Annotated in this window: 51 protein-coding genes and 1 pseudogene (2 of these 52 cut by a window edge); 12 read left to right on the top strand and 40 right to left on the bottom strand. The window is 70.6% G+C overall.

The genetic code is table 11. From position 1 onward, the window contains the following. A protein-coding gene (locus tag LJ657_RS27675) for a helix-turn-helix domain-containing protein (protein WP_232651472.1) crosses the window boundary here: on the bottom strand, positions 1–512 show its beginning. The gene continues 523 nt to the left of window position 1, outside the view; the window shows 512 of its 1,035 coding nt (coding positions 1–512); the start codon lies at positions 510–512; the stop codon falls past the left edge of the window. A gap of 185 nt (positions 513–697) precedes the next feature. Here LJ657_RS27675 and LJ657_RS27680 point away from each other — a divergent pair, with 185 nt between their 5' ends. Together LJ657_RS27680 and LJ657_RS27685 are read left to right on the top strand one after the other, a co-directional pair. After that, a complete protein-coding gene (locus tag LJ657_RS27680; RefSeq protein ID WP_232651473.1) occupies positions 698–4,645 on the top strand; it encodes a type I polyketide synthase in 3,948 nt (1,315 codons plus the stop codon). 85 nt (positions 4,646–4,730) lie between these two features. Next, entirely contained in the window at positions 4,731–5,366 is a 636-nt protein-coding gene (locus tag LJ657_RS27685; RefSeq protein WP_232651474.1) for a TetR/AcrR family transcriptional regulator, read from the top strand. On the opposite strand, the gene LJ657_RS27690 is transcribed toward LJ657_RS27685, so the two are convergent. The 6 genes from LJ657_RS27690 to fmt form a co-directional block, all read right to left on the bottom strand. After that, positions 5,363–5,677, bottom strand: a complete 315-nt coding sequence (locus LJ657_RS27690; protein ID WP_232651475.1) for a barstar family protein — start codon at positions 5,675–5,677, stop codon at positions 5,363–5,365. The genes LJ657_RS27685 and LJ657_RS27690 overlap by 4 nt on opposite strands. Further along, positions 5,674–6,081, bottom strand: a complete 408-nt coding sequence (locus tag LJ657_RS27695) for a guanyl-specific ribonuclease (protein WP_232651621.1) — start codon at positions 6,079–6,081, stop codon at positions 5,674–5,676. Before LJ657_RS27695 ends, LJ657_RS27690 begins: the two co-directional genes overlap by 4 nt. 40 nt (positions 6,082–6,121) lie before the next feature. Then, positions 6,122–7,165, bottom strand: coding sequence for a sugar-binding transcriptional regulator (locus LJ657_RS27700; protein ID WP_232651476.1), 1,044 nt, complete (start codon positions 7,163–7,165; stop codon positions 6,122–6,124). A gap of 78 nt (positions 7,166–7,243) precedes the next feature. After that, positions 7,244–7,930, bottom strand: coding sequence for a ribulose-phosphate 3-epimerase (gene rpe / locus LJ657_RS27705; RefSeq protein WP_232651477.1), 687 nt, complete (start codon positions 7,928–7,930; stop codon positions 7,244–7,246). A gap of 85 nt (positions 7,931–8,015) precedes the next feature. Further along, on the bottom strand, positions 8,016–9,434 hold the full coding sequence (locus LJ657_RS27710) for an RsmB/NOP family class I SAM-dependent RNA methyltransferase (protein ID WP_232651478.1): 1,419 nt from the start codon (positions 9,432–9,434) through the stop codon (positions 8,016–8,018). Positions 9,435–9,498: 64 nt separating this feature from the next. Continuing rightward, a complete protein-coding gene (gene fmt / locus LJ657_RS27715) occupies positions 9,499–10,431 on the bottom strand; it encodes a methionyl-tRNA formyltransferase (RefSeq protein ID WP_232651479.1) in 933 nt (310 codons plus the stop codon). A gap of 290 nt (positions 10,432–10,721) precedes the next feature. Between fmt and LJ657_RS27720 the strand changes: the two genes are divergently transcribed. Next, positions 10,722–11,264 (top strand): hypothetical protein, encoded by a 543-nt coding sequence (locus LJ657_RS27720; RefSeq protein WP_232651480.1) that lies wholly within the window; start codon positions 10,722–10,724, stop codon positions 11,262–11,264. Positions 11,265–11,457: 193 nt separating this feature from the next. Here the strand turns inward: LJ657_RS27720 and LJ657_RS27725 are convergent, their stop codons facing one another. After that, positions 11,458–13,611, bottom strand: coding sequence for a primosomal protein N' (locus LJ657_RS27725; RefSeq protein WP_232651481.1), 2,154 nt, complete (start codon positions 13,609–13,611; stop codon positions 11,458–11,460). Between the two features lie 120 nt (positions 13,612–13,731). Here LJ657_RS27725 and LJ657_RS27730 point away from each other — a divergent pair. Next, positions 13,732–13,869: pseudogene (locus tag LJ657_RS27730) on the top strand (IS30 family transposase); the annotation flags it as partial. A gap of 77 nt (positions 13,870–13,946) precedes the next feature. Here the strand turns inward: LJ657_RS27730 and metK are convergent. The 13 genes from metK to pyrR form a co-directional block, all read right to left on the bottom strand. Beyond that, positions 13,947–15,155, bottom strand: a complete 1,209-nt coding sequence (gene metK, locus LJ657_RS27735; RefSeq protein WP_232651482.1) for a methionine adenosyltransferase — start codon at positions 15,153–15,155, stop codon at positions 13,947–13,949. A gap of 240 nt (positions 15,156–15,395) precedes the next feature. Then, positions 15,396–16,598 (bottom strand): bifunctional phosphopantothenoylcysteine decarboxylase/phosphopantothenate--cysteine ligase CoaBC, encoded by a 1,203-nt coding sequence (gene coaBC / locus LJ657_RS27740; protein WP_232651483.1) that lies wholly within the window; start codon positions 16,596–16,598, stop codon positions 15,396–15,398. Positions 16,599–16,710: 112 nt separating this feature from the next. Then, a complete protein-coding gene (gene rpoZ, locus LJ657_RS27745; RefSeq protein WP_003977348.1) occupies positions 16,711–16,983 on the bottom strand; it encodes a DNA-directed RNA polymerase subunit omega in 273 nt (90 codons plus the stop codon). A 53-nt stretch (positions 16,984–17,036) separates the two neighbouring features. Beyond that, positions 17,037–17,630, bottom strand: coding sequence for a guanylate kinase (gene gmk / locus LJ657_RS27750; RefSeq protein ID WP_115909361.1), 594 nt, complete (start codon positions 17,628–17,630; stop codon positions 17,037–17,039). A 59-nt stretch (positions 17,631–17,689) separates the two neighbouring features. Further along, a complete protein-coding gene (locus tag LJ657_RS27755; RefSeq protein WP_003977346.1) occupies positions 17,690–18,013 on the bottom strand; it encodes an integration host factor in 324 nt (107 codons plus the stop codon). Positions 18,014–18,323: 310 nt separating this feature from the next. Then, entirely contained in the window at positions 18,324–19,169 is an 846-nt protein-coding gene (gene pyrF, locus LJ657_RS27760) for an orotidine-5'-phosphate decarboxylase (RefSeq protein WP_232651484.1), read from the bottom strand. Continuing rightward, entirely contained in the window at positions 19,166–20,272 is a 1,107-nt protein-coding gene (locus LJ657_RS27765) for a quinone-dependent dihydroorotate dehydrogenase (protein WP_232651485.1), read from the bottom strand. Before LJ657_RS27765 ends, pyrF begins: the two co-directional genes overlap by 4 nt. Before the next feature lie 82 nt (positions 20,273–20,354). Further along, entirely contained in the window at positions 20,355–23,663 is a 3,309-nt protein-coding gene (carB, locus tag LJ657_RS27770) for a carbamoyl-phosphate synthase large subunit (RefSeq protein WP_232651486.1), read from the bottom strand. Beyond that, positions 23,656–24,813 (bottom strand): glutamine-hydrolyzing carbamoyl-phosphate synthase small subunit, encoded by a 1,158-nt coding sequence (carA, locus tag LJ657_RS27775; RefSeq protein ID WP_232651487.1) that lies wholly within the window; start codon positions 24,811–24,813, stop codon positions 23,656–23,658. The genes carB and carA overlap by 8 nt, the downstream gene beginning before the upstream one ends. Continuing rightward, positions 24,810–25,370, bottom strand: a complete 561-nt coding sequence (locus LJ657_RS27780; protein ID WP_232651488.1) for a PH-like domain-containing protein — start codon at positions 25,368–25,370, stop codon at positions 24,810–24,812. The genes carA and LJ657_RS27780 overlap by 4 nt, the downstream gene beginning before the upstream one ends. Further along, a complete protein-coding gene (locus LJ657_RS27785; protein ID WP_232651489.1) occupies positions 25,367–26,653 on the bottom strand; it encodes a dihydroorotase in 1,287 nt (428 codons plus the stop codon). Before LJ657_RS27785 ends, LJ657_RS27780 begins: the two co-directional genes overlap by 4 nt. Before the next feature lie 5 nt (positions 26,654–26,658). Further along, positions 26,659–27,645, bottom strand: coding sequence for an aspartate carbamoyltransferase catalytic subunit (locus LJ657_RS27790; protein ID WP_232651490.1), 987 nt, complete (start codon positions 27,643–27,645; stop codon positions 26,659–26,661). 119 nt (positions 27,646–27,764) lie between these two features. Then, a complete protein-coding gene (pyrR, locus tag LJ657_RS27795) occupies positions 27,765–28,337 on the bottom strand; it encodes a bifunctional pyr operon transcriptional regulator/uracil phosphoribosyltransferase PyrR (RefSeq protein WP_232651491.1) in 573 nt (190 codons plus the stop codon). Between the two features lie 253 nt (positions 28,338–28,590). Here pyrR and bldD point away from each other — a divergent pair, with 253 nt between their 5' ends. Then, entirely contained in the window at positions 28,591–29,091 is a 501-nt protein-coding gene (gene bldD, locus LJ657_RS27800) for a transcriptional regulator BldD (protein WP_030946861.1), read from the top strand. A 165-nt stretch (positions 29,092–29,256) separates the two neighbouring features. Here bldD and nusB read toward each other — a convergent pair whose 3' ends face one another. From nusB to LJ657_RS27865, 13 genes are all read right to left on the bottom strand, one after another. Continuing rightward, positions 29,257–29,691: a transcription antitermination factor NusB gene (gene nusB / locus LJ657_RS27805; protein WP_232651492.1), complete on the bottom strand. Its 435-nt coding sequence runs from the start codon at positions 29,689–29,691 to the stop codon at positions 29,257–29,259. Between the two features lie 2 nt (positions 29,692–29,693). Further along, positions 29,694–30,260, bottom strand: coding sequence for an elongation factor P (efp, locus tag LJ657_RS27810; protein WP_020117452.1), 567 nt, complete (start codon positions 30,258–30,260; stop codon positions 29,694–29,696). An 80-nt stretch (positions 30,261–30,340) separates the two neighbouring features. Next, a complete protein-coding gene (locus LJ657_RS27815; RefSeq protein ID WP_232651493.1) occupies positions 30,341–31,447 on the bottom strand; it encodes an aminopeptidase P family protein in 1,107 nt (368 codons plus the stop codon). Positions 31,448–31,621: 174 nt separating this feature from the next. Beyond that, the gene (locus LJ657_RS27820; RefSeq protein WP_232651494.1) at positions 31,622–32,488 is read right to left on the bottom strand and encodes a Pro-rich N-terminal domain-containing protein; all 867 of its coding nucleotides are present in this window, start codon (positions 32,486–32,488) and stop codon (positions 31,622–31,624) included. 164 nt (positions 32,489–32,652) lie between these two features. Beyond that, positions 32,653–33,744: a 3-dehydroquinate synthase gene (gene aroB, locus LJ657_RS27825; RefSeq protein ID WP_232651495.1), complete on the bottom strand. Its 1,092-nt coding sequence runs from the start codon at positions 33,742–33,744 to the stop codon at positions 32,653–32,655. Next, entirely contained in the window at positions 33,741–34,223 is a 483-nt protein-coding gene (locus LJ657_RS27830; protein WP_232651624.1) for a shikimate kinase, read from the bottom strand. The genes aroB and LJ657_RS27830 overlap by 4 nt, the downstream gene beginning before the upstream one ends. Positions 34,224–34,252: 29 nt before the next feature. Then, on the bottom strand, positions 34,253–35,437 hold the full coding sequence (gene aroC / locus LJ657_RS27835) for a chorismate synthase (protein ID WP_232651496.1): 1,185 nt from the start codon (positions 35,435–35,437) through the stop codon (positions 34,253–34,255). 154 nt (positions 35,438–35,591) lie between these two features. Then, positions 35,592–36,407, bottom strand: a complete 816-nt coding sequence (locus LJ657_RS27840; RefSeq protein WP_232651497.1) for a shikimate dehydrogenase — start codon at positions 36,405–36,407, stop codon at positions 35,592–35,594. A 6-nt stretch (positions 36,408–36,413) separates the two neighbouring features. Continuing rightward, positions 36,414–38,099, bottom strand: a complete 1,686-nt coding sequence (gene mltG, locus LJ657_RS27845; protein ID WP_232651498.1) for an endolytic transglycosylase MltG — start codon at positions 38,097–38,099, stop codon at positions 36,414–36,416. A gap of 121 nt (positions 38,100–38,220) precedes the next feature. Further along, positions 38,221–38,685 (bottom strand): Holliday junction resolvase RuvX, encoded by a 465-nt coding sequence (gene ruvX / locus LJ657_RS27850; RefSeq protein WP_232651625.1) that lies wholly within the window; start codon positions 38,683–38,685, stop codon positions 38,221–38,223. A gap of 2 nt (positions 38,686–38,687) precedes the next feature. Beyond that, positions 38,688–41,360, bottom strand: a complete 2,673-nt coding sequence (gene alaS, locus LJ657_RS27855; protein ID WP_232651499.1) for an alanine--tRNA ligase — start codon at positions 41,358–41,360, stop codon at positions 38,688–38,690. Beyond that, on the bottom strand, positions 41,360–41,722 hold the full coding sequence (locus LJ657_RS27860) for a hypothetical protein (protein ID WP_232651500.1): 363 nt from the start codon (positions 41,720–41,722) through the stop codon (positions 41,360–41,362). The genes alaS and LJ657_RS27860 overlap by 1 nt, the downstream gene beginning before the upstream one ends. Before the next feature lie 8 nt (positions 41,723–41,730). After that, the gene (locus LJ657_RS27865; protein WP_232651501.1) at positions 41,731–42,174 is read right to left on the bottom strand and encodes a DUF948 domain-containing protein; all 444 of its coding nucleotides are present in this window, start codon (positions 42,172–42,174) and stop codon (positions 41,731–41,733) included. 153 nt (positions 42,175–42,327) lie between these two features. On the opposite strand from LJ657_RS27865, the gene LJ657_RS27870 reads away from it, so the two are divergent. Then, complete coding sequence (locus LJ657_RS27870; protein WP_232651502.1) at positions 42,328–44,481, top strand: ATP-binding protein; 2,154 nt, start codon at positions 42,328–42,330, stop codon at positions 44,479–44,481. Between the two features lie 24 nt (positions 44,482–44,505). Here LJ657_RS27870 and rpsD read toward each other — a convergent pair whose 3' ends face one another. The 3 genes from rpsD to LJ657_RS27885 form a co-directional block, all read right to left on the bottom strand. Next, on the bottom strand, positions 44,506–45,120 hold the full coding sequence (rpsD, locus tag LJ657_RS27875; RefSeq protein ID WP_015661793.1) for a 30S ribosomal protein S4: 615 nt from the start codon (positions 45,118–45,120) through the stop codon (positions 44,506–44,508). A 303-nt stretch (positions 45,121–45,423) separates the two neighbouring features. After that, the gene (locus LJ657_RS27880; RefSeq protein ID WP_232651503.1) at positions 45,424–46,779 is read right to left on the bottom strand and encodes a replication-associated recombination protein A; all 1,356 of its coding nucleotides are present in this window, start codon (positions 46,777–46,779) and stop codon (positions 45,424–45,426) included. A gap of 73 nt (positions 46,780–46,852) precedes the next feature. Continuing rightward, on the bottom strand, positions 46,853–47,515 hold the full coding sequence (locus LJ657_RS27885) for a vitamin K epoxide reductase family protein (protein ID WP_232651504.1): 663 nt from the start codon (positions 47,513–47,515) through the stop codon (positions 46,853–46,855). A 146-nt stretch (positions 47,516–47,661) separates the two neighbouring features. On the opposite strand from LJ657_RS27885, the gene LJ657_RS27890 reads away from it, so the two are divergent. From LJ657_RS27890 to LJ657_RS27905, 4 genes are read left to right on the top strand one after another with little or no spacing between them, the layout of a single operon-like run. Further along, the gene (locus tag LJ657_RS27890; protein WP_232651505.1) at positions 47,662–48,528 is read left to right on the top strand and encodes an ABC transporter ATP-binding protein; all 867 of its coding nucleotides are present in this window, start codon (positions 47,662–47,664) and stop codon (positions 48,526–48,528) included. Beyond that, positions 48,525–49,370 carry an ABC transporter permease gene (locus LJ657_RS27895; protein ID WP_232651506.1) on the top strand — a complete coding sequence of 282 codons (846 nt, stop codon included), beginning with the start codon at positions 48,525–48,527 and terminating at the stop codon, positions 49,368–49,370. Before LJ657_RS27890 ends, LJ657_RS27895 begins: the two co-directional genes overlap by 4 nt. Beyond that, a complete protein-coding gene (locus tag LJ657_RS27900) occupies positions 49,367–50,566 on the top strand; it encodes a sensor histidine kinase (protein WP_232651507.1) in 1,200 nt (399 codons plus the stop codon). Before LJ657_RS27895 ends, LJ657_RS27900 begins: the two co-directional genes overlap by 4 nt. Further along, a complete protein-coding gene (locus LJ657_RS27905) occupies positions 50,563–51,186 on the top strand; it encodes a response regulator (protein ID WP_232651508.1) in 624 nt (207 codons plus the stop codon). The genes LJ657_RS27900 and LJ657_RS27905 overlap by 4 nt, the downstream gene beginning before the upstream one ends. A gap of 132 nt (positions 51,187–51,318) precedes the next feature. Here LJ657_RS27905 and hisS read toward each other — a convergent pair whose 3' ends face one another. Then, positions 51,319–52,581 carry a histidine--tRNA ligase gene (hisS, locus tag LJ657_RS27910; RefSeq protein ID WP_232651509.1) on the bottom strand — a complete coding sequence of 421 codons (1,263 nt, stop codon included), beginning with the start codon at positions 52,579–52,581 and terminating at the stop codon, positions 51,319–51,321. Between the two features lie 11 nt (positions 52,582–52,592). Further along, a complete protein-coding gene (locus LJ657_RS27915; RefSeq protein WP_232651510.1) occupies positions 52,593–53,306 on the bottom strand; it encodes an MBL fold metallo-hydrolase in 714 nt (237 codons plus the stop codon). Between the two features lie 167 nt (positions 53,307–53,473). On the opposite strand from LJ657_RS27915, the gene LJ657_RS27920 reads away from it, so the two are divergent. Together LJ657_RS27920 and LJ657_RS27925 are read left to right on the top strand one after the other, a co-directional pair. Beyond that, on the top strand, positions 53,474–54,328 hold the full coding sequence (locus LJ657_RS27920; protein WP_232651511.1) for a peptidylprolyl isomerase: 855 nt from the start codon (positions 53,474–53,476) through the stop codon (positions 54,326–54,328). Positions 54,329–54,463: 135 nt separating this feature from the next. Next, the gene (locus LJ657_RS27925) at positions 54,464–55,693 is read left to right on the top strand and encodes a DUF349 domain-containing protein (protein WP_232651512.1); all 1,230 of its coding nucleotides are present in this window, start codon (positions 54,464–54,466) and stop codon (positions 55,691–55,693) included. 78 nt (positions 55,694–55,771) lie between these two features. Here the strand turns inward: LJ657_RS27925 and relA are convergent, their stop codons facing one another. Then, positions 55,772–57,671 carry the 3' portion of a GTP pyrophosphokinase gene (gene relA / locus LJ657_RS27930; protein ID WP_232651513.1) on the bottom strand. It continues 635 nt past the right edge of the window, so only the last 1,900 of its 2,535 coding nucleotides appear in the window; its start codon lies beyond the right edge, outside the window; it ends in the stop codon at positions 55,772–55,774.

Here is a 57,671-nt window from a genome sequence, read left to right on the forward strand (position 1 = left end):
TCCGGCCTGTCGAGTCCGAAGTCCTCGCAGAGCACGGTGCGCGCGGGAGCCGGGACTCCGCGGCCCAGGGGCTGCACGGCGAAGATCTCTTCGGCGCACTGGGCCGCGCAGCCCCCGATCGCGTCGCGGATGTCGGACTCCCCCTCCATGGTGACCACCGGGCTGACGCCTTCGGCCTCCGTGCCGTCGACGCTCAGCCCGGAGAGGGTGTCGAGGTGTTCGCGTATGCCGTCCAGCTGCGCCTGCCACGCGTCGATGACGCCCGAGAGGGGCTTGGCATACCGCAGCTTGGCCGCCTCGGGGTGCACCGCGGTCCAGTCGCCGCACCCCTCCGTCGCGGACCGCGCCAGCCTCATCCTTCTGAGGCTGGACAGCACTCGCTCCGTCCGGCCCGTACCCCACCCCAGACTGCTCGCGAGCCTTTCGAGCCTGGCACCGCCGGAGGCGACGAGGAACTGATAAGCGGCCAGCTCCTCGTCGCCCATCAGCGGAACGACCTGGGTGATGTCCACAGTCTCTCCCCCTTGCCCACTTCGAGAACTGAGAGCCAAGAATAAACACGAAGCCAGTTATGAACGCAAGTTCAAGTTTTCGGGGCGTGATCGAACCACAGGCGAATTTTGGTCTCCAGTGTATTTTTGTATCCTGGCTGGATCGATCACCTGACCCGCCCACGACTTGAAGCCTGGAGTCGTCCATGCGTACGGAAATGTCGAGCACGTCGCCTGTCGCGGTCATCGGCATGGGATGCCGGTTCCCGGGGGTCGAGAGCGTCGACGACCTGTGGGACGTCCTCGTGACCAACACCGACACCGTGACCCCGGTCCCTCAGGACCGCTTCGACGTCGGCCAATGCCATGACCTGGCACCCATGACCCCCGGCCGGACCGTTTCCCGGGACGGCGGCTTCCTCACCGACCCCTTCGGCTTCGACGCGGCGTTCTTCGGCGCCTCCCCCCTGGAGGCACGCGACATGGATCCGCAGCAGCGGCTCCTGCTGCATGTGGCCTGGGAGGCCCTGGAGTCGGCCGGGACGCCCCCCTCACGGCTCGCAGGCACCAGGGGAGGGGTGTTCGTCGGGCAGGCGACGGCCGAGCACGCGGAGACCCGTCCCCAGACCCACGGCCCCGACGTCCGCAGCATGGTCGGCAGCCGGCTGCGCGCCGTCACCGCCGGCCGCTTGTCCCACGCCCTCGACCTGCGCGGGCCGAGCGTGGTGCTGGACACCGCGTGCTCCTCGTCGCTGGTCGCGGTGCATGCCGCACGGCAGAGCCTGCTCACCGGGGAGAGCGACCTGTGCCTCGCGGCGGGCGTCAACATCATCCTGTCCCCGCACGACGCCATCGCCTATTCCCAGGCAGACATGCTCTCGCCGGACGGCCGCTGCCGGTTCGGTGACGCGCGTGCCGACGGATTCGTCCGCAGCGAGGGCGTGGGCGTGGTGATCCTCAAACGGCTGCAGGACGCGCTGCGGGACGGCGACCAGGTGTGTGCGGTGCTGCTCGGCAGCGCGGTCACCAACGACGGCGCGGCCGGCGGATTCCTGGTCACCCCCTCGGTGGAGGGCCAGGCCGACATGGTGCGCGAAGCGTGTGCCAGTGCGGGCGTAACGCCCTCGGACCTCGACTACGTCGAAGCGCACGGCACCGGCACGCGCGTCGGGGACGGGGTGGAGCTCCGGGCGCTCGCCGAGTCGGCGGGCGCGGGTCGGCCGGCGCGCCGTCCGGTACGCACCGGTTCGGTCAAGACCAACCTCGGTCACACCGAGGCCGCGGCCGGTATCGCCGGGCTGATCAAGGCGGCACTGATCCTGAGGCACGGCGTCGTTCCGGCTTCGCTGCATCTTGACGAGCCGCACGCCCTGCTCGGGCAGGACGACTTCCCGGTCCGCGTGATCACCCGCAACGAGCCCCTGGACCCGGCCGGCCCCCGCGCCCTGCTGGGCGTCAGTTCCTTCGGCCTGTCCGGGACCAACGCCCATGTGGTCGTCGGCGCCCCCGTTCCCGAACCCACGCCCGGCCCCCGCCACGCCACCCCGGACGCCGGGCCCCATCTGCTCGTGCTCAGCGCGCGGACGGCTGATTCCCTGCGTCGTCTGGCCGGGCGTTACGCGGCCTACCTCGGCCCGTCGGGAGCCGGGCGCCGTCACCGGCTGAGCGACATCTGCTCCGCGGCGGCGACAGGCCGGGACACCCACCCCCACCGCCTGTGGATCGTGGGCGACGACCACGACTCGCTGGCGCGGGGCCTACGGGCTCTCGCGGCCGGCGAGCCCGTGTCCGACGGCGGTACGGCCGAGGCAGACCCGTCGGGAGACAGGCGCACGGTGTTCGTCTTCTCGGGTCAGGGGTCGCAGTGGGCCGGCATGAGCCGGGACTTGTACCGCTCCTCGCCCGCCTTCCGGACGGCACTGGACGCGTGCGACCGGGCCGTCCGCAAGGAGCTCGGCTGGTCGGTCCTGGACCGCCTGGTGTCCGACGCGTCCGGTCTGCCGACCGACGTGGGCATCGTCCAACCGGCCCTGTGGGCCGTACAGGTGGCGCTCGCGGCCGCCTGGCGCGCCCGCGGCGTGAACCCGGATGTGTGCGTGGGCCACAGCATGGGGGAGGTCGCGGCCGCTCAGGCCTGCGGCGCCCTGTCGCTCGACGACGCAGCCGCGGTGATCTGCCGACGCAGCCGACTGATGCAGCGCACGGCGGAACGGGGCGCCATGCTCGTCGTCGAACTGCCGGCCGCAGAGGCGCGGAGGCGCACCGAGGGCTACGGGGAGGCGGTGTGCGTGGCGGTCGAGAACGCCCCCACCACCACCGTCCTCGCGGGCGATCCCGCTTCCCTGGACGAACTGCGCCACGGCCTGGAGGAACGCGGTGTCCTGTGCCGGCCGGTACAGGTGAACGTGGCCTCGCACTCCCCGCAGATGGACCCCCTGCGCGACGACCTCTTACGGGAGCTGGCCGGCCTTTCTCCCGTACCCGGCACCGTCGGCATGGTGTCCACCGTCCACGGCTCGGAGATCGAGGGCCCGGAGCTGACGGCTCCCTACTGGATGGACAACCTGCGCCGCCCGGTGCGCTTCGCCGAAACCGTGCGCGACCTGGGCCGGGAGGCGGAAAGCGTCTTCCTCGAAGTCAGCCCTCATCCGGTACTGGTGGGCGCCATGGACGACACGCTCTGCGACGACCCCGCCGGTGCGGCCACGGTGGCCTCGCTGCGCCGCGGATGCGACGAGCCCACCGAACTGGCCCGGGCCGCCGGGCGGCTCTTCGCCCTCGGCGGGCGGGTGGACTGGCAGCGATGGTATGGCGGAGGCCCGCGACAGGTGCCGTCGCTGCCCACCTACGCCTGGGACATCACCCGGTTCCGGCACGAGACGGCGACCTCCGTGGCCGCACACCGGTCCGGCGCCTCGCGGGTCCGGCGGATCGATCTCGGGTCGTGGGGCGCGACCGCCGACTGGGATGACGGCGTGGCGGTCCGCGGGGTCGCGTACGTCCCACCGGTCGTGCTTTTCGAGGCGATGCTGGAAACGGCGGGAGAGACCGGTCCCGGCACCTCCTTCGAACTGCGGGACGTACGGCTGAGCGAGGATCAGGTGCCCCTGGACGCGGCCGAGGGCACGACCTTGCACGTGGCCGTGGACGACCCCCGGGCCGGCGGGCGCACGGTCGCCGTGCGGGCCTCGGTGCGGGGTTCCGCCCCCGTACGCTGCGCTTCGGCCCGTGTGGTCGAGGCCGGAGCGGTCGACACCGCCCCCATGGCCGCGGACGCCCTCGACGAGGCGCTCGCGAGGTGCCGGGAGTACCTGGGGGCGCGGGACTTCCCGCCGTTCGCGAGCCGCCAGGGCTACACCATCGGAGAGCCGTTCAGGGCCGTGGAGCATCTGTGGCGGCGCGACGGCGAGGCGGTCGCCAGGGTGCGGCCGGCCGGGCCGCTGGGCCGGGCCGGCTGGGAGACAGGGCTGCTGCCCCTCCTGGCGGCCCGGCCGGGAGCCACGTCCGGCGACGCCGCCGCCCACGTTCCCGAGTCCTTCGACTCGGTCCGTTTCCACGCGGACCTGGAGCCGGAGTTCTGGAGTCTGAGCACGGTACGACGCGACGGCGGTGACGGCTCACTGCTGGCTGACGTCCTCCTGATGGCGCCGGACCGGCGCGTCCTGGCGCGGTTCTCGGGCATTCGTCTGCGTCGGCTCACCGGCACCGCCCCGGAGAGCACACCGTTCACGCAGGTGTCCGCACTTGTGTCGTCGCTCTCCACGCAGTGCGTGGCACCGTTCGCCGGCCTGCTGGAGAAGGTCACGGGCCCCTCCTTGGGCACCGGCTTCCTCTCCGGCCTGCTACGCCCCGCCGGATCCCCGCCCGCCGACCGGAAGCGGACGGCGCCGACGGCGCGCACCCCCGAGCCGCAGGTTTCCCCGAAGGACCCCGCGGAGTGCCTTGTCGAGCAGTGCGCCACGCTGCTCGGAATGCCCGTGTCGGACATCGACGAGCGGCGGTCGTTGCGCGAACTCGGACTCGACTCGCTCATGGCCACCCAGCTCAGCCGGCGTCTGCTCCGCGGGCACGGCATGGAGATCACCGCCGGACGGCTGCTGGGTGCGGAGAGCATCGCGGACCTGTGCGAGAGCGTCGCAGCCGGCACACGATAGCAAGGTCAGCATCCAAACTTGCACCATGGTATAAAAAACTTCCAACGGAAGACTCGCTGAATTCCGCCGGGACAGGAGGGACGGAATGGACTCGCGCGCGACAACGACGCCGCCGCCGGTCGGCCGCCGAGAACGCAACAAGCAACGGGTCAGGGAGCGCCTCTACCTGGCCGCGGTCGAGCTATTCGTGGAAAAGGGATACGACCAGACCTCCATCGACGAGATCGCGGAGCGGGCCGATGTGGCGCGGGGGACGTTCTTCAACTACTTCCAGCGCAAGGAGGACATCATCAGCGCCTGGGGAGAAAGGAGGCGTGCCGCACTCGTGACGGGCCTGGAGGAGAGCGGCGCGTCCACCGCCGGCGCGATCGCGGGGCTCCGCCAGTGCCTGGCGGTCCTCATCCGCATCAACCAGGAGGAACCCCGGCTGACCGCCGCCATGCTCACCGCCTGGGTGAAGGCGGGCCGGCCGATACTCGAGGAGCCGCACGTCGCGGAGGTGTTCGGCGAGATCGTCGCGAGCGGCGTGGCCGAGGGAGAGCTGAACCCGGGGATGTCCCCCCTCGGCGTCGGCAACGTCCTGCGCGACGTCTACCTCGGAGCCCTCTACCGATGGGCCAACCAGTCGTCGGACACGGACGCGACCGGGTCGCTGGCCGAGGAACTGCAGCAGATTCTCCAGCTCCTGCTGGACGGCATGACCGCTCAGCGCAGTTCCTAGGAAGCCCCTCCCGGCGCGAGCGCCACCGAGAGCGCCGGGGTCCGGTCCGTCGCCTCGGCGAACACCTCCCGCGCGGTCTCCCACTCCTGCGGGCTCGCCTGCGCGTACCCCTGCCAGTTCCGTACGACGACGGTCAGTCCCCGCTCCACGGCGCCTTCGGGCCAGACCGTGTGGTCGGAGAGGCTGTCGACCAGCGCGTCCCAGTTGCGTCCGAACCAGTCGGGCAGCCGCAGGGCACGAGCGCAGCGGTCCATCAGCCCCGCCTTGTCGGTGACCCCGTCGAGGTCCAGGTCGACCACGAGCTCCGTCATCTCAGTACCGCCCTGAACGATTCGTAGTGATCATCGGTGTAGTAGATCTCGCCGCCCTGCCCGGTGACAACGCGCCGGGCCCCGCGGTCGCGCGAGCCCGGCGTCCGGACCGTGTACTCGTGGTAGTAACCGCGCTCGTGCCGGGGCAGCAGCCCCTCGAAGTTCCCGAAGACGACGCCGTCACGGGCGTACGGGAAGGGGCCGCCCTTGTCGATGAGCGCGAGCGTCTGCCGTGCCTCGGACGGGAGTCGGGCCGCCGGGACGGTGGCCATGTGCTCCGCCCAGGCGGGAGCGGAGCCACTGGAGGCAGTCGACTGCGAGCCGGACGAGGAACACCCTGTCAGCAGTACGGCCAGACAGACCAGCAACCCCGCGAGCACCCTGGGGACGAACCGCAGCAGCATGCCGTCCATGCCGCCACGGCCGCCCCCTGCTGACATGCCGTCAGATCCCGTCCGGGTCAGCCCTGTTGAGCGCCGGCTTCGGCGTCGGGCCCGCCGTCATCAGGACGTCCGCGGCCGACGTGTCCGTCACCAGGCTGGTGACGAGCCCGGAGCGCAGCACCGCGTCGATGGCGGACGCCTTGCGCGCCCCGCCCGCGATCGCGACGACCTCGGGGATACGGCGCAGCTGGTCGGCCTTGACCGTGATGCACCGCTCGCCGAGGTCCCGGCCGACCCGGCGGCCCTGGCCGTCGAAGAGGTGCGCGGACATCTCGGCGGCGACACCGAGCGAGGCGTAGTGCGCGCGCTCCTCGTCGCTGAGCATGTCGTGCACCGTCGAGATGCCGGGCTCCCAGGAGCCGATGGAGACACAGGCGACCGTGACCTTGTCGAAGTACTCGAAGGCCCGGGCGATCCCGGTCTGGTTGCGCAGCGCCGCCGCCGTCGCCGCGTCCGGCAGCAGCATCGGCGCGTAGATGGGGTGGGCGTCGCCGCCGGAGACCTGGGCGGCGCGGCGCACGGCCTCGACGGAGCCGCGCTCGGCGGTCCCGGCGTCGTACACGCCCGTCAGCTGCACCACCGTGCACGGCGGCAGCCGGTCCAGGGCCGCGGCCATGTGGATGGTGGAGCGGCCCCAGGCCAGGCCGAGCACATCGCCCTCGTTGACCAGCTCGCCGAGCAGGTCGGCGCCCACTTCTCCGAGGTTCTCGGGGTCCGGCGTCTCCTCGGCCTCGGCCGGCGACTCGACCACGACGGCGTGCCTGAGGCCGTAGCGGGCGCGCAGCGCGTCCGAGCGCTCGGCGTCCAGCTCGGCCGGGACGCGGATCTCGATGCGTACGAGATCCCGTTCGAGAGCCGTCTCCAGGACCCTGGCCACCTTGAAGCGGCTGACGCCGAACTCCTCCGCGATCTGGATCTTGGACTTGCCCTCGAGGTAGAAGCGGCGGGCCATGGCCGCCGCCTGCACCAGCTCAGCGGGTCCCATCCGCACTGCTGACCGGCCCGCCGACATACCCGACACGGCGATCTCCTCACTGCTGTTCACACTCTGGATTCGCCGTTCATCCTTGCAGATTCGGCGCACTTGATCCGCCCTGATGGGCGCCGTTCACGTTGTCTTGGCTCAGTGGTCGCACGCCCAGCTCGCCCTGGCGGTCACCGTCTCCGCCTGGGTGCGCAGTGCACGTACCGCGTGCGCCGGGTCCTCTGCGCCGTACACCGCCGAACCCGCGACGAAGACGTCCGCGCCGGCCTCGGCGCAGCGCTCGATGGTGGAAGCCGAGACTCCGCCGTCGATCTGGAGCCACAGTTCGAGGCCGTGCTTGCTGATCAGCTCGCGGGTGCGGCGGATCTTCGGAAGCATGATGTCGAGGAACGCCTGCCCGCCGAAGCCCGGCTCAACCGTCATGATCAGCAGCATGTCGAGCTCGGGGAGCAGGTCCTCGTACGGCTCGATGGGCGTGGCGGGCTTCAGGGCCATGGAGGCGCGGGCGCCCTTGGCCCGGATCTCCCGGGCGAGCCGCACCGGCGCGGCGGCCGCCTCGACATGGAAGGTGACGGACGAGGCCCCCGCTTCGACGTACTGCGGAGCCCAGCGATCGGGGGCCTCGATCATCAGATGGCAGTCCAGCGGGGTGTCCGTCGCACGGGCCAGGGACTCTACGACCGGCACGCCGAGCGTGAGGTTCGGGACGAAATGGTTGTCCATGACGTCGACGTGGAGCCAGTCGGCTCCTTCGACCGCCTTCGCCTCGTCCGCGAGGCGGGCGAAGTCGGCGGACAGGATGCTGGGGTTGATCTGCACGGCCATGACCCAAGCCTCCCACGTCCGGGCACGTTTGTTCGCGGCGGTCCAGACCCAGGACGTTCATCGGTGCCCGAGGAGGCGGCGAGGATCAGCCGGTCCTGCGGATGAGCGCCAGATACATGGCGTCGGTCCCGTGCAGATGCGGCCACAGTTGTACGTCGGGACCGTCGCCGAGGTCCGGCACTCCGGGCAGCAGGGGGCGCGCGTCGATCAGCTCGGCGTCGGGGTGCTGCTTGAGCAGGTCGTCGACGACGGCCCTGGTCTCGGCGAGGTGCGGCGAGCAGGTGGCGTAGCCGACGACCCCGCCGACCCGCACGGCGTCCAGCGCGGTGCGCAGCAGGGCACGCTGCAGCGGCCCGAACCCGTCCAGGTCCTCGGGACGGCGCCGCCAGCGCGCCTCGGGCCGCCTGCGCAGCGCGCCGAGCCCGGTGCAGGGCACGTCCATCAGGACACGGTCGAAGGAGCCGGGCCGCCACGGCGGGCGGGTGCCGTCCGCGGCGATGACCTGGTACGGCCCGGGGTTGCCGTGCAAGGCCTTCGCCACCAGCCCCGCCCGGTGCGGCTGCTTCTCGGAGGCGAGCAGCGTCGCCCCGCGCCCGGCGGCCAGCGCACCGAGCAGCGCCGCCTTCCCACCGGGCCCGGCACACCCGTCGAGCCACTTCTCGTCCGGCCCGTCCAGGGGAGCGTTGGCGAGCGCCAGGGCCACGAGCTGGCTGCCTTCGTCCTGCACGCCCGCGCGGCCGTCCCGGACCGCCTCGATCGCACCGGGCTCACCGCCTTCGCTGAGCCGCACGGCATACGGCGACCAGCGCCCCGCCACCGCGGCCTCCTCCCGGAGCAGTTCCTCGGTCGTGGCCCGCCCGGGCCGCGCGACCAGGGTCACCTCGGGCCGCTCGTTGTCCGCCTCCAGCAGCCGCTCGATGCCGGCCCGGCCGCCGCCGAGCGAGTCCCACAGCGCGGAGACGACCCAGCGCGGATGCGAGTGCACCACGGCCAGGTGGTCCTCGGGGTCCTCGTCGTAGGGTGGTGCGACGCGCTCGATCCAGGTGTCGAGATCGTCCTGCGCGACCTTGCGCAGTACGGCGTTGACGAACTTGGCCCGCCCGTCACCGAGCACGACCCGGGCCAGTTCGACGGAGGCCGACACGGCGGCATGGGTCGGGATCCGCGTCCCGAGCAGCTGATGCACCCCGAGACTCAGCACATCCAGCACCGGCGGGTCGATCTCGCGCAACGGCCGGTCCACACAGGCGGAGATGACCGCGTCGTACGTCCCCTGCCGCCGCAGCGTCCCGTACACCAGCTCGGTCGCGAGCGCCGCGTCCCGACCGTCGAAGTCGCCCTTCTCCCGCGCCTTGCGCAGCAACGGCGGCAGCACGAGGTTGGCGTACGCGTCCCGCTCGTCCACGGCCCTCAGCGCCTCGAAGGCGAGGATGCGGACGGGGTCCTTCTTGGGCCGACGATAGGGCTTGCCGGGCTTGCCGGGCCCACGGGAGGTGTCGCTCACGAAAAAGGTGCTCCGGAAGTTTGGTCGGGATACGCACCAAGGGTACGTCCCGCTCGTCCCCCCGCTACCCGCCGAGCGTCTCCCCGTCCGCGATCCGCACCCCGCGGGCCCAGTCGGCCGCCCGCATCGGCTTCTTGCCCTGGGCCTGCACCCACAGGAGCTCGACGGCATGCGAACCGGTGCCGACGTGGACGGTGTTCTTGCCGACGGACAGCTGCGCCGGTGCGAGGTCGGCCCGGTCCGGCGCGGGCGTGACCTGGATGAGCTTGAGCCGCTCGCCGCGGAAGGTCGTCCAGGCGCCGGGCGCGGGGGTGCAGCCGCGCACCACCCGGTCGACGCGCAGCGCCGGGGTGGCCCAGTCGACCTGGGCGTCCTCGACGGTGATCTTCGGGGCGAGGGTGATGCCCTCGTTCGGCTGCGGTACGGCCTTCAGCGTGCCGTCCTCGATGCCGTCCATGGTCGCGGCGAGCAGCCCGGCACCGGCGAAGGCGAGCCGGGTCAGCAGGTCGCCACTGGTGTCGGTGTGCCGGATCGCCTCGGTGACGGTGCCGTAGACGGGCCCGGAGTCGAGCCCCTCCTCGATGAGGAAGGTGGAGGCGCCCGTGATCTCGTCGCCCGCCATGATGGAGTGCTGCACCGGCGCCGCCCCCCGCCACGCGGGCAGCAGCGAGAAATGCAGGTTGACCCAGCCGTGGGCGGGGACGTCGAGCGCGACGCGAGGCAGCAGCGCCCCGTAGGCGACGACGGGGCAGCAGTCGGGCCCGATCTCCCGCAGCCGCTCCAGGAACTCCGGGTCCCGCGGCTTGAGGGGCCTCAGCACCTCGATCCCGGCCTCCTCCGCCCGCTGCGCCACGGGCGAGGCGACCAGCCTGCGCCCCCGCCCGGCCGGCGCGTCCGGCCGTGTGACGACGGCGGCCACCTCGTGCCGCCCGGAGGCGATGAGAGCGTCCAGAGCGGGAACGGCGACCTCGGGGGTACCGGCGAAGACGAGCTTCATGGGTGGGCGGGGCCTCTCGGACGGGGCTGTTGTGGCAACGCACAAGTCTATGACCACGCCCGGAAAGCTCGCGGCCCGCGTCCGCAACGCTCCGCCACCGCAGCCGCGGAGCCTTTGAAGGACGCAGCCCGAGGCGCAAAGCCGTCCGACGGGGGGCGTACGCATATGCCCCTACGCCCCCCGACCGTGACCCCCGAAGCAAAAACACGTTGGTCAAGAAAGAGTTGACCACAACGGGCCGCAATCGCGCGGCCCGGATCCTTTTCAACGCCGGTTCGAGAGGCTTGTTCATGGCCGACCACGCAACCCACGACGCCCAGGCTCGGGCCAGCCTGCACTTGCTGGTGCGGGACATCGAGCGGGTCCGCCGGCAGGTGGACGCACTGCGCACGCTCACCGCGCAGTTGGGCAATGTCTACCGCCCGCGCCGCTCCGGCCCCTCCACGGGCTTCGTCGTGTACGGACGCGCTCCCGCCCCGACGGTCCGTCTCGCGCAGGAGCTGCGGGACAGTGTCGAGACCCTGGTGACGGCCGCGGTCGATTTCGACCGCTCCCTCGGCTTCTCGTGGGACGCGGTGGGTTCCGCCCTCGGGGTCACCAAGCAGGCGGTCCACCGCCGTTACGGCGCCCGTCGCGCCGCGGCCCAGGCGGCCGCCGAGACCGAGCGGGCCACCGAACCGGCGGCCTCCCGGACGGTCAGCGTGGGCACCGGCATCCCGACGGTGCCGACGGTCCCTGCCGCGCGCTCCATGCCGACCCAGCCGACGGCCGGCAGCCCTTCCCTCCGCGACGAGGCCAGGCCCACGGCCTTCCCCGGCCCCCGCAACGGCTGAGCCACCTCTCTCCCTGCCCTCCCGGCCGGTCCCGGGAGGGCAGACGCACGTCCGGGAGCGCCTTTTCGGCAAAGCAACCACCCCAACCCGACTCCGGCCGGCCCCCGGAGGACAGACGCACATCCCAAAGCGCCCCCTCGGCAAAGCAACCACCCCAACCCGACTCCGGCAGCCTCGCCGCCCCCCGACCCGCTCACCCGATATCAGGCGGATCGATCCGCACCCGAACCAATGCCTCTGCGGCCCCCCTCGCCATCCGTGCAGCCTGCGCAGCCTTCAGTGCCGAGGCCAGCGCCGCCCCGCGCCCCGGTGGGACCCGAACGAGTGCCCGCTCCCAGTGCTCCCCGGGTGGAGGCGCCCCCGTCCGCCGCGGCCGCCCGGCTGCCGTGACCGGCAGCGGCACGGGGCCCAGCACCTCGGCCTCCCGCGGCAGTTCGGCCGTTCGCAGGAACTCGGCGACCGCTTCCCCGTCCCCGGACAGGGCCGCCATCCGTGACACCGGCGGAAAGCCCAGCTCGGCCCGCTCGGCGAGCTCCCGCACCGCATGGCCGACGGGATCCCAGCGCACCAGCGCCTGCACGGGCCGCAGGGTCGGCTCGGCGACGACGACCACGGTGCCGCCGGCACTCTGCGGCCGGACGAGCGCGGCGGCCGCAATCCACCGTCGCAGCGCGTCCTCACCAGCGCGCAGATCGGGCCGCCCCAGCATGGCCCAGCCGTCCAGCAGCAGCGCCGCCGCGTAACCGCCCTCGGCGACGGGCTCGGCCCCCGGTGTGCTCACGACCAGCGCGGGCGCACCCGGCACGGTGTCCAGCACATGCTCACGCCCGGAGGTCCGCACCGGAACGGCGGGAAACGCCCGCCCCAGTTCCTCGGCGGTCCGCCGCGCCCCCACGACCTGGGCCCGCAGCCGGAACCCGCCGCACTCCGGGCAGTGCCAGCCGCCCTCGTCCCGCCCGCACCACCCGCACCGCAGTGCGGCCCCCGCTTCCTGTCCTTCCAACGGCCCGGAGCAGTGCCGACAACGCGCCGGCGCCCGGCAGTTGGCGCACGCCATGCGGGGGACGTAACCCCGCCGGGGCACCTGCACGAGCACCGGGCCCTGTCGCAGCCCCTCCCGCACGGCCTGCCAGGCGAGGGTCGGCAGCCGCGCGGCCCGCGCCGCCTCGTCCCTCGCGAGGTCCATGTCTCCCACGGTCCGCACCAGTGGCGCAGCCCCCCGCACCTGCTCCCGCCCGGCGACGATCGGCCCGGCCCAACCGCTCTCGACCAGCTGGGCCGCCTCGACGGTGCAGCTCCAACCACCCAGCAGAAACCCGCACTTGTCCAGGGCGGCCCGCAGCAGCAGCACTTCCCTCGCATGCGGCTGGGGCGCGTGCTGCTCGCTGTGGCTGTCGTCCCCGTCGTCCCAGATGGCGACCAGGCCGAGATCCTGGACCGGGGCGAACATGGCGGCCCGGGTCCCTATGACGGCCCGGACGGCTCCTCGCCGCACTGCCAGCCACTCCCGGTACCTCTTCTCGGGACCGGCGTCGGCGGTGAGCACCGCATGCCGCCCCTCCCCCAGCAACGCGGTCAGCGCGGCGTCGAGCCGGGCGACCGCCCGCCCGTCGGGCAGCACCACGAGCGCACCGCGCCCGGAGACCAATGTCGCCGCCACGGCCCGCGCCAGCCCGTCGCTCCACTCGGACCCAGGCAGCGCGTTCCACACCGCACGCGGCGCACTCCCCGACGCGAGCGATTCCAGAAACGCGGCCCCCCGCTCGTACCGCGCCCAGGGCCCCGCCTCCGGCATCGCCGGCGGCGGCAGCGGCTCGGGCGAGGGTCGCTGCTCGGCCCGCGCACTGCGCGGCGGCACGGCGAGCTGGAGCACGTCGGCCAGACTCCCCGCGTAACGGTCGGCGACGGCCCGGGACAGCCCCAGCAACTCCTCGCTCAACACCCGCTCGGGCGACACGACCTGGGCCAGCGCGGCAAGCGGCCCGGAGTAGTCCGACTCGGCGAGCCTCTCGACGAGAAACCCGTCGATCAGACCGCCGCCCTCGCGCCGCCCTTCCCGCACTCGATGCCGCCCGGCCCCGAACCGCACCCGCACCCGCACCCCGGGCTGAGCATCCGCATCGAGCTCCTCCGGCACCGCATAGTCGAAGTAGCGGTCGAGATGCAGCACACCCTTGTCGACCAGCACCCGCGCGACCGGCAGCTCCTTGGCCAGCGCGGCCCCACGCCAGGTCCGCGGCTTGGCCCTGGGCACCTCGGCCTTGCGCACGCTCTCCCTGATGAGCGCAAGCTGCTCGGGCGGCACACCCTCCGCCCCGCCGCCCGTCCGCCCGTTCTCGCTGCTCACGCTTGCATTCTTACCAAACGCCACTGACAACCGACGCGCCCGAGATCGGTCCGGCCGGGGATCGCGGCTGCCGTGCTGAACCCACCGGTCCGGCGGCGGGCCCGTCGCGCCCGGAACGCGCATCCCAAGGGCACCGACCTCGCCGTCCACACCCGCGACCACCTGGACGCCGTCGCCGGCGGACTCAACGGGCGCCCACGCAAAACGCTCGGCTGGGAAACCCCAGCCGAGCGCCTGCACAAACCGCTCGCGGCCTGATCAACACGACCATGTGTTGCGACGACCCCTGGAAAACACCCGCAAAGGAGCCGGGCCTCGGCGAAGAACCGCAGAGCCTACAGCCCCGCCGCCTTCCGCAGCGCGTCCACGCGGTCCGTCTTCTCCCAGGTGAACTCGGGCAGCTCGCGGCCGAAGTGGCCGTAGGCGGCCGTCTGGGCGTAGATCGGGCGCAGCAGGTCGAGGTCGCGGATGATCGCGGCCGGGCGGAGGTCGAAGACCTCGTCGATGGCCTTCTCGATCTTCTCGGTGTCGACCTTGGCGGTGCCGAAGGTCTCGACGAACAGGCCGACGGGCTCGGCCTTGCCGATGGCGTACGCGACCTGGACCTCGCAGCGGGTGGCCAGGCCGGCGGCGACGACGTTCTTCGCCACCCAGCGCATCGCGTAGGCGGCGGAGCGGTCCACCTTGGACGGGTCCTTGCCGGAGAAGGCGCCGCCGCCGTGGCGCGCCATGCCGCCGTACGTGTCGATGATGATCTTGCGGCCGGTCAGCCCGGCGTCGCCCATGGGGCCGCCGATCTCGAAACGACCGGTCGGGTTGACCAGCAGGCGGTAGCTGTCCGTGTCCAGCTTGATGCCGTCGTCCAAAAGCGCCTTCAGCTCCGCCTCGACGACGAACTCACGGATGTCGGGGGCGAGCAGCGACTCCAGGTCGATGTCACTCGCGTGCTGCGAGGAGACGACCACGGTGTCGAGGCGGACGGCCTTGTCGCCGTCGTACTCGATGGTGACCTGCGTCTTGCCGTCCGGGCGCAGGTAGGGGATGGTGCCGTTCTTGCGGACCTCGGACAGCCGCTTCGACAGGCGGTGCGCCAGGAAGATCGGCAGCGGCATGAGGGTGGGCGTCTCGTCGGTCGCGTAACCGAACATCAGGCCCTGGTCGCCGGCGCCCTGCCGGTCCAGCTCGTCCTCGTCGCCCTCGACCCGGGTCTCGTACGCCGTGTCGACACCCTGCGCGATGTCCGGGGACTGCGCGCCGATGGACACCGAGACGCCGCAGGAGGCGCCGTCGAAGCCCTTCTTCGAGGAGTCGTAGCCGATCTCGAGGATCTTGCCGCGGACGAGGGTCGCGATGTCCGCGTAGGTCTTGGTGGTGACTTCACCGGCCACGTGCACCAGGCCGGTGGTGATCAGCGTCTCGACGGCGACCCGGGAGGTCGGGTCCTCGCGCAGAAGCGCGTCGAGAATGGTGTCGCTGATCTGGTCAGCGATCTTGTCGGGGTGACCCTCGGTCACGGACTCCGAGGTGAACAGGCGACGGGACACAACGCTCCCTGGGGTTGCAGCGGCTGCTGGCTGATCATTGGCGGACGGGCCCGGAGGCTGCGCCCGGCACCGTCCGAGAACAGTTTATCGGTCGTGCTCGGCCACCCGCCTCCCTGTCTCGCCTCTCGGGAGTGCTGTGACCTGCGGCACGCGCATTCTGCCCAATACCGAGGGGCGTTGACCAGGGGGCGCCACACCCCTGTGGCAGAGGTGTGAGGGGACCGAGAAGCGAATGAAACATCAGCCGAGGCGCTCCGCCACCAGGTCCCAGACAGTTTCGGCCAGATGTTCCTTCGGACCGTGCGGTACGGGCGTCTCGGTGCCGTCGGCGCCCAGCACCACTGCCTCGTTCTCCTCGGAGCCGAAGGTCTTGCGCTCCCCCACCTCGTTGACCACGAGCAGGTCGCAGCCTTTGCGCTCCAGCTTGGTGCGGCCGTTGGCCAGGACGTCGTCGGTCTCGGCGGCGAAGCCGACGATCACCTGACCCGGGCGGGCGCGCTCCGTCGAGATCTCCGCGAGGATGTCCGGATTCCGCACCAGCACGATGGGGTCCGGGTCCTGGCCGTCCTTCTTCTTGATCTTTCCGGTGGCGTATGTCTCCGGCCGGAAGTCCGCGACCGCCGCGGCCATGACCACGGCGTCCGCGTCCGGGGTCGCCTTCAGCACCGCCTCGCGCAACTGCACCGCCGTCCCCACCTGGACGACGTCGACGCCCGCCGGGTCCGGCAGGCCGGTGTTCGCGGCGATCAGCGTGACGCGGGCGCCGCGCGCGGCGGCGGTACGGGCGAGAGCGTAACCCTGCTTGCCGGAGGAGCGGTTGCCGAGGAAGCGCACCGGGTCGAGGGGTTCGCGGGTGCCGCCGGCGCTGACGACGACGTGCCGGCCCTTGAGGTCGGGCTCAGTGGCGCCCCGGGACAGCACGCGGCGACAGATCGCATGGATCTCCGCCGGATCGGGCAGGCGACCCTTGCCGGTGTCCACGCCGGTCAGACGGCCGACGGCCGGTTCGATGACGACGGCGCCGCGGCGGCGCAGCGTCGCCACGTTCTCCTGGGTGGCCGGGTGCTCCCACATCTCGGTGTGCATGGCGGGTGCGAAGACGACTGGGCAGCGGGCGGTCAGAAGCGTGTTCGTGAGCAGGTCGTCGGCCAGGCCGTGGGCGGCCTTCGCGAGGATGTCCGCGGTCGCCGGGGCGACGACGACCAGGTCGGCGTGCTGCCCGATGCGGACGTGCGGGACCTCGTGGACCTCGTCCCAGACCTCGGTCGAGACGGGGTTGGCGGAGAGGGCGGACCAGGTGGCGGCGCCGACGAAGTGCAGCGCGGAGGCGGTGGGCACCACGCGTACGTCATGGCCGGACTCGCTCAGCCTCCGCAGCAGCTCACAGGCCTTGTAGGCGGCGATGCCACCGCTGACCCCCAGCACGACCTTGGGCTTGTCCACCGTCTCTCCCCGGCTCGGCAACGTACGAGTGCATCAACGACTCCATCACACACCACAGGCCCGACAGTCGCGCTGTCGGGCCTGTGGAAAAGCCAACTGCAATACGAAAGTACTACTGCGCCGGACCCTCGATGGCCTCGGACGTCAGCAGACCGGCGTTGATCTCGCGCAGGGCGATCGAGAGCGGCTTCTCGTGGACGTGGGTGTCGACGAGCGGACCGACGTACTCGAGGAGGCCCTCGCCGAGCTGCGAGTAGTACGCGTTGATCTGGCGGGCACGCTTGGCCGCGTAGATCACGAGGCTGTACTTCGAGTCGGTGGCCTCGAGGAGCTCGTCGATCGGCGGGTTGATGATGCCCTCGGGCGCGGAGATGGAAGAGGACACGCTCTACCTTCCGATGGATGGGAAAAGATCGGTCGTGATCACATCACTCGTGATCACAGAACATCCATCAAGGCTAGCAGCTCGCGAGCCACGTCCTCGACGGAGGTGTTGACCAAGGTCATGTCGAACTCCGGCTCGGCCGCCAGCTCGATCTTGGCTGCGTCGAGACGGCGCTCGATCACCTCGGGCGGCTCGGTCCCCCGGCCGGTGAGCCTGCGCACGAGCTCCTCCCAGGAGGGCGGAGCCAGGAACACCAGCCGACCGTCCGGCATGGTCTCACGGACCTGCCGGGCACCCTGGAGGTCGATCTCCAGGAGGACCGGCACGCCGTCCTCAAGGTGCTCCAGCACGGCCGCACGCGGTGTGCCGTAGCGGTTGCCGGCGAACTCGGCCCACTCCAGCAGCTCGCCGTTGGCGATCAGCTTGTCCATCTCCTCGTCGGTGACGAAGAAGTAGTGGACTCCGTGCTTCTCGCCGGGGCGGGGCTTGCGGGTCGTCGCCGACACCGAGAGCCACACCTCGGGGTGTTCCTTGCGCATATGGGCGACGACCGTGCTCTTGCCGACCCCGGAGGGGCCGGAGAGCACGGTCAGCCGCGGACGTACGTCCGGGGGCTCGGGGGTCGTCCCCCGGAATGTTGCAGCCATGCAGCGATTATTCCAGCAATCCCGGAGTGCCCGGGACTCCCGGTCCGCAGTACCCGGACTCAGGAGCCGGTGCTGCCGAACTCACGCTCCAGGGAGGCAATCTGGTTGGAACCGAGCCCGCGCACACGGCGGCTCTCGGAGATACCCAGACGCTCCATGATCTGCTTGGCGCGGACCTTGCCCACGCCCGGCAGGGACTCGAGCAGGGCGGAGACCTTCATCTTGCCGATGACGTCGTTCTCCTGGCCCTGCTTGATGACCTCGTGCAGGGAGGCGCCGGAGTGCTTGAGTCGATTCTTGACCTCGGCCCGCTCCCGGCGAGCCGCGGCGGCCTTTTCGAGCGCGGCTGCGCGCTGTTCAGGGGTAAGGGGCGGAAGAGCCACGCCTACGTCACCTCGGATGTCGAACTGTCGGATACGGACCGGTGAGGAACCTAGTCGCCCCACACCTGGGGAGCCACGAGCAACACGCTTGCCCGTTGACTCACGTCGGAGACTAGCGGGCAAGTGCGCCGGAGTCAGCGAGAACAGCGGAAAAGTCCTGGTCAGCCTCTGCCAGGCTGGACATTTAGGACATAATGCCCCGGATTTGAGGATGTATTCAGACTCAAGCGCGCCTCGAAGCACCCGACGACGACTCATCGGAGGACTCGAGCGAGCCCCCCGAACACCCGCGAGGACCGTCGCGAAAGCCTCATACGGTTTCCACCGCGGCCCTGATCTCCTCCGCGAAGCGCTCCGCGGCCGCCCGCAGCGCCCCGGCGTCGGGACCGTGCCGCAGCACCCCCCGGCTGACGTTCGGCACGACATTGCGCGCCGCGGCTCCGAAGACACCGGGAAGGTCGGCCGCGGTGGCGCCCTGGGCGCCGATGCCCGGCGCCAGGAGCGGCCCGTTGATGTCCAGGTCGTACGACGACAGATCGCCCAGCGTGGCGCCGACGACGGCCCCGAAGGAACCCAGCGGCTGCTCCCCCTCGTTCTCGGCGGCGAGGTGCGCCAGCATCGTCGCCCCGATGTTCCGCCCGTCCGCGCGCACCGCGTGCTGCACCTCGCCGCCCTCCGGGTTGGAGGTCAGCGCCAGCACGAACAGTCCGGTGCCGCTCTCCCGGGCGAGCACGACGGCCGGGGACAGCGAGCCGTAGCCGAGATAGGGCGAGACGGTGAGCGCGTCCGAGAAGAGCGGGGAGTCCTTGCACAGGAAGGTCTCGGCGTACGCGGCCATGGTCGAGCCGATGTCTCCGCGCTTGGCGTCCATCACGACCAGCGCACCGGCCGCCCGCGCCTCCGCCACCGACCTCTCCAGGACGGCGATGCCGCGCGACCCGAAACGCTCGAAGAAGGCACTCTGCGGCTTCAGGACGGCGACCCGGTCGGCCATCGCCTCGACGACCGTGCGGCTGAACCGCTCCAGACCGGCGACGTCGTCGTTCAGGCCCCACTCGGCCAGCAGGGACGCGTGCGGGTCGATGCCCACGCACAGGGCCCCGCGCTCGTCCATGGCACGGCGAAGACGTGCGCCGAAGGGTTCGAGAGAGCTCATGCCGTCTTCCTCACGTCGGCGCCGACGGCGTCGGCGAGGGTGGCGTACGGGCTGGTGCGCAGGCGGGCGGCGAGGCCCTTGTGGATGGCCCGGCCCCAGAAGGGGCCCTCGTAGATGAAGGCGCTGTAGCCCTGTACCAGCGTGGCGCCGGCCAGGATGCGCTGCCAGGCGTCCTCGGCGTTCTCGATGCCGCCGACGCCCACGAGGGTGATGCGGTCGCCCACGCGCGCGTAGAGGCGGCGCAGCACCTCCAGGGAGCGGGACTTCAGGGGGGCGCCGGACAGTCCGCCGGTCTCCTTCACGAGCGAGGGTTCGGACTTCAGACCGAGCCCTTCGCGCGCGATGGTGGTGTTCGTGGCGATGATCCCGTCCAGCCCGAGTTCGACGGCCAGGTCGGCCACGGCGTCGACGTCCTCGTCGGCGAGGTCCGGCGCGATCTTCACGAGCAGTGGGACGCGGCGGGAGGCGACCGTGCGGTCGGCGGCCTCACGGACGGCGCTCAGGAGCGGCCGCAGCGCCTCCGTGGCCTGCAGGTTGCGCAGGCCGGGGGTGTTCGGGGAGGAGACGTTCACGACCAGGTAGTCGGCGTAGGGTGCCAGCCGCTCGGTCGACTTCACGTAGTCACCGACGGCCTCGGCCTCGGGAACGACCTTGGTCTTGCCGATGTTGACGCCCACGACGGTCCTGAAAACCGGCTCACGGGACGCGAGGCGGGCCGCGACGGTCAGCGAGCCCTCGTTGTTGAAGCCCATGCGGTTGATCAGCGCACGGTCCTTCACGAGCCGGAACAGCCGCTTCCTGGGGTTGCCGGGCTGCGGCTCCCCGGTCACCGTGCCGATCTCGACGTGGTCGAAGCCGAGCATCGACATGCCGTCGATCGCGACCGCGTTCTTGTCGAAGCCGGCGGCGAGCCCGAAGGGCCCGTGCATGCGCAGCCCGAAGGCCTCCGTGCGCAGTTCCCTGTGGCGGGGCGCGAGGGCGCCGGCGACGAAGGTGCGCAGGACGGGGACGCGGACGGCGAGGCGGATCCAGCGGAAGGCCAGGTGGTGGGCCTGCTCCGGATCCATCCGTTTGAAAACCAGACGGAAGAAAAGCTTGTACATCTCGGTAATCCTCAAGGACGTCATGAAGACCGGGGTCCTCATGAAGAGGGGGACACCGTTTCCGGTGTCCCCCTCAGGGCTGCTAGTCGCGGGCCGCGGTCAGCTGTTCCGCGTGTTCCTGGAGCGAACGGACGCCCACATCACCGTGGTTGAGGGCGTCGATGCCCTGGACGGCCGCGGCGAGCGCCTGGACCGTCGTCAGGCACGGGACCGACCGTGCCACGGCCGCCGTACGGATCTCGTAGCCGTCGAGGCGGCCGCCGGTGCCGTACGGGGTGTTGACGATTAGGTCGACCTCGCCGTCGTGGATGTGCTGGACGATGGTCTTCTCGCCGTTCGGACCGGTGCCCTCGGACTGCTTGCGCACGACGGTGGCGTTGATGCCGTTGCGCTTGAGGACCTCGGCGGTGCCGGAGGTGGCGAGCAGCTCGAAGCCGTGGGCGACCAGCTCGCGCGCCGGGAAGATCATCGAGCGCTTGTCCCGGTTGGCGACCGAGATGAACGCGCGGCCCTTGGTGGGCAGCGGGCCGTAGGCGCCCGCCTGCGACTTGGCGTACGCCGTGCCGAAGACGGAGTCGATGCCCATGACCTCGCCGGTGGAGCGCATCTCCGGGCCGAGGACCGTGTCGACGCCGCGACCGTGGATGTCGCGGAAGCGCGACCAGGGCATGACCGCCTCCTTGACGGAGATCGGCGCGTCGAGCGGGAGTTCGCCGCCGTCGCCGTTGGCCGGAAGCAGCCCCTCGGCCCTCAGTTCGGCGATGGTGGCGCCCAGGGAGATCCGGGCGGCGGCCTTCGCCAGCGGCACCGCGGTGGCCTTCGACGTGAAGGGGACGGTACGGGACGCGCGCGGGTTGGCTTCGAGGACGTAGAGGATGTCGCCGGCCATCGCGAACTGGATGTTGATCAGGCCGCGGACGCCGACGCCCTTGGCGATGGCCTCCGTGGAGGCCCGCAGCCGCTTGATGTCGAAGCCGCCCAGCGTGATCGGGGGCAGGGCGCACGCCGAGTCGCCGGAGTGGATGCCGGCCTCCTCGATGTGCTCCATGACGCCGCCGAGGTACAGCTCCTCGCCGTCGTACAGGGCGTCGACGTCGATCTCGATGGCGTCGTCGAGGAAGCGGTCGACGAGGACCGGCCGGGAGGGGCTGATCTCGGTCGACTCGGCGATGTAGGACGACAGCCGGGTCTCGTCGTAGACGATCTCCATGCCGCGCCCGCCGAGGACGTACGACGGCCTCACGAGGACCGGGTAGCCGATCTCGTCGGCGATGGCCTTGGCCTCGGCGAAGGTGGTGGCGGTGCCGTGCTTGGGGGCCGGGAGGCCGGCCTCGGCGAGCACGCGCCCGAACGCGCCGCGGTCCTCGGCGGCGTGGATGGCCTCCGGCGAGGTGCCCACGATCGGCACGCCGTTGTCCTTCAGCGCCTGCGACAGACCCAGCGGGGTCTGGCCGCCCAGCTGGACGACGACACCGGCTACGGGACCGGCCTGCTGCTCCGCGTGGACGATCTCCAGCACGTCTTCGAGCGTCAGCGGCTCGAAGTACAGGCGGTCGGAGGTGTCGTAGTCCGTGGAGACGGTCTCCGGGTTGCAGTTGACCATCACCGTCTCGTAGCCCGCGTCACTCAGGGCGAAGGAGGCGTGGACGCAGGAGTAGTCGAACTCGATGCCCTGGCCGATGCGGTTGGGGCCGGAGCCCAGGATGATGACGGCCGGCTTCTCGCGCTGCGCGACCTCCGTCTCCTCGTCGTAGGAGGAGTAGAAGTACGGCGTCCTGGCGGCGAACTCGGCGGCGCAGGTGTCGACCGTCTTGTAGACCGGGCGCACGCCCAGCGCGTGCCGGACCTCGCGCACGACGTCCTCGCGCAGGCCCCGGATCTCGCTGATCTGCTGGTCCGAGAAGCCGTGCCGCTTGGCCTCGGCCAGCAGCTCGCGGGTCAGCTCGGGCGCCTCGGCCAGCTCGTCGGCGATCTCCTTGATGAGGAAGAGCTGGTCGACGAACCAGGGGTCGATCTTCGTGTACTCGAAGACCTCCTCCTGTGTGGCGCCCGCGCGGATGGCCTGCATGACGGTGTTGACACGGCCGTCGGTGGGCCGTACGGCCTCCCGCAGCAGCTCGTCCTTGTCGCCCGTCTCCCCGACGAACGTGAACTGGCTGCCCTTCTTCTCCAGCGAGCGCAGCGCCTTCTGGAAGGCCTCGGTGAAGTTGCGGCCGATGGCCATGGCCTCACCGACCGACTTCATGGTGGTGGTCAGCGTGGAGTCGGCCTGCGGGAACTTCTCGAAGGCGAACCGCGGGGCCTTCACGACCACGTAGTCGAGCGTCGGCTCGAAGGAGGCCGGGGTCTCCTGCGTGATGTCGTTCGGGATCTCGTCGAGGGTGTAGCCGACCGCCAGCTTCGCGGCGATCTTGGCGATCGGGAAGCCGGTCGCCTTCGAGGCGAGGGCCGACGAACGTGAGACCCGCGGGTTCATCTCGATGACGATCACGCGACCGTCCTCGGGGTCCACCGCGAACTGGATGTTGCAGCCGCCGGTGTCGACGCCGACCTCACGGATGACGGCGATGCCGATGTCCCGCAGGATCTGGTACTCGCGGTCGGTCAGCGTCATCGCGGGCGCGACGGTGATCGAGTCGCCTGTGTGCACGCCCATGGGGTCGAAGTTCTCGATGGAGCAGACGACCACCACGTTGTCGTGCTTGTCGCGCATCAGCTCCAGCTCGTACTCCTTCCAGCCGAGGATGGACTCCTCCAGGAGCACCTCGGTGGTCGGGGAGAGCGTGAGGCCCTGCCCGGCGATGCGGCGCAGCTCCTCCTCGTCGTGCGCGAAGCCGGAGCCGGCGCCGCCCATGGTGAAGGACGGGCGGACGACGACCGGGTAGCCGCCGAGCGTCTCGACGCCTGCGAGGACGTCCTCCATGGAGTGGCAGATGACCGAGCGGGCGGACTCGCCGTGGCCGATCTTCTTGCGGACCTCCTCGACGACGTCCTTGAAGAGGTCGCGGTCCTCGCCCTTGTTGATGGCCTCGACGTTGGCGCCGATCAGCTCGACGCCGTACTTGTCGAGCGTCCCGGCCTCGTGCAGCGAGATGGCCGTGTTGAGGGCCGTCTGGCCGCCAAGGGTGGGCAGGAGCGCGTCCGGGCGCTCCTTGGCGATGATCTTCTCGACGAACTCCGGGGTGATCGGCTCGACGTACGTGGCGTCGGCGATCTCCGGGTCGGTCATGATCGTCGCCGGGTTGGAGTTGACGAGGATGACCCGCAGGCCCTCGGCCCGCAGGATGCGGCACGCCTGGGTGCCGGAGTAGTCGAACTCGGCGGCCTGGCCGATGACGATCGGGCCGGAGCCGATGACCAGGACGGACTGGATATCGGTGCGCTTAGGCACGCTGGCCCTCCATCGGGACGGAGCTCATCAAAGACGTGAAGCGGTCGAACAGGTAGGCGGCGTCGTGCGGGCCCGCTGCCGCTTCGGGGTGGTACTGGACGCTGAAGGCCGGCTGGTCGAGCAGTTGGAGGCCCTCCACCACGTTGTCGTTGAGACAGACGTGGGAGACCTCGGCGCGGCCGTAGGGGGTGTCGGAGACCTTGTCGAGGGGGGCGTCGACGGCGAAGCCGTGGTTGTGCGCGGTGACCTCGACCTTGCCGGTCGTACGGTCCTGCACCGGCTGGTTGATGCCGCGGTGTCCGTACTTCAGCTTGTAGGTGCCGAAGCCGAGCGCGCGGCCCAGGATCTGGTTGCCGAAGCAGATGCCGAACAGCGGGGTCCTGCGCTCCAGCACGCCCCGCATGACGGAGACGGCGTGGTCGGCGGTGGCCGGGTCACCGGGACCGTTGGAGAAGAAGACACCGTCGGGGTTGACGGCGTACACGTCCTCGACGGTCGCCGTGGCCGGCAGCACGTGCACCTCGATGCCGCGCTCGGCCATGCGGTGCGGGGTCATGCCCTTGATACCCAGGTCGACGGCGGCCACGGTGAACTTCTTCTCGCCGATCGCCGGGACGACGTACGCCTCCTTGGTGGCGACCTCCGCGGAGAGGTCGGCGCCCTTCATCTCCGGGGCCTGGCGGACCTCGGCGAGCATGGTGCCCTCGTCGGGCAGCGCGTTGCCGGAGAAGATGCCGACGCGCATCGCGCCGCGCTCGCGCAGATGGCGCGTCAGCGCGCGCGTGTCGATGCCGGAGATCCCGACGACGCCCTGGTGGCGCAGCTCGTCGTCGAGCGAGCGCCGGGAGCGCCAGTTGGACGGCACGCGCGCGGGGTCGCGCACGACGTATCCGGCGACCCAGATCCGCGTGCTCTCCGGGTCCTCGTCGTTCACGCCGGTGTTGCCGACGTGCGGGGCGGTCATCACGACGACCTGGCGGTGGTACGAGGGGTCGGTCAGGGTCTCCTGGTAGCCGGTCATGCCGGTCGAGAAGACCGCCTCGCCGAAGGTCACCCCCACGGCCCCGTAGGCACGGCCGCGGAAGGTCCGGCCGTCCTCCAGGACGAGTACGGCGGGAACCTTGGCGGCTCCCCTGGTGGAGGTTGTCATCGTGCGCCTTCCATCTTGTTGATCATGTGGTTCAGGGTCTCGACCCACTCGGTGTGCTCGGCCGCGCGGTCGGAGCGGAACCCGGAGTCGATCAGCCGCTCGCCAAGTGCCCAGGTCACCACGAGCAGTCCGCCCTCGGTCAGGACCTTGCCCGCGATGCCCTTGTCGAGCCGGGCCTCGCGCAGTTGCGCGGCCGGGACGAAGAAGTCGGTGGCACCGGGGCGTACGACCTCCAGTCCCGCGTCCGTCAGCGTGAGCTCGACCCGGCTGCGGGTGCCGAGGCCGTGCGCCACGATGCGGTCGAGCCACTGACCGGCGGTGGTGGAGCCGTGGTAGCGGCCGCTCATCGTCAGTCTCGCCTCGCCGGGCTCGTCCGGCGCGCTGGGCAGCTCCGGCAGGTCGCCCTGGAGCGTGCCGCGCCACTTCCAGCCCTCGCGCATCAGCCAGTAGACGAGCGCGATGAAGAGGGCGAGTCCGACGAGCCAGCCGACACGGGCGGCCCAGTCGGTGACCTCGGCCGACTTCTTCTCGGCTGCGAGCAGGATTACAGGTGTCACGTGAGCTTCCCGTCGACGAGCGTGGCCTTGCCCCGGAGCCACGTGTGCGTGACACGGCCCGGCAGCTCACGCCCCTCGTACGGAGTGTTGCGGCTGCGCGAGGCGAAGCCCGCGGGGTCCACGGACCCACGGTATTCCGTGTCGACGAGCGTGAGGTTGGCGGGCTCACCAGCCGAGACGGGACGCCCGTGTCCCGTGGCCTGCCCGATCTGCGCGGGCTTGACGGACATGCGGTCGGCGACCCCGGCCCAGTTGATCAGCCCGGTGTCCACCATCGTCTCCTGCACCACTGACAACGCGGTCTCCAGGCCGACCATCCCCATGGCGGCCGCGGCCCACTCGCAGTCCTTGTCCTCGTGCGGGTGCGGGGCGTGGTCGGTGGCGACGATGTCGATCGTTCCGTCGGCGAGCGCCTCGCGCAGGGCGAGGACGTCGCGCTCGGTGCGCAGCGGCGGGTTGACCTTGTAGACCGGGTTGTACGACCGGACCAGCTCGTCGGTGAGGAGCAGGTGGTGCGGGGTGACCTCGGCGGTGACGTCGATGCCGCGGGACTTGGCCCAGCGGACGATCTCGACCGACCCGGCGGTCGACAGGTGGCAGATGTGGACGCGGGAGCCGACGTGCTCGGCGAGCAGGACATCCCGGGCGATGATCGATTCTTCGGCCACCGCGGGCCAGCCGCCGAGACCCAGCTCGGCGGAGACGACGCCCTCGTTCATCTGGGCGCCCTCGGTCAGCCGCGGCTCCTGCGCGTGCTGGGCCACGACCCCGCCGAAGGCCTTCACGTACTCCAGCGCCCGCCGCATGATCACGGCGTCGTCGACGCACTTGCCGTCGTCCGAGAAGACCGTGACCCCGGCGGCCGACTCGTGCATGGCACCCAGCTCCGCGAGCTTCTTGCCCTCCAGGCCGACAGTGACGGCGCCGATGGGCTGCACGTCGCAGTAGCCGTGCTCCTGGCCGAGTCGGTAGACCTGCTCGACCACGCCGGCGGTGTCGGCGACCGGGAAGGTGTTGGCCATGGCGAAGACAGCGGTGTAGCCGCCGGAAGCCGCCGCGCGCGTGCCGGTCAGAACGGTCTCGGAGTCCTCACGCCCGGGCTCGCGCAGATGGGTGTGCAGGTCGACGAGCCCTGGCAGGAGCACCTTGCCGGCCGCCTCGACGACCTCGGCGCCCTCGTCGCTCAGACCGACGCCCACCTCGGCGATCGTCTGGCCGTCGATCAGCACGTCCTGCGCCTCGCCGCCGAGCACCTTCGCACCACGGATCAGGATCTTGCTCATGGGTCTTACTTCTCCTCGGAACCGGTGGGGCGGGTGTGGGTGACGGCGGGCTCGTTTCCGCCGAGCAGCAGGTACAGGACGGCCATCCGGATGGAGACTCCGTTTGCGACCTGCTCGACGACCGTGCAGCGGTCCGAGTCGGCGACCTCGGCGGTGATCTCCATGCCGCGGACCATCGGGCCGGGGTGCATCACGATGGCGTGCTCGGGCATCCGCGCCATGCGGTCGCCGTCCAGGCCGTAGCGCCGCGAGTACTCGCGCTCGGTCGGGAAGAACGCGGCGTTCATGCGCTCGCGCTGGACGCGCAGCATCATCACCGCGTCGGACTTGGGCAGTACGGCGTCGAGGTCGTACGACACCTCGCAGGGCCAGCGTTCGACGCCGACCGGCACCAGGGTGGGCGGTGCGACGAGGGTGACCTCGGCGCCCAGCGTGTGCAGCAGGTCGACATTGGAGCGGGCGACCCGGCTGTGCAGGACGTCGCCGACGAGCGTGATGCGCTTGCCGGCCAGGTCCTGTCCGAGGCCGGCGTCCCGGCCGACGAGGCGGCGGCGCATGGTGAACGCGTCGAGCAGGGCCTGGGTGGGGTGCTGGTGGGTGCCGTCGCCGGCGTTGATGACGGCCGCGTCGATCCAGCCGGAGTTGGCGAGGCGGTAGGGGGCTCCGGAGGCGCCGTGCCGGATGACCACGGCGTCGACGCCCATGGCCTCAAGGGTCTGGGCGGTGTCCTTCAGGGACTCGCCCTTGGAGACGCTCGACCCCTTGGCGGTGAAGTTGATGACGTCCGCGGACAGCCGCTTCTCGGCGGCTTCGAAGGAGATGCGCGTGCGCGTGGAGTCCTCGAAGAAGAGGTTCACGACGGTACGGCCGCGCAGGGTCGGAAGTTTCTTGATCGGCCGGTCGGCGACCCGGGCCATCTCCTCGGCGGTGTCGAGGATCAGGACGGCGTCGTCGCGGGTGAGGTCGGCGGCCGAGATGAGATGACGCTGCATCTGTCAGGCTCCGTAAGGCAGTTCAGGTTTCGGGATCCGGGGGCCTGGGGGGTGCCCCCCAGAGAGCACAGCCGGGCAGGCGAGGGCGCACCGAGGCGATGCGGGCCCTGCGGCTGCTGCTAGGTCTGCTTCGCACCGAGCAGCACGGTGTCGCGACCGTCCTCCTCGGCGAGCTGGACCTTGACCGTCTCCCGCAGCGACGTGGGCAGGTTCTTGCCGACGTAGTCGGCGCGGATGGGCAGTTCGCGGTGGCCCCGGTCGACGAGGACCGCGAGCTGCACGGCGCGCGGGCGCCCGATGTCGTTCAGGGCGTCGAGGGCCGCGCGGATGGTGCGGCCGGAGAAGAGCACGTCGTCGACGAGGACGACCAGGCGGCCGTCGATGCCGTCACCTGGGATCTCGGTGCGGGCCAGCGCACGCGGTGGGTGCATGCGCAGGTCGTCCCGGTACATGGTGATGTCGAGCGAACCGACCGGGATCTTCCGGTCGGTGATCTCCTCGAGCTTGGCGGCGAGCCGCTGGGCGAGGAAGACCCCTCGGGTCGGAATGCCGAGGAGCACCACGTCGTCGGCACCCTTGGCGCGCTCGACGATCTCGTGGGCGATGCGGGTCAACACCCGCGCGATGTCGGGGCCTTCGAGAACGGGCCGCGCATCGGACGCCGGAATTCCGGATGTGTCCTGCTTGTCCATACGAAACGGACCCCCTTCTCCGCCTCACGGGACGGATCTTAAAGGACGTCGGATTTGCGCCATCCACGCTACCAGGCCCCGACGACGGCCCTGATCACCCCCATGGCGTAATCGGCCACCGCTGCCACGGAAGCGTCGGTGTGGACCATTCGGCTTGACGCAGAAGAGTCACGCTGCGTAACCTCACAGTGAGTTACCAGACGCGCGGCTCGGAACGTCTGCAGTCGCGTCGAGACAGTGTCCGGGGAGCTATATGTCCAGCGAATACGCCAAACAGCTCGGGGCCAAGCTCCGGGCCATCCGCACCCAGCAGGGCCTTTCCCTCCACGGTGTCGAGGAGAAGAGCCAGGGACGCTGGAAGGCGGTCGTGGTCGGTTCGTACGAGCGCGGCGACCGTGCCGTGACCGTACAGCGCCTCGCCGAACTGGCGGATTTCTATGGGGTCCCCGTGCAGGAGCTGCTGCCCGGCACCACCCCGGGCGGCGCCGCCGAGCCGCCGCCGAAGCTGGTCCTGGACCTGGAGCGGCTGGCGACCGTACCGGCCGAGAAGGCGGGCCCGCTGCAGCGCTATGCGGCGACGATCCAGTCGCAGCGCGGTGACTACAACGGCAAGGTGCTGTCGATCCGCCAGGACGACCTGCGCACACTCGCCGTCATCTACGACCAGTCCCCCTCGGTCCTCACCGAGCAGCTGATCAGCTGGGGCGTGCTGGACGCGGACGCGCGCCGTGCGGTCGCCCACGAAGAGGTCTGACGCGGCCTGAACGGCCCTCAGCAGAAACGTGCCGCCGGGGTGGCCGGAACTACATGGTTCCGGCCACCCCGGCGGCTTTCTGCGGCCTTCGCGGGCCACGCGGGTACCCGGACGCCAGGGGGCCCGCAGCAGTCACGCTGCGGGCCCCCTGGCGATGCTTGTTTCTTACGCCTCGTCCCGGCGCAGTGAGGGCTTCAGCTCCTTGAGCCGGCCCAGCAGGCCGTTGACGAACGCGGGCGACTCGTCCGTGGAGAACTCCTTCGCCAGCTGCACCATCTCGTCCAGCACGACGGCGTCCGGGATCTCGTCGGCCCAGATCAGCTCGTAGGCGCCGAGGCGAAGGACGTTGCGGTCCACCACCGGCATCCGGTCGAGCGTCCAGCCGACCGAGTACTGCGCGATCAGCTCGTCGATGCGCCGCGCGTGCTTCGCGTAGCCCTCGACCAGCTGCATCGTGTACTCGCTCACCGGCGGCTGCCGGGTGTCGTCCCGGGAGAGCCGGATCCAGTCCGCGAGGACCGTCAGGACATCGGCGCCGCGCTGGTCGCCCTCGAAGAGGATCTGGAAGGCGCGCTTGCGGGCCGTGTTGCGGGCAGCCACGGTTAGCTGTTCACCCGGCCGAGGTAGTCGCTCGTACGGGTGTCGACCTTGATCTTCTCACCGGTGGTGATGAAGAGCGGGACCTGGATCTGGTGGCCGGTCTCCAGCGTGGCGGGCTTGGTGCCGCCGGTGGAGCGGTCACCCTGCAGGCCCGGCTCGGTCTCCTGGACGACGAGCTCGACGGCGGCCGGGAGCTCGACGAAGAGCACCTCGCCCTCGTGCTGCGCGACGGTGGCCGTGAAGCCCTCGATGAGGAAGTTGGCGGCGTCGCCGACGGCCTTGCGGTCGACCATGAGCTGGTCGTAGGTCTCCATGTCCATGAAGACGAAGTACTCGCCGTCCATGTACGAGAACTGCATGTCGCGCTTGTCGACAGTGGCCGTCTCGACCTTGACGCCGGCGTTGAAGGTCTTGTCGACCACCTTGCCGGAGAGCACGTTCTTGAGCTTGGTGCGCACGAAGGCCGGGCCCTTGCCGGGCTTGACGTGCTGGAACTCGACGACGGACCACAGCTGGCCGCCTTCGAGCTTGAGCACAAGGCCGTTCTTGAGGTCGTTCGTGGAAGCCACGGTTGCGGAATCTCCTGGACTGACGTGGACGACCCCGGCGCACGCACCTGCCGGCGGCGCCAGGGTCTTCCCTGGGGTCGCTAGAGTGCGAGCAGCTCCTTGGTCGTGATGGTGAGTAGCTCGGGTCCGCCGTCCGCCTCGGGGCGTACGACGAGCGTGTCATCGATCCGGACACCGCCCCGGCCCGGGAGGTGGACCCCCGGTTCGACGGTGACCGGCACGCAAGCGTCCAGTTTACCCATGGCCGAAGGGGCCAACTGCGGGTCCTCGTCGATTTCGAGCCCCACACCGTGCCCCGTCAGGGCCGGGAGCCCCTCCGCGTATCCCGCGGAATCCAGCACCTGACGTGCGGCGCGGTCCACGTCGCGGCAGGCCGCGCCGGGCACCAGCGCCTCCCGTCCGGCGCGCTGGGCGGCGAAGACGAGGTCGTACAGCTCGATCTGCCAGTCCGCGGGAGACGTGCCGATGACGAAGGTGCGGCCGATCTCGCAGCGGTAGCCGCGGTAGGCGGCGCCCAGGCAGACGGAGAGGAAGTCGCCCTCCTCCACCCGGCGGTCGGTGGGCCGGTGGGCGCGCCTGCCGGCATTGGGGCCGGTGGCGACGGAGGTCGGGAAGGCGGGGCCGTCTGCGCCGTGGTCCACGAGACGGCGCTCCAGCTCAAGGGCGAGATGGCGTTCCGTGCGGCCGACGAGGATGGACTCCAGGAGTTCTCCGAGGGCCTGATCGGCGATTTCGGCGCCGATGCGGAGGCAGGAGATCTCCTCCTCGTCCTTGACGACCCGGAGCTGCTCCACGGCTGAGCCGAGGTCGGTCAGGCGCAGCCGTGGGACGACCGAGCGGATCTCCCGGTGCCGGGCCACCGTGAGGTGGTGTTCCTCGACGGCGAGGGTGTCCGCGCGCTGGCCTTCGGCGAGGTCGGCGGCGGCCACCGCGGGATCGCCCGCGGTGCCGGGCAGGGTCTGTACCCGGAGCGTCTCGTCCGGTCGCCCCTCGGCGGGCCGGTCCTCCGGCGGTCCGGGGCAGAGCAGCAGGTCGTCGGTCTTGCCCAGGAGCAGGACGGCGCCCCGCGGGGCGGTGCCCGCGAGGTAGCGGACATTTGCGGGCCGCGAGATCAGCGCGGACTGGCTGCCGCCGGCCTTGCAGCGGTCTCGCAGCCTTGCTCGGCGGAGTGCGTACACCTCTGACATGAGATGAGCGTAGGAGCGGTGGGGGATTTGTGCCGGTTGGGGTGCCGATTGGGGGACGGGGGTGCCAGGTCTTTTGTGTGCCGGGTGCGGGTCGGTGGGGGCTGGTCGCGCCCACGCGGCGGAGCCGGATACCGAAACAGCCCCGCGCCCCTTTTGAACTGCGGCCTCCCCTGCTCACCAGTTCGGGGGGCTTGCGATCGAACGCGCCAATACGTCGTCCAGGACCCTCGCCGTCTGGGGGACATCCAATTGGGAGTTGTCGATGATCGGGAGGCCCGAGCCGTACCAGCCGGCCATGCGGCCGTGGATGCGGGCGACCTCCTCGTCGGTGAGGCGGCGGTTGCCGGAGCGTTCCGCGTTGCGCTCCAGGACGATCTCCAGGCCGGGGAGGAGGACGACCGGGAGGAGGCCGGGGCCCACGTGGCGCTTCCAGCCGCCGAGGCCGACGACCGGGCGGTCGGGGAAGACGGCGTCGTCCAGGATGCAGGAGATGCCGTTGGCCAGGAAGTTCCGGGCGGCGAAGCCACAGGTACGGCGGGCCAGGCGGTACTGCGCCTCCGAGTGGTCGTTCCACCCCGACTGCGGGTCGGCGAAGCCGGAGCGGACCCATTCGCGTACGTCGTCGAGGCTGATGTGGGCGGTGGGGACCCTGCGGTGGTCCGCCCAGTACTTGGCGACGCTCGTCTTGCCGGCGCCCGCGGGGCCGATGAGCAGCACCGCGAGGGTCGTGGCGGTGGGGTCGGGCGCTGCCGCGGCGGGCGGCGCGCTGGGCATGGCGACGGGGGCGCCGGGTGGCAGCGGGACGTGTCCGGTCGTGTCCGGGGCCGGCGGGGCCGGGGCGTGCTGCGGTGCGGGCGGGGTCGGCAGCGCGGGCGCCTGGGGGTAGCCCGGAGCCGGGGGCGGCGGGGGCACGGGGACGGAGCCCTGGTGCGGACCCACTTGGTGCGGACCCGGCTGGTGTGCGGCCGGTGACCAGCCTCCGGCCGGTCCGTGCCCCGGCTGATGGGGCGGCGGCAGCGGAGAACCCACTGCGTGCTGCATCCGGTGCCACTCCGTCTCGTACAGGCAATTGGCGCTGGCAGCGAGCCCGAGGCCCGCTCCTTACCGAACGGTACCTGCCCCGGCCGCCGTTTGGTGAACGGCCGGGGACGGCCCGAAGTGCCCATGTCCGTAAGGCAGATCGGACGGATGACACGCCGGTGGAGTTACTCGCCCACTTCGCCGTACGCGGCCAGCAGGACGGCCGGATCGGGGCTTTCCAGGACGGCCGGCTTGGCCAGGCCGTCCAGGACGATGAAGCGCAGCAGGTTGCCGCGGGACTTCTTGTCGACCTTCATCGTCTCCAGCAGCTTGGGCCACTGGTCGTAGCGGTAGTGGAGGGGGAGGCCGACCGATTCGAGGACCGTGCGGTGCCGGTCGGCGGTGGCGTCGTCCAACCTGCCTGCGAGACGGCCGAGTTCGGCGGCGAAGTGCATGCCGACCGAGACCGCGGCGCCGTGCCGCCACTTGTAGCGCTCGTTCTTCTCGATGGCATGGCCCAGGGTGTGCCCGTAGTTGAGGATCTCCCTGAGGCCCGCCTCCTTCAGGTCGGACGAGACGACCTCGGCCTTGACCCTGATGGAGCGCTCGATGAGCTCGGCGGTGTGCGGGCCGGCCGGGGTGCGCGCGGCCTGCGGATCGGCCTCGATCAGCTCCAGGATCTGCGGGTCGGCGATGAAGCCGGCCTTGATGATCTCGGCGAGTCCGGAGACGTAGTCGTTGACCGGGAGGGAGTCCAGCGCCGCCAGGTCGCACAGCACGCCGGCGGGCGGGTGGAAGGCGCCGACGAGGTTCTTGCCCTCGGCGGTGTTGATGCCGGTCTTGCCGCCGACCGCGGCGTCCACCATGGCCAGCACGGTCGTCGGGACCGCGATCCAGCGCACCCCGCGCAGCCAGGTGGCGGCCACGAACCCGGCGAGGTCGGTGGTGGCGCCACCGCCGACACCGACGATGACGTCGGTGCGGGTGAACCCGGACTGACCGAGTGCCTTCCAGCAGTAGGCGGCGACCTCGGCGGTCTTGGCCTCCTCCGCGTTGGGCACCTGGATGGCCACGGCCTCGAAGCCCTGCCCGGCCAGGTCGGCACGGAGCGCCTCACCGGTCTCGGCGAGTGCCTCGGGGTGGACGACGGCGACCCGCTTGGCCTTGTCGCCGATCAACCCGCCCAGTTCGCCCAGCAGTTGACGCCCCACCAGGACCTCGTAGGGTTCGCTGCCCGCGCTCCCGCCGACCTGGATCCGGGTGACTGCCTCGCTCATGCTTCTTTCAACTCCAGTGCGTCCAAAGCGACTTGGGTGACTTCTTCGGGCGTACGGCCGTCGGTGGCCACGACCGCCGTGGCGACCTCCTCGTACAGCGGCCGCCGGGCCTCCATCAGCTCGCGCCACTGCTTGCGCGGGTTGACCGCGAGCAGCGGACGGGCCGCGTTCAGCCCGGTGCGCTTGACGGCCTCTTCGACGTCCATCGAGAGGTAGACCACCCGCTGGCCGGCCAGCAGCGCCCGGGTGTCCGCGTCCAGGATCGAACCGCCGCCCAGGGCGAGGACGCCGTCGTGCTCGGCCAGCGCCCGGCGCACGGCGGCCTTCTCGATCGCCCGGAAGACCGGCTCGCCCTCGTCGACGAAGATCTCCGCGATCGTGCGGCCCTGCTCGGCCACGATGTCGTCGTCCGTGTCCCGGTAGCCGACGCCGAGCCGCTCGGCCAGCAGCCGCCCGACGGTGGACTTGCCCACACCCATCGGACCGACCAGCACCACCTGCACAGCACTCACCGGATGGCCAGGTTGTCGAGGTAGGACTGCACATTGCGGCGGGTCTCGGGCACCGAGTCGCCACCGAACTTCTCCGCCACCGCGTCCGCGAGGACGAGGGCCACCATGGCCTCGGCGACGATGCCGGCGGCCGGCACCGCGGACACGTCGGAGCGCTGGTGGTGCGCCTGCGTCGCCTCGCCGGTGGTCACGTCGACGGTCTGCAGAGCGCGCGGCACCGTAGCGATCGGCTTCATCGCGGCGCGCACCCGCAGCAGCTCACCGGTGGTCAGGCCGCCCTCGGTGCCGCCGGAGCGGCCTGAGGTGCGCTTGATGCCCTCGGGCGTGTTGACGATCTCGTCATGCGCCTTGGAGCCGGGCACCCGCGCCAGCTCGAACCCGTCGCCGAGCTCCACACCCTTGATCGCCTGGATGCCCATGAGCGCACCGGCCAGCCGGGCGTCCAGCTTGCGGTCCCAGTGCACATGCGAGCCCAGGCCCACGGGGACGCCGTAGGCCAGGATCTCGACCACGCCCCCGAGGGTGTCGCCGTCCTTGTGGGCCTGGTCGACCTCGGCGACCATCGCCTTCGACGCGTCCGCGTCCAGGCAGCGCAGCGGGTCGGCGTCCAGCTTCTCGACGTCGGACGGGGTGGGGTAGACACCCTGCGGGGCCTTCACGGAGCACAGCTCGACGACGTGGCTGACGATCTCGATGCCGGCCGTCTCCTTCAGGTACGACCGGGCCACCGCGCCCAGCGCCACCCGGGCCGCCGTCTCCCGGGCCGACGCGCGCTCCAGGATCGGCCGCGCCTCGTCGAAGCCGTACTTCTGCATGCCCGCGAGATCCGCGTGGCCGGGACGCGGCCGGGTCAGCGGGGCATTGCGGGCCAGCCCGGCCAGGATCTCCGGGTCGATGGGGTCGGCCGCCATGACCTGCTCCCACTTGGGCCACTCGGTGTTGCCCACCATGATCGCGACCGGCGAGCCGAGAGTGAGACCGTGCCGCACACCGCCCAGGAAGGTGACCTCGTCGCGCTCGAACTTCATGCGCGCACCGCGTCCATAACCGAGCCGGCGCCGGGCCAGGTGGTCCGCCACCATCTCCGTGGTGATCGGCACACCGGCGGGAAGACCCTCCAGCGTCGCCACGAGTGCGGGACCGTGGGACTCCCCCGCGGTCAGCCAGCGCAACCTGCTCAACGGTGCTCCTCAGTGCTCGCGCCCTGGTATTGCCCTGTGTACGCGTGTCCTCGCGTACGGCGACGGCGCGACCAGGTGCGCGGCCCTGGCCCGCCACCCCCGATCCTCCCACGTCCGGGCAACGGGTCCGATCCGAGTCCGACAAACGGACAGATCACCCCAGCTGGGCGGCCTCGCGCATGGCAGCGAGCGGGGAGCGCGGGTCGCCGGTGAACTGGCGGAACTGGAAGACCGCCTGGTGCACCAGCAGGTCGAGGCCGCTGAGCACCTGCCCGCCCCGCTGCTGCCAGGCAGCGGCGAGAGGGGTCGGCCAGGGTTCGTAGAGCACGTCGAAGAGGGTGCCGACGTGCGCGGGCACCTGCCCGGCCAGCGAGTCGGTGCCGCCGGCGGGCGTAGTGGAGATCACCAGCGGCGCCTCGAAGGCCCGTACCGCATCCGTCCAGTCGGCCGGGCGGACCTCTACGCCGAGCCGCTCGCCCCACTGCCGCATCTCGTCCGCGCGCCGCTCGCTGCGCACGTACACGGTGACCTCGCCGGTGCAGATCCGGGCGAGCGCGGCCAGGGCGGAGGAAGCGGTGGCGCCCGCGCCCAGGATCGCCGCGGACTCGGCCTTCTCCACACCTCGCTCGTGCAGCGCCGCCACCAGGCCGGGGATGTCGGTGTTGTCGCCGACCTTCCGCCCGTCGGGCCGGAACACCACGGTGTTGACCGCTTCCACCGAGGCCGCCGTGTCGGTGATCTCGTCGAGCAGCGGGATCACCGCCCGCTTCAGCGGCATCGTCAGCGACAGCCCCGCCCACTCGGGGCCGAGCCGCGCGAAGAACCCGGGCAGCGCCGCCTCGTCGATCTCGAACCTGTCGTACGACCAGTCGTCCAGGCCGAGCGCCCGGTACCCCGCGGTGTGCAGCTGCGGGGAGAGGGAGTGGGCGATGGGCGAGCCGAGCACGGCCGCCCTTCGGGTCGCAGTCATCAACTCTTATTTCCTCGACGCATTGAATTCGTCGACCAGCTTGTTGTGCTCTGCGAGCGTCTTGGTGAACTTGCTGGTCTTGCCGTCCAACGAGATGAAGTAGTACCAGCCGTCGTGCGTCGGGTCGAGCGCGCCCTTGAGGGCAAGCTCGCCGGGGTTGTCGATCGGGCCGGGCGGCAGACCCTTGACGTAGTACGTGTTGTACGGGTTGTTGTACTTCCGCAGCTCGGCGATGCTCAGGTCGATCTTGGTCTGGTTCTTGATGTAGTTGTACGTGGAGTCGAATTCCAGGGACCCGTAGGTCTCGGGGTTCCCGGGCTTGAGACGGTTGTAGACGACCTCGGCCATCTTGCGGAAGTCGTCGTGGCTGGTGCCCTCGGCCTGCGCCAGGCTCGCCACGGTGAGCAGCTGCCAGGGGCTGTCGAGGCCGAGGCTCTTCGCCTTCTTGGTGAGGCCGAGCTCCTCGTACTTGTCGTTGGCCCGCGTGACCATGTCCTTCAGGACGGCCTCGGGCTTCTGGCCCTTCGTGGCCGCGTAGCTGGAGGGGTAGAGGAATCCTTCCAGCGGATCCTTCAGGTTGGGGTGGTTCAGCGCCCAGGCGGGCAGGCCGAGGTTCTTGTAGTCCTGCTGCGCGATCTTGGCCGTGGTGCCCGCGGCGACGCCGAGGCGGGTGTCGATCAGCTTGTAGATCTGTGAGTTGCGCAGGCCCTCGGCGAGGACCAGGTTGCTGCGGCTCTTCGAACTGAGCATCAGTTCGACCGCGCTCGCGGCCGACATGTGCTTCTCCAGCGTGTAGACGCCGTCCTGGATCTTCTTGCCGTCGGGGTTCGACTGCTGCGCGGAGACGAACGCGTCGACGCTCTCGACGACTCCCGCATCCTTGAGTTTCTGTCCGATCACATAGCCGCCCGCGCCCTTGGGGATGGTGACCATGATCTTCTGGCCGTTTCCGGCACCCGCGTAGTCGGGCGACGGGCCGAAACGATCCTTGTAGAAGTGGTAGCCGAAGTAACCGACCCCGCCGACACCTCCGGCGAAGATCACGACCAGCACGAGACAGGCGCATCCGCTGCGGCGCTTCTTCGGCTTCTTGCCGCCGCGGGTCTTGCGGCCGGAACGTGGGTCGTCGTCCTCGTCCCCACCGTCCTCGCCGTCCGCGAAGAAGGCGTGTTCTCCCTGGTCAGGGCCGGGGTCCCAGTCGGTCTGCGGCGGCTCGGGCTCTACCTGCCTGCGGCCGGGCGGCTCGGGCGGTGGGTACGCGTCGGGTGTGCCGTAGTAGTCGGGCTGGTCGCCGCCGAACGCGGCGGCCTGCTGGGCATAGGGGTCCGACGGATCCGTGTACTGGACATGCGTGTGCGTGCCGGTGCCCCAGCTGCCCTGGTCGTACGACTGCTGGCCCTGACCTGCGTAGTACTGCTGGTCGTAGCCCTGGTACTGCTGCTGCGGGTACTGCTGTTGCTGGTACTGCTGCTGCGGGTACTGCTGCTGCGCCTGACCGTATGCGGACTGCCCGCCGTGGCCCCAGTCACCGTGGTGCTGCTGCGGCGGCTGCTCCGGATAGTGCTGTGGCTGGCCGCCGTAGGGGGACTGCGGGCCCGCCTGGGCCTGCTGTCCGCCCCATCCGTCGTTCCCGTATGACGGGTCCTCCGGATGCCACGGTTCGGAGCCTTCGCCCCGGCCATACTCAGTCATCGATCCCCTAGAGCCGCGAGGCGGCGGTTACGCGGCTTTCGGCCGGGTTTCGTCCCGCCTCTTGCTGTGCAGCCGCTGTTCGAACAGCGGCGCAGACGCGCGGAACGTTACCGTATCGCGATCAGATGACCACTTCGACGCCTTCGCCGGGTGCTTTACCTGACACCCGTTCGGACTCGAGGGCCTGCTGGAGGATGATCACAGCGGCTGCCTGGTCGATGACCGAGCGGCCCTTCTTCGTCTTCACGCCCGAGGCGCGCAGTCCCTGACTGGCCGTCACCGTGGTCATCCGCTCGTCCACGAGGCGGACCGGGACGGGGGCGATGCCCTTCGCGAGCTCCTGTGCGAAGCCGCGAACCTTTACCGCGGCGGGGCCCTCGCCCCCCTTGAGGGAGCGGGGGAGGCCGACGACGACCTCGATCGGCTCGTACTCCTCGACGAGTTGCTTGAGCCGTCGGTGGGCTGCCGGGATGTCCCGGCCGGGGACCGTCTCCACCGGGGTGGCGAGGATCCCGTCGGGGTCGCACGAGGCGACCCCGATGCGGGCGTCCCCGACGTCGATCGCGAGTCGACGGCCTCTGCGCATCGTCACTTCGCGGCGTCCGTGACCAGCCGCTCGACGGCGTCCACGGCCTCGCCGATCGCGGCCGGGTTCTGGCCGCCGCCCTGGGCGACGTCCGGCTTGCCGCCACCGCCGCCGCCGAGGGTCTTGGCGGCCGTGCGGACCAGGTCGCCGGCCTTGAGGCCGCGCTCGCGGGCGGCCTCGTTGGTGGCGATGACCGTCAGCGGCTTGCCGTTGTTGACCGTGAACAGCGCGACCACGGCGGCCCGTCCACCCTGGATGCGGCCGCGCACGTCGAGGACCAGCTTGCGCAGGTCGTCGGGGGTGGTGCCGTCCGGGACCTGACCGGTGACGACGGCGACACCGCGGATGTCCTTGGCGGACTCGACGAGACCGGCGGCGGCCTGCAGCACCTTCTCGGCGCGGAACTTCTCGATCTCCTTCTCGGCGTCCTTCAGCTTGCCGAGCATCGAGGAGACCTTCTCCGGCAGCTCCTCCGGGCGGCCCTTGAGCAGTTCGGTCAGCTGGTTGACGACCGTGTGCTCACGGGCGAGGAAGCTGTAGGCGTCGACACCGACGAGGGCTTCGATACGGCGGACGCCCGAGCCGATCGAGGACTCGCCGAGCAGCTTCACCAGGCCCAGCTGCGAGGTGTTGTGCACGTGCGTGCCGCCGCACAGCTCCTTGGAGAAGTCGCCGATGGTCACGACACGGACGCGCTCGCCGTACTTCTCGCCGAACTCCGCGATGGCGCCCTGCTTCTTGGCCTCGTCGATGCCCATGACGTCGGCGCGGACGTCGAGGTCGCGGGCGAGCACCTCGTTGATCTTCTGCTCGACGTCCGTCATCACGGCCGTGGGAACGGCGGACGGGGAACCGAAGTCGAAGCGGAAGCGGCCGGGCTGGTTCTCGGAGCCGGCCTGGGCGGCCGTCGGGCCGAGCGCGTCACGCAGCGCCTGGTGGGTGAGGTGGGTGGCCGAGTGGGCGCGGGCGATGGCCGTGCGGCGACGGGCGTCGATGGCGGCGTGGGCCTTCGCGCCGACGGTGACCTCGCCGACCTGGACGACGCCCTTGTGGACGTAGACGCCCGGGACCGGCTTCTGGCAGTCGCGGATCTCGATGACGGCGCCGGTGTCGACCTTGATCTTGCCGGTGTCGCCGATCTGGCCGCCGCCCTCGGCGTAGAAGGGCGTGCGGTCCAGGACGATCTCGACCTCGTCGCCCTCGGTGGCGGCCGGGGAGGAGGCACCGTCGACGAGGATGCCGACGATGGTGGACTCGCCCTCGCTGTCGCCGTAGCCGATGAAGTCGGTCTCACCGACCTTGTCGGCGATCTCACGGTAGGCGCCGGCACCGGCGTGGCCGGTCTTCTTGGCCTGGGCGTCGGCCTTGGCGCGCTCCCGCTGCTCCTTCATCAGACGGCGGAAGCCGTCCTCGTCCACGGAGAGGCCCTGCTCGGCGGCCATCTCCAGGGTGAGGTCGATCGGGAAACCCCAGGTGTCGTGGAGCAGGAACGCCTTGTCGCCGGGCAGGACCGCGGAGCCGGAGGCCTTGGTCTCGGTGACGGCGGTGTCGAGGATGTTGGTGCCGGCCTTCAGCGTCTTGAGGAACGCGTTCTCCTCGGCGACGGCGACCTTCTCGATGCGCTCGCGGTCGGTGACCAGCTCGGGGTACTGCTGGCCCATCATGCCGATGACGGTGTCGATGAGGTCCAGGACGACCGGGCCGGTGGCGCCGAGCAGGCGCATGTTACGGATGGCGCGGCGCATGATGCGGCGCAGCACGTAGCCGCGGCCCTCGTTGCCCGGGGTCACGCCGTCGCCGATGAGCATCACGGACGTGCGCATGTGGTCGGTGACCACGCGCAGGGAGACGTCCGAGGCGTGCGCGTCGCCGTACTCGACACCGGTCAGCTCGGTGGCCTTCTTGATGACGGCCATGGAGGTGTCGATCTCGTACATGTTCTGCACGCCCTGCAGAATCATCGCGAGACGCTCCAGGCCCAGGCCCGTGTCGATGTTCTTGCTGGGGAGCTCGCCGAGGATCTCGAAGTTGTCCTTGCCGATGCCTTCGCCACGCTCGTACTGCATGAAGACGAGGTTCCAGATCTCCACGTACCGCTCGTCGTTGACGGCGGGGCCGCCCTCGACGCCGAACTCCGGGCCGCGGTCGTAGTTGATCTCGGAACAGGGACCGCACGGGCCGGGGACGCCCATGGACCAGTAGTTGTCCTTCATGCCGAGGCGCTGGATGCGCTCCTTGGGCACGCCGACGACCTCGTGCCAGATGCGTTCGGCCTCGTCGTCGTCCTTGTAGACGGTGATCCAGAGCTTTTCCGGCTCCAGGCCGTAACCACCCTTGTCCTGGGGGCTGGTGAGCAGCTCCCAGGCGTGCTTGATGGCGCCTTCCTTGAAGTAGTCGCCGAAGGAGAAGTTGCCGCACATCTGGAAGAAGGTGCCGTGCCGGGTGGTCTTGCCGACCTCTTCGATGTCGGGTGTGCGCACGCACTTCTGCACGCTGGTGGCGCGCGGGAAGGGCGGCTTGACCTCACCCAGGAAGTAGGGCTTGAAGGGCACCATGCCGGCCGGGACCAGGAGCAGAGTCGGGTCGTCCGCGATGAGCGACGCCGAAGGGACGACGGTGTGCCCGCGCTCCTCGAAGAAGCTCAGCCAGCGGCGGCGAATCTCGGCCGACTCCATCAGTGGTCCTCATTCCGGTTGTACGAGTTGTTCGAGTACGTCTGGTACGTCGAGCCCTCGACGTACTTCGGGCTGTTGCGGTTCTCGATGGCGGGGTACCGCCGGGGCGCGGGGAGTTCGGGGGCCGCGTTGATACCGAGGGCCTCCCCCAGCTCCTCCTCCCGCTGGGCCATGTTGTCCCGGACATCCAGCGCGAAGCCGACCGCGCGGTCCTTGATCCGGTGACCGGCCTCGATCGCCTTGTTGGCCGCGGAGACGGCAAGGTTCTCGGGGGTCAGCTGCTTCAGCTTGCGATTGACCTTGGTGGTGGCCCACACACCGGCGGCGACGCCCGTGCTGAACCAGAACGTACGGCGGAACATCGCTGGTCTCAGTCCTTCTTCCGCTTGCCCCGCCGCGCGGCCGGGACGGTCCGGCCCACGATCACGGTACGCCTGGACTCCTTGGCGGGCACGTCGTCCCGGCGGGCGCCCAGGGCACGGCGGACGCCGTAGCCGAAGGCCGCGACCTTGACCAGGGGGCCGCCGAAGGTGGAGGCGACGGTGGTCGACAGCGCCGACGCGTTCGACGTGACCTCCTGGACGTCCGTCGCGATCGCGTCGACCCGGTCGATCTGGGTCTGGGCGGAGCGGACCGCCGACGAGGCGTCGGCCAGCAGCGGGACGGCCTGGTCGGTCACGTCCGCCACGAGCTTGGTGGTCGCCTTGAGCGTCTGGGCCACCCTCGCCAGCGCGACGGCGAGGAAGGAGACCAGGATCGCCCAGAAGACGGCCACCAGGATCCCGGCCACCTCTCCACCGGACACCACGTGCACCCGCTCCCTGGAACATGCCTGAACATCGAAAAGTCGTAGGCCGAGCCTATCGCGCCGGGGACGGGGCTCCGCACCGGATTACCGTCCGCGACGCCGCCGAGTTGCGCGAAGCGATTGTACGGACTGAATACGGGTCAGTACGCTGCGTATTCCATGCGGGATCATCAGCGCGGCGGTAGCTCCGTACACGGCAATCTCCCCCTGGAGCTCAATGCGTTCGTGGGGCGCTCGGCCGAACTCGCCGGGCTGACGCGGGTACTCGGCTCGGCCCGTCTGGTGACGGTGACGGGCGCGGGCGGGGTCGGCAAGTCACGGCTCGCGGCGCGGGCGGCCGTACGGTGCGCGCCGCGTGACGGGGTGTGGCGGGTGGAGCTGGCGCCGGTGCGCGATCCGGAGTTCGTCGACTACGCCGTCGTGGAGGCGCTGGGGCTGACCGACCACACCACACGGCCGCCGCGCGAGACGCTGCTCGGCCATCTCGCCGGGCGCCAACTCCTGCTCGTACTGGACGGGTTCGAGCATCTGGTGGCGGCGTGCGCCGGTCTGGTGGGCGAGTTGCTCGGGCAGCTGCCCGGGCTGCGGGTGCTCGGCGTGGGGCGCAGACCGCTGGGCGTGGCGGGTGAGCAGGTGTTCCCGCTGGCGCCGCTGGGCGAGGACGAGGCGGTCGGGCTGTTGCTGAGCCGGGCGGCCGAGCAGGGCCCGGCGGTGGCGGACGGGCCGGAGGTACGGGAGGTGTGCCGGCGCCTGGACGGCATCCCGCTCGCCGTGGAGCTGGCCGCGGGACGGCTGCGGGCTTTGTCTCCCGGGCAGTTGCTGGTCCGGCTCGACGACCGCTTCCGGCTGCTGACCGGCGGCGGACGCGATGCGCTGCCCCGCCATCGGACCCTGCGTCTGGCCATCGGCTGGAGCCATGAACTGTGCACGCCCCGGGAGCGGTTGCTGTGGTCGCGGCTGTCGGTGTTCGCCGGGCGGTTCGAGCTGGAGGCCGTGGAGTACGTGTGCAGCGGGCACGGCCTGGAGGCCGAGGACGTCCTCGACGTACTCACCGAACTGCTCGCACAGTCGCTGGTCGCCCGCGAGGAGACGCCGGCGGGTGTGCGCTACCGGATGCTGGACACGGTCCGGGCGTACGGCGCGGACTGGCTGGAGGCGACGGGAGACGCGGCCCGGCTGCGGCGGCGGCACCGCGACTGGTACCTGGGGCTTGCGACCTGGTGCGAGCTGGACTGGTTCTCGCCGCGCCAGAACGAGGTGGCCGCGCGCGTGGAGGCGGAGCTGCCGAATCTGCGCTGCGCGCTGGAGCACTGTCTGGCCGAGCCGGACGCGGCGTATCTGGGCCAGTACCTCGCGGGTTCACTGTGGTTCTACTGGGCGGGCTGCGGGCGGCTGTCGGAGGGGCGGCACTGGCTGGAGCAGGTCGTGCGGCTGGACTCCGGCCACGAGCGGTCCCGGCTGAAGGCGCTGTGGGTGCTCGGCTATGTGGCGATCCTGCAGGGCGACGCGGTGCCCGCGCTGGCGGCCCTGCAGGAGTGCCGGGAGGAGGCGGAACGCTCGGGCGACGCGACGGCGGTGGCGTACGCGGAGCACCGCACCGGATGCCTGGCGCTGGTCACGGACGACATGGCACGGGCGGAAGCCCTGCTGTGCTCCGCGCTGGGCCGCTACCGGGAGATCGGCGAGCTCAACAGCAATGTGCTGATGGGCCAGGTCGAACTGGCCATGGCCCGCGCGTTCCAGGGCGATCTGCCGGACGCGGTGCGGCTGTGCGAGGACGTCCGCCGGGTGTGCGAGGACCACGGGGAGCGCTGGACCCGCACGTATGCGCTGTACGTCCTGGCGTACGCGGCCTGGGCCGACGGAGACCCGGCGGGGGCTCGCGCCCTGCTGACGGACTGCCTCGCCGGCGCCCATTCCTTCCACGACCTGCTCGGTTCGGTGCTGGCGGTCGAGCTGCTGGCCCTGGTCACGGCGGTGCAGGGCGATGCGGCGGAGGCGGCGGTGCTGCAGGGTGCGGCGGCCCGGATGTGGCCTTCGGTCGGTCTGCCGCTGTTCGGTTCGGCGTACTACAACGCCCCGCACGAGCTGTGCGAGGCGATGGCCCGGGAGCGGCTGGGCGACGAGGGATACGAGGAGTGCGTGGCGGAAGGGGCCCGGCTGGTGCGGGAGGCGGCGGTGTCGCGGGCACTGGAGCGGCCGCCGGAGGCCGCTGCGTCGCCGCGGGGTCCGGTCCGGCATGCGACGGCGAGCGTGCACATGCACGAACCCGCCGCCTCCCGCGCCCACAAGGGCGGGGAGACGGCGGGCTGAGGTGGTGCTACCGCCTGCTGGTGATCAGCGGGCGTAGTACTCGACGACGAGCTGCTCGTCGCAGATCACCGGGATCTCCTTGCGGTTCGGCTCACGGTCCAGGCGGAACGCCAGGGCCTTGAGGTTCACCTGGAGGTAGCGCGGGGTCTCGCCCTCGGGGGCGAAGCCGCCCTCACGGGCGATGGAGAAGAGGGTCTTCTCGCGGCTGCGCTCGCGGACCATCACGACGTCGTCGGGACGGACGCGGAAGGAGGGCTTGTCGACCTTCTGGCCGTTGACCTCGATGTGGCCGTGAACGACCATCTGACGGGCCTGGTAGATGGTGCGGGCGATGCCCGAACGCAGCACCAGGGCGTCGAGACGGCGCTCGAGCTCGATGATCAGGGCCTCACCGGTCTTGCCCTGGACCTTGGAGGCGCGCTCGTAGGCGCGGACGAGCTGGCGCTCGGACACGTCGTACTGCGCGCGCAGACGCTGCTTCTCGAGCAGACGGACCTTGTAGTCCGAGTTCTGCTTGCGGCCGCGGCCGTGCTCACCCGGCGGGTAGGGGCGGGCCTCGAAGTACTTGACGGCCTTCGGGGTCAGCGCGATGCCGAGGGCACGCGACTTCTTGACCTTGGGGCGGGACTGGTTCGCCACGATCTCTCATTTCTCAGTGTTCGGCTTGTCAGAGTTGAGGGAGGTCGCATCCGCAGCCGGGGAAACCCGCCGGGTCCGTTGCCGGGCCTGGTGGGCAGCCGCTCCCCTGGTCTGGGCACATATGTGCAGCACGCGAGTGGCCCACCGACCGGTCTCGCCGTGCGACGAGTGGTGGTGGGCTGCCCGCGACACCATTCGAACGGTGCGCGACGCTCCTGGAATCCGGTCCGAGGACCGGGCTCCGGCTGACCGTCCCGTTCTGACTGCACGGGACACAGCACTCCGTGGGATTCTACAGGTCGCTCAGGACCGCTTACGACCGAGGTGCTGTCTGGTCCATTCGACCGCGTCCGCGTACCGCGCCTCAGCTCCGTGCCTGGTCGGGCTGTAGTACTCACGGTCCTTGAGGGCGTCCGGGGCGTACTGCTGCTCGGCGATGCCCTCCGGCAGGTCGTGCGGGTACACGTACCCCTGTGCGTGCCCGAGCTTGGCTGCGCCCTTGTAGTGCCCGTCGCGCAGGTGCGGGGGCACCGGACCCGCCAGTCCCTTGCGTACGTCCTCCATGGCGGCGCCGATCGCCGTGGTCGCGGCGTTCGACTTCGGGGCCAGGGCGAGGGCGATGGTGGCGTGGCTGAGGGTGAGGGCGGCCTCGGGGAAGCCGATCATGGCAACGGCCTGGGCTGCGGCGACCGCGATCGGCAGGGCGTTCGGGTCGGCCAGGCCGATGTCCTCGCTGGCGGAGATCATCAGCCGGCGGGCGATGAAGCGGGGGTCCTCGCCCGCCTCGATCATGCGGGCCAGGTAGTGCAGGGCGGCGTCGACGTCGGAGCCGCGGATGGACTTGATGAGGGCGCTGGCGACGTCGTAGTGCTGGTCGCCGTCGCGGTCGTACTTCACCGCCGCCCGGTCGACCGTCTCCTCCAGGGTCGTCAGGGAGATCTCCGGCTCGCCCTTGTCGAGGGCGGCTCCTGCGGCCGCCTCCAGCGCGGTCAGGGCGCGGCGGGCGTCGCCGCCGGCGATGCGCAGGAGGTGGTCCTCGGTGTCCTCGGGGAGGGTGACGGCGTCCTTGAGACCGCGCTCGTCGCTCAGCGCCCGCTTGAGCAGCCCCCGGAGGTCGTCGTCGGTGAGCGGTTCGAGGGTCAGGAGGAGGGAGCGGGACAGGAGTGGGGAGATCACCGAGAAGTACGGGTTCTCCGTCGTCGCCGCGATCAGCGTCACCCAGCGGTTCTCGACCGCCGGGAGGAGGGAGTCCTGCTGGGCCTTGCTGAAGCGGTGGATCTCGTCGAGGAAGAGGACGGTCTCCTTGCCGAAGCCGCCCGTGGCCCGGCGGGCGCCGTCGATGACCGCGCGGACCTCCTTGACGCCGGCCGTGATCGCCGAGAGCTCGACGAAACGCTTGTTGGTGGCCTTGGAGACCACGTACGCGAGGGTCGTCTTGCCGGTGCCGGGCGGGCCCCAGAGGATCACCGAGGACGGGCCGGCGGGGCCGCCCGCACCCTCGCCGACAAGGCGGCGCAGCGGCGAACCGGGCTTCAGCAGGTGCTGCTGGCCCACCACCTCGTCGAGGGTGCGCGGGCGCATCCGCACCGCCAGGGGACTGCCGGTCGGGTCCTTCTCCTGGCGTTCTTCTGCGGCTGCGGTGAACAGGTCGGGCTCCACGTCCGAAACCCTAATTCACGGCACTGACAATCCCCTCAGGCGCTGGGAAGCCGGGCCGGCGTAGCCGGGGGGCTCAGCTGGTCCAGAAGTCCCACCAGCGGGTCAGCACCAGCATGCCGATGATGCCGACGTGCAGCACCGGCAGGACCCAGGTGAACTCGCCGAAGAAGCTCTTCAGCGGGCGCGGGGCGGGCAGGAAGTTGTTGCGGATGTTGAACGAGGTCACGTACCAGAACATGGTGATCGTCGCGACCCAGGCCAGGGAGCACCACAGGCACAGCGCGTTGATGCGGTACAGCGACTGGAACTGCAGCCAGGTGCAGAAGGCGACACCGAAGAGCGTGCCGAAGTTGAAGGTGAGCCAGTACCAGCGCGGGAAGCGGGCACGGGCCAGCAGGCTCATGCCGACGCAGATGACGATGCCGTAGCAGACCAGGCCCAGCATCGGGTTCGGGAAACCGAAGACGGCGGCCTGCTTGGACTCCATCACGCTGCCGCAGGAGACGACCGGGTTGAGGCTGCAGCCGGGGGTGAAGGTCTTTCCTTCGACCTTGGCCTCGAGCAGCTTGAACTTGTCGATCGTGATGACCCAGGCCGCGAGCAGACCGGCAGCGCCCGTGATGATCAGCAGAAGGGCGAACGCCCGGCTGCCGCCCACTGTGCGTGGTCCCGCGGAGTCGTGCTCCGGAGCGGGCTCGGGCTCGGTGGAGACGTCTTTGACTGTGGTCTTGCTCATCACGCCGATTCCGTCTGCTTGAGAGTTGGACCTTCTTCGGGCAGGGGCCATTGTGCCGTACTAAGGCCACTGTCCACCGTTCGGTGGACATAAGGAAGTACGCACGGTCGCCCCGGAACGTTCGGTTCCGGACGAGGCTGAACGGCATGACAGCACACGCGAACGAATTCGCGGTGGACGTACGGGGGCTGCGCAAGCAGTACGGGGACGTGACCGCGGTGGACGGCATCGATCTGGGCATTCGCCGTGGCGAGGTGTTCGGCCTGCTGGGACCCAACGGAGCAGGCAAAAGCACCACGGTGGAGATCCTCCAGGGCAACCGCACGCGGGACGCGGGCGAGGTGTCGGTGCTCGGCTCGGACCCGGCGACCGGCACGCGCGCGTGGCGGTCACGTGTCGGAATCGTCTGGCAGGACGAATCGGCGCCCGCCGAGTTGACGGTCCGCGAGACCGTACGGCACTTCGCCCGCTACTACCCGAGGCCGCGCGACCCGGAGGAGGTGATCGGCCTGGTGGGCCTCGGGGCGAAGGCGGGCAGCCGGATCAAGGCGCTCTCGGGGGGCCAGCGCCGTCGCCTCGACGTCGCCCTGGGGGTGATCGGCGACCCCGAGCTGCTGCTCCTGGACGAACCGACGACCGGATTCGACCCGGCGGCCCGGCGGCAGTTCTGGGACCTGATCCGGCTACTGGCCGACGAGGGCACGACCATTGTGCTGACCACGCACTACCTGGAGGAGGCGGAGGCGCTCGCCGACCGGCTCGCCGTCGTGGCCAAGGGCCGGGTCATCGCCGAGGGCGAGCCGGCCGCCCTGCGGGAGCGATACGGCACGGAAGCCACCGTCGAGTGGACCGAGCCCGACGGAGTCACACGCACCGAGCGCACGGACACCCCGACCAGGACGGTCGCCGACCTCATGCACCGCTTCGACGGTGAGATCCCGGGCCTGCGGGTGGCCCGCCCCACCCTGGAGGACGTCTACCTCCGGCTGACCGGACAGGAGGACGCACGATGACGTCGACCGCCGTACGGACCAGGGCCGAGGCGCCCGCCCAGCGGCTGCCGGGAGCCTGGGGGCTGGGCCTGCGGCGCGGCGCGCTGGAGATCAAGCAGTTCTTCCGGCAGCGCGACCAGGTGGTGTTCACGTTCGCGTTCCCGGTCGTGTTCCTCTTCCTGTTCGCGTCGATCTTCCGCGACGCCGTCCACGGCTCCGGCGTCACCGCCTCCCAGCTGTACGTCCCGGCGATGATGGCCTCCGGGATCATGTCGACCAGCTTCCAGTCGCTGGGCATCTCGATCGCGGTCGAACGGGACGAGAAGGTGCTGCGCCGGCTGCGCGGCACTCCGATGCCTCCGTCCGCGTACTTCCTGGGCAAGATCTGGCTGGTTCTGTTCACCGGTGTGGTGGAGACGGCGATCCTCCTCCTCGTCGGCACCACCCTGTACGGCGTCGACCTGCCGTCGGACGCGTCCCGGTGGTTCGACTTCGCCTGGATCTTCGTCCTGGGGCTGACCGGGTGCGCGCTGCTCGGCATCGCGATCAGCTCGGTGCCCAAGTCGGCGAAGAGCGCCAGCTCCGTGGTCGTACTCCCCTTCCTGGTCCTGCAGTTCATCTCCGGGGTGTACATCTCCATCAACACCATCCCGGACTGGATGCTGAACATCGGTGCCCTGTTCCCGCTGAAGTGGCTGTGCCAGGGTCTTCGGGGTGTGTTCCTGCCGGATTCCGCGCGGGTCCTGGAGCAGGCCGGGAGCTGGGAGTTCGGGAAGGTGGCGCTGGTGCTGGCCGCCTGGTGCGTCGGAGGACTGGTGCTGTGTCTGCTGACCTTCCGGTGGAAGAACCGGCGCGACGGATGAACCGTCCAGGTGCGGCCCGGGGCGAGCACGCCTGGGACCGGACGATCCGGCTCTGGGACGCGTACTTCGCGGTCGCTTGGGCGGCCACCCTCGCCTTCGTGCTCAACGCGGCCCACCCGGACTCGCCGGTCCGGGTGGCCGCTGCGGCCCTGCTGGTCCCCCTCGTGCCCTGGTACGTGGCAGTGGGGCGCCCGCTGCTCCAGGAGGACCCACCGGACCAGGGACAGGCACTGCGCTATCTCGCCGGCGCCATGGCGCTGTTCCTGCCCTCGGCCGTGCTGGTGGGCGAGACGCGGCTGATGGCCTTCGCGCTGATCCCGCAGTGCTTCATGACGCTGCACACGCGGTGGTCCCTGGTGGCCGTCACCGTGATCAACCTGGTGCCGGTCGCGGGCTGGGCACTGCTGTGGCGGCCCAGCGGGGAGGACCTGTTCGGCAACCTCCTCTTCTCCGTGGTCACCCTCGTCTTCTCCCTGGTGATCGGCAGCTGGACCATCCGCATCATCGAACAGAGCATGGAACGGGCCGAGTTGATCGCCGAACTCGACGCCAGCCGCCACGAGATCTCCCGGCTCTCGGCCGCACACGGCGCCCTGGCCGAGCGCGAGCGCATGGCCCGCGAGATCCACGACACCCTCGCCCAGGGCTTCACCAGCGTGCTGATGCTGATCCAGGCCGTGGAGGCCGAACTCGACGACGACGTCCCGCAGGCCCGCCGCCATCTGGCGCTGATGGACGAGACGGCCCGGCAGAACCTCGCCGAGGCCCGCGCCCTGGTCGCCGGGGCCGCGCCCGCCGACCTGAACGGCACCTCCCTCCCCGACGCACTGCGCCGCCTCGCCGCCCGCCACCAGGCGACGCTGGAGGTGAAGGGCCCGGTGCGCCCGCTGCCCGCCGCTCCCGAGGTGGTGGCCCTGCGCTCCTGCCAGGAGGCGCTGGCCAACGCCCGTAAGCATGCGGGGAGTTCGGCGGCGGTGGGCATCGCGCTGGCGTACTCCGACGACGCGCTCACCGTGTCCGTACGGGACGACGGCTGCGGCTTCGACGCCGGCACCCCCTGCGAGGGCTATGGTCTGGCGGGGCTGCGCGCCCGGGCCGGCGAGGTCGGCGGAACAGCGCAGATCCGCAGCACACGGGGCGCCGGCACGACGGTGACGGTCAGCCTGCCCGTATCTCCTCTGAGGAGCCCCTCGTGATCCGCATCGTCCTGGCCGACGACCACCCCGTCGTACGGGAGGGCCTACGCGCGATGCTCAGCGCCGAGCCGGACCTGGAGGTCGTCGCCGATGCGGCGAGCGGACCCCGGGCGGAGGCCCTCGCGGCCGAACTCCGGCCCGACATCGTGCTGATGGATCTGCGGATGCCGGGCGGCGGGGGCGTCGACTCGATCGTGCGGATGAGCGAGGCGGGGCTGCCCTGCCGGGTGATCGTGCTGACGACGTACGAGGCGGACCGGGACATCCTGCGGGCCGTGGAGGCCGGGGCGGCGGGCTACCTGCTCAAGGACATGCCGCGGGTGGAACTGGCGGAGGCTGTGCGGGCCGCGGCGCGGGGCGAGACCGTGCTGGCGCCGTCGGTGGCGGCCCGGCTGGTCGACCGACTGCGCACCAGGCCGGAGCGGCCCCGGCTGTCGGAGCGGGAGACCACGGTGCTGCGGCTGGTGGCGGAGGGCTGTACGAACGCGGAGATCGGGCGGCGTCTGTTCATCGGCGAGTCGACGGTGAAGACCCATCTCCTGCGGATCTTCGGCAAGCTGGGGGTGGACGACCGGACGGCGGCGGTGACCTGCGCGATGCGGTTCGGTTTGCTTGACTGAGCCCGTCCGGGGCCAGCCCCCGGACCCCCGCTCCTCGAACGCCGGAGGGGCTGATTTTTCAGCCCTCCGGCGTTCGAGGACGAGGCCGTTCAGGCCGAAGCGGGGGTCTGGGGGCGGCAGCCCCCAGACCCCTCAACCCAGCCGGGCCTCCAGCTCCGCCACGATCTCGTTCACCCCGACCGCAGTCTGCTCGCCGGACTCCATGTCCTTGAGCTGGACGACACCCTCGGCGAGGTCGCGTTCCCCGGCGACGATCGTGTACCGGGCGCCGCTGCGGTTGGCGTTCTTCATGGCGCCCTTCAGGCCCTTGGCGCCGTAGGAGAAGTCGGTGGCGATGCCGAGCTTGCGCAGCTCGGTGACCTTCGCGAACAGGATCCGACGCGCCTCCTCGCCGAGCGGCACCGCGAACACGCTGGTCGTGGAGGGGAGTTCGAGTTCGACCCCCTCCGCCTCCAGGGCGAGGACCGTGCGGTCGACGCCCAACGCCCAACCGACGGACGGGAGGGCCGGACCGCCGATCATCTCCGACAGGCCGTCGTAGCGGCCGCCGCCGCCCACCGCGGATTGGGAACCCAGACCGTCGTGGACGAACTCGAACGTCGTACGGGTGTAGTAGTCCAGGCCGCGGACCAGCTTCGGGTCGTCCTCGAAAGCGACGCCCGCCGCCGTGATCAGCTCGCGGACCTCCTCGTGGTACGCCTTGCAGGCGTCGCAGAGGTAGTCACGCAGGAGGGGCGCATCGCCCAGCTGCTTCTGGACCGACTCGCGCTTGTCGTCCAGGACGCGCAGCGGGTTGATCTCGGAGCGGCGCAGGGTGTCCTCGTCGAGATCCAGACCGCGCAGGAAGTCCTGCAGCGCGGCCCGGTAGACGGGACGGCACTCCTTGTCGCCCAGGCTGTTCAGCAGGACGCGGAAGTTGCTCAGGCCCAGCGAGCGGTACGCCTGGTCGGCCAGGATGATCAACTCGGCGTCCAGCGCCGGGTCCTCCGCACCGATCGCCTCGGCGCCGACCTGCGAGAAGTGCCTGTAACGGCCCTTCTGCGGGCGCTCGTAGCGGTAGTAGGAGCCCGAGTACCAGAGCTTGACCGGCAGGTTGCCCAGCTTGTGCAGGTTGGCCTCGAGTGCCGCGCGCAGCACGGACGCCGTGCCCTCGGGGCGCAGGGCCAGACTGTCGCCGCCCTTGGTCTCGAAGGCGTACATCTCCTTGGTCACGATGTCGGTGGACTCCCCGACACCGCGCGCGAAGAGCTCGACGCTCTCGAAGCCGGGGGTCTCGATGTAGCCGTAACCGGAGTTGCGCAGCGGGGCGGCGATCGCCTCGCGCACCGCCAGGAACTTGGCGCTGTCCGGCGGGATCAGGTCGTAGGTGCCCTTGGGGGCCTTGAAGGTGCTCACGGAGAGTCTCGTCACATTCCTCGTCGGGGAGCGTCGACATCCGCTCCCTGGCCGGCGGCGGCCACCTGCCGCAGATACGGGTTGGTGGCGCGCTCCTGGCCGATGGTCGTCTGGGGGCCGTGGCCGGACAGCACCACGGTCGAGTCGTCGAGCGGCAGGCACACGCGGCCCAGCGAGTCGAGCATCTCGGCCATGTCACCGCCGGGCAGGTCGGTGCGTCCGATGGAGCCGGCGAAGAGCAGATCCCCGGAGAAGAACACGGAGGGGATCTCCGTGGTCTCGGGCATCCGGAAGGTCACCGACCCCTTGGTATGGCCGGGCGCGTGCGCGACGGAGAACTCCAGGCCCGCGAGCGCCAGCTGCGCGCCGTCGGTCAGCTCCTTGACGTCGTCGGGCTCCCCCACGGTCAGCTCGCCCATCAGCGGCATGCCGATGGAACGGCCGAGCGCCTTCTCCGGGTCGGCCATCATGTAGCGGTCCTCGGGGTGGATCCAGGCCGGTACGTCGTGCGCGCCGCACACCGGGACGACCGAGGCCACATGGTCGATGTGGCCATGGGTGAGAACGACCGCGACGGGCTTGAGCCGATGCTTCCTCAGCGCTTCCTCGACTCCCTGGGCGGCCTGATGGCCCGGGTCGATGATCACGCACTCCTCACCGGCGGCGGGGGCGACGAGATAACAGTTCGTCCCCCAGGCCCCGGCGGGGAACCCGGCAATGAGCACGATCGTCCTTCGTTGTGTCGATACGGGCGGCTGCTGCTGACCTCAGAGCCTACCGGCGCTGCCGATTCCTCAGCGAACCCATATACGGTACGGGGCACACGCAGACGGTCGGCTCACAAGACACACGCGTACCGGTCCACGTACGAGACGCATGAGGAGAGAACCCGGTGGTCACCCAGGAACAGCGCAAGCGTCAGCTCGCCCGGGAGAAGTTCTTGCGGCAGCAGCAGCGGCGTACGGCCGCGCGGCGCAAGGCGAAGATGCGCAACTCCGTGATTGCGTCGGTGCTCGGTGTGGTCGTCATCGGCAGTGTGGCGCTCTACACGACCGGCGTGCTCAAGGGCGACAAGGGCGACGACAAGGCCAACGCGAGTTCGCAGACGTCCCCGAGCGCCGCCCCGACCAGCAAGGCACCCGACCCGTGCGCGAAGCCGGCCAAGGGCTCGGTGAAGAAGCTGAGCTGGAAGAAGGAGCCGGCGATGACCATCGACAAGTCGGCGAAGTACACGATGGATCTCGCCACGACGTGCGGTGACATAGACATCGCACTGAACGCGTCGGCGGCGCCGCACACCGTCAACTCGTTCAACTTCCTCGCCGCTCAGGGCTACTTCGACCACACCAAGTGCCACCGGCTGGTCCCCCAGAACATCTACGTGCTGCAGTGCGGCGACCCGACGGGTACCGGCACCGGCGGTCCCGGCTACACGATCCCGGACGAGAACCTCAAGGACAAGAGCCTCAAGGGGCAGGTGTACCCGGCGGGTACGATCGCCATGGCCAACCAGTACAACCCGCAGACGAAGCAGGGCCGCAACACCGGCGGCAGCCAGTTCTTCCTCGTCTACCAGGACAGTCCGCTGCCGGCCGACTACACCCCGTTCGGCACGATCTCCGGGGCGGGCATGAAGGTTCTCAAGAAGATCGCCGCCGCGGGCGCCCAGCCCGCCGACCCCACGACGCAGAACACTGCACCCAATGCGACCGTTGTGATCAACAAGGCGACAGTCACCAAATCCTGACCGTCAAGTGCGAAATTTCGGTCGCGCGGGATGCGGACAGGCAACCCGCCGGTCGCCTATGTTGGCCGTGACGAAACTGTGGACGATGCCCGGGGGCAGTGAGGCCTCTCGCAGGCATCATGTGGAGGAGGCGCTGTGAGCAGCGACCCGTGGGGCCGCGTCGACGAGACGGGGACCGTGTACGTGCGTACGGCTGACGGCGAGCAGGTCGTCGGTTCCTGGCAGGCCGGCTCCCCTGAGGAGGCGCTGGCCTATTTCGAGCGCAAGTACGAGGGCCTGGTTGTCGAGATCGGCCTCCTCGAGAAGCGAGTGAAGACCACCGACCTGTCCGCGAAGGACGCGCAGGCCGCCATCGATCACATCCGTGAGCAGGTCGACGCCCACCACGCGGTAGGTGACCTGGCCGCCCTGCGGACCCGTCTGGACAAGCTGGTCGAGACCGTCGAGGCGCGCCGTGAGGAGCGCAAGCAGCAGCGCGCGAAGCAGTCCGACGAGGCGCGGCACGCCAAGGAGGCCCTGGTCGTCGAGGCGGAGCAGCTGGCGCAGTCCGACCAGTGGCGGGCGGCCGGTGAGCGGCTGCGCTCGCTGGTGGACACCTGGAAGGGGCTGCCGCGGCTGGACCGCAAGTCGGACGACGAGCTGTGGCACCGCTTCTCGCACGCCCGGTCGGCGTTCTCCAAGCGCCGCAAGGCGCACTTCGCCTCGTTGGACGCGCAGCGCGAGGATGCCCGCAAGGCCAAGGAGCGGCTGGTCGCCGAGGCCGAGGCGCTGTCCGGCTCGACGGACTGGGGTCCGACGGCCGCGCGCTACCGCGAGCTGATGACGGAGTGGAAGGCCGCGGGGCGCGCCCAGCGCGAGCACGAGGACGATCTGTGGAACCGCTTCCGCGGCGCCCAGGACGTGTTCTTCGCAGCCCGCAGCTCGGTCTTCGCCGAGCGGGACGCCGAGCAGTCGGAGAACCTGAAGCTGAAGGAGGAGCTGGCCGAGGAGGCCGAGAAGATCCTCCCGGTCACCGACCTCAAGGCGGCGCGCGCCGCGTTCCGCTCGGTCAACGAGCGCTGGGAGGCCATCGGCCACGTACCGCGGGACGCGCGCCCGAAGGTCGAGGGCCGGATGCACGCCGTGGAGCGGGCCATCCAGGAGGCCGAGGAGTCCGAGTGGCGCCGGACGAACCCGGAGGCACGCGCGCGTGCCGAGGGTCTGACCGGACAGCTCCAGGCCGCCGTGGACAAGCTGCGGGGCCAGATCGAGCAGGCTCGCGCCCAGGGCAACAACGCCAGGGCCGACAAGCTCGAACGCGAGCTGGAGGGCCGCCAGGCGCTCCTGGACCAGGCGCTCAAGGGCCTGCAGGAGTTCGGCGGCTGACGCCTGCTTCGCTGACGTCTGCTTCGTCGAGAAGGGGCCCGTACCTCGCGGTGCGGGCCCCTTCTCGCGTACGGCCGTCTACGCCCTGCTGCGCGCCGAGGTCACGCGGTACACGTCGTAGACGCCCTCCACGCCACGCACCGCCTTCAGGACGTGCCCGAGGTGCTTCGGGTCGCCCATCTCGAAGGTGAAGCGGGAGGTGGCCACGCGGTCGCGGGAGGTCTGGACGGCCGCGGAGAGGATGTTGACGTGCTGGTCGGACAGGACACGGGTGACGTCCGAGAGGAGCCGGGAGCGGTCCAGTGCCTCGACCTGGATGGCGACCAGGAAGACCGAGGACTGGGTGGCCGCCCACTCGACCTCGAGGATGCGCTCCGGCTCCCGGGACAGTGACTCCACGTTCACGCAGTCGCTGCGGTGAACCGATACTCCGCTACCGCGCGTGACGAAACCGATGATCCCGTCGCCGGGGACGGGCGTACAACAGCGGGCCAGCTTGACCCACACGTCCTCGACGCCCTTGACGATCACGCCCGGGTCGGCGCTGGAGCGCCGCTTGCGGCCGCGGCCGCGGGACGGCGGGACCGACTCGTCGATCTCCTCGGTGGCCGCCTCCTCGCCGCCGAGCGCGGAGACGAGCTTCTGCACCACGTTCTGCGCGGAGACATGGCCCTCGCCGATCGCCGCGTACAGCGCGGAGATGTCCGGGTAGCGCATCTCGTGCGCGAGCGTGACGAGCGAGTCTCCGGTGAGGATGCGCTGGATCGGCAGGTTCTGCTTGCGCATCGCGCGGACGATGGCGTCCTTGCCCTGCTCGATCGCCTCGTCGCGGCGCTCCTTGGAGAACCACGCCCGGATCTTGTTGCGGGCGCGCGGCGACTTCACGAAGCCGAGCCAGTCGCGGGAGGGGCCCGCGCCGGCCGCCTTGGAGGTGAAGACCTCCACCAGGTCGCCGTTGTCGAGGGTCGATTCCAGCGGTACGAGACGGCCGTTGACCCGTGCTCCTATGGTGCGGTGGCCGACCTCGGTGTGGACCGCGTAGGCGAAGTCCACCGGCGTGGCCCCCGCCGGGAGCGCTATGACGTCGCCCTTCGGGGTGAAGACGAAGACCTCGTTGCGCGACAGGTCGAAGCGCAGGGACTCCAGGAACTCGCCCGGGTCCTCGGTCTCCTTCTGCCAGTCGAGGAGCTGGCGCAGCCACGCCATGTCGTTGAGGTGGTCGTCCTTGCCGCCGGCCTTGGGGGCGTCCGAACGCACCTTGGAGGCGCCGGCCACGGCCTCCTGCTTGTACTTCCAGTGCGCGGCGATGCCGTACTCGGCGCGGCGGTGCATGTCGAAGGTGCGGATCTGGAGCTCGACGGGCTTGCCGTTGGGGCCGATGACCGTGGTGTGCAGCGACTGGTACATGTTGAACTTGGGCATCGCGATGTAGTCCTTGAACCGGCCGGGGACCGGGTTCCATCGCGCGTGCACGGTGCCGAGGGCGGCGTAGCAGTCGCGGACCGTGTCGACGAGGACGCGGATGCCGACCAGGTCGTAGATCTCCGCGAAGTCGCGACCTCGGACGATCATCTTCTGGTAGACGCTGTAGTAGTGCTTCGGGCGCCCGGTGACGGTGGCCTTGATCCGGGCGGCCCGCAGGTCCTGCTGGACCTCGTCGGTCACTATGGCCAGGTACTCGTCACGCTTCGGCGCCCTTTCGGCCACCAGCCGTACGATCTCGTCGTACATCTTGGGATAGAGGATCGCGAAGGCGAGGTCCTCCAGCTCCCACTTGATGGTGTTCATGCCCAGCCGGTGGGCGAGCGGCGCGTAGATCTCCAGCGTCTCGCGCGCCTTCTTCTCCTGCTTCTCGCGCTTGAGGTAGCGCATGGTGCGCATGTTGTGCAGGCGGTCGGCGAGCTTGATGACCAGGACGCGCGGGTCCTTGGCCATGGCGACGACCATCTTGCGCACGGTCTCGGCCTGCGCGGCCTCG

It is taken from the genome of Streptomyces guryensis, assembly GCF_021261325.1.
GTDB lineage: Bacteria > Actinomycetota > Actinomycetes > Streptomycetales > Streptomycetaceae > Streptomyces > Streptomyces guryensis.

Bases quoted from the DNA above. Each gene is read 5' to 3' on its own strand.
- LJ657_RS27680 (WP_232651473.1), top strand. From the start codon at position 698: ATGCGTACGGAAATGTCGAGCACGTCGCCTGTCGCGGTCATCGGCATG.
- LJ657_RS27685 (WP_232651474.1), top strand. From the start codon at position 4,731: ATGGACTCGCGCGCGACAACGACGCCGCCGCCGGTCGGCCGCCGAGAA.
- LJ657_RS27690 (WP_232651475.1), bottom strand. From the start codon at position 5,677: ATGACGGAGCTCGTGGTCGACCTGGACCTCGACGGGGTCACCGACAAG.
- LJ657_RS27695 (WP_232651621.1), bottom strand. From the start codon at position 6,081: ATGCTGCTGCGGTTCGTCCCCAGGGTGCTCGCGGGGTTGCTGGTCTGT.
- rpe (WP_232651477.1), bottom strand. From the start codon at position 7,930: ATGGCCGTGCAGATCAACCCCAGCATCCTGTCCGCCGACTTCGCCCGC.
- fmt (WP_232651479.1), bottom strand. From the start codon at position 10,431: ATGAAGCTCGTCTTCGCCGGTACCCCCGAGGTCGCCGTTCCCGCTCTG.
- LJ657_RS27720 (WP_232651480.1), top strand. From the start codon at position 10,722: ATGGCCGACCACGCAACCCACGACGCCCAGGCTCGGGCCAGCCTGCAC.
- gmk (WP_115909361.1), bottom strand. From the start codon at position 17,630: ATGGCTGCAACATTCCGGGGGACGACCCCCGAGCCCCCGGACGTACGT.
- pyrF (WP_232651484.1), bottom strand. From the start codon at position 19,169: ATGAGCTCTCTCGAACCCTTCGGCGCACGTCTTCGCCGTGCCATGGAC.
- LJ657_RS27765 (WP_232651485.1), bottom strand. From the start codon at position 20,272: ATGTACAAGCTTTTCTTCCGTCTGGTTTTCAAACGGATGGATCCGGAG.
- carA (WP_232651487.1), bottom strand. From the start codon at position 24,813: ATGACAACCTCCACCAGGGGAGCCGCCAAGGTTCCCGCCGTACTCGTC.
- LJ657_RS27785 (WP_232651489.1), bottom strand. From the start codon at position 26,653: ATGAGCAAGATCCTGATCCGTGGTGCGAAGGTGCTCGGCGGCGAGGCG.
- LJ657_RS27790 (WP_232651490.1), bottom strand. From the start codon at position 27,645: ATGCAGCGTCATCTCATCTCGGCCGCCGACCTCACCCGCGACGACGCC.
- pyrR (WP_232651491.1), bottom strand. From the start codon at position 28,337: ATGGACAAGCAGGACACATCCGGAATTCCGGCGTCCGATGCGCGGCCC.
- bldD (WP_030946861.1), top strand. From the start codon at position 28,591: ATGTCCAGCGAATACGCCAAACAGCTCGGGGCCAAGCTCCGGGCCATC.
- LJ657_RS27815 (WP_232651493.1), bottom strand. From the start codon at position 31,447: ATGTCAGAGGTGTACGCACTCCGCCGAGCAAGGCTGCGAGACCGCTGC.
- LJ657_RS27820 (WP_232651494.1), bottom strand. From the start codon at position 32,488: ATGCAGCACGCAGTGGGTTCTCCGCTGCCGCCGCCCCATCAGCCGGGG.
- aroB (WP_232651495.1), bottom strand. From the start codon at position 33,744: ATGAGCGAGGCAGTCACCCGGATCCAGGTCGGCGGGAGCGCGGGCAGC.
- LJ657_RS27830 (WP_232651624.1), bottom strand. From the start codon at position 34,223: ATGGGTGTGGGCAAGTCCACCGTCGGGCGGCTGCTGGCCGAGCGGCTC.
- LJ657_RS27840 (WP_232651497.1), bottom strand. From the start codon at position 36,407: ATGACTGCGACCCGAAGGGCGGCCGTGCTCGGCTCGCCCATCGCCCAC.
- mltG (WP_232651498.1), bottom strand. From the start codon at position 38,099: ATGACTGAGTATGGCCGGGGCGAAGGCTCCGAACCGTGGCATCCGGAG.
- ruvX (WP_232651625.1), bottom strand. From the start codon at position 38,685: ATGCGCAGAGGCCGTCGACTCGCGATCGACGTCGGGGACGCCCGCATC.
- alaS (WP_232651499.1), bottom strand. From the start codon at position 41,360: ATGGAGTCGGCCGAGATTCGCCGCCGCTGGCTGAGCTTCTTCGAGGAG.
- LJ657_RS27860 (WP_232651500.1), bottom strand. From the start codon at position 41,722: ATGTTCCGCCGTACGTTCTGGTTCAGCACGGGCGTCGCCGCCGGTGTG.
- LJ657_RS27870 (WP_232651502.1), top strand. From the start codon at position 42,328: ATGCGGGATCATCAGCGCGGCGGTAGCTCCGTACACGGCAATCTCCCC.
- LJ657_RS27885 (WP_232651504.1), bottom strand. From the start codon at position 47,515: ATGAGCAAGACCACAGTCAAAGACGTCTCCACCGAGCCCGAGCCCGCT.
- LJ657_RS27890 (WP_232651505.1), top strand. From the start codon at position 47,662: ATGACAGCACACGCGAACGAATTCGCGGTGGACGTACGGGGGCTGCGC.
- LJ657_RS27895 (WP_232651506.1), top strand. From the start codon at position 48,525: ATGACGTCGACCGCCGTACGGACCAGGGCCGAGGCGCCCGCCCAGCGG.
- LJ657_RS27900 (WP_232651507.1), top strand. From the start codon at position 49,367: ATGAACCGTCCAGGTGCGGCCCGGGGCGAGCACGCCTGGGACCGGACG.